Raw genomic sequence first — 56174 nt, 5'->3', positions numbered from 1 at the left:
GGGCCGCCACCGGGCTGCCGCTGCGCCCGGCGGCCCAGCCCGGCTCGGGCGGGATCGAGCTGACGCTGGTGGAGGGCATGGAGCCGGAGGAGTACCGGCTCCATGTCGCCCGTGGGCATGTTCGCATCACCGCCGCTGGCGAGGCGGGGCTGTTCTGGGGTGCGCAGACGCTGCGCCAGCTGCTGGGCCCGGAGGCCTTCCGCCGCTCCCCGCTCAAGCGCGAGGGCTGGACGGTCCCGTACGGCACGGTCAGGGACAGGCCGCGCTTCGGCTGGCGCGGGGTGCTGCTGGACGTCTCCCGGCACTTCCTGCCCAAGGCGGACGTGCTGCGCTACCTGGACCTGCTGGCCGCACACAAACTCAACGTGCTGCACCTGCACCTGACGGACGATCAGGGCTGGCGGATCGAGATCCGGCGGTACCCCCGGCTGACCGAGGTCGGCTCCTGGCGCGAGCGCTCCATGGTCGGCTTCCGCGACGGCGACCGGCGCGACGACCGGCCGCACGGCGGCTTCTACACCCAGGACGACCTGCGCGAGATCGTCGCCTACGCCGCGCAGCGGCAGATCACCGTGGTCCCCGAGATCGACGTCCCCGGACACTCCCAGGCCGCCATCGCCGCCTACCCGGAGCTGGGCAACAGCGACGTCGTGGACACCGCCAGTCTCGGGACCCTGACCGACTGGGGCATCAACCCCAATGTGCTCAACGTCGAGGAGAGCACCCTGCGGTTCTACGAGAACGTGCTGGAGGAGGTCCTGGAGATCTTCCCGTCCACCTTCGTGCACCTCGGCGGCGACGAGTGCAACAAGGACCAGTGGCGGGCCAGCCCGGCCGCCCAGGCCCGGATGAAGGAACTGGGGCTGGCCGACGAGGACCAACTGCAGAGCTGGTTCCTGCGGCACTTCGACGGCTGGCTGTCGGCCCGGGGACGCCGGCTGATCGGCTGGGACGAGATCCTGGAAGGGGGCATGCTCGAAGAGCATTCGAACAAGGGTGGTGGTGGGCGACGGGAGGGCGGCCTGGCCTCCGGCGCGGCGGTGTCGTCCTGGCGCGGGTACGCGGGCGGGGTCGCCGCCGCGCGGGCCGGACACGATGTGGTGATGTGCCCCGAGCAGCACGTCTACCTGGACCACCGGGAGGGCCCCGGGGCGGACGAGCCGATCCCGGTCGGCTGGGTACGCACCCTGGAGGACGTCTACCGGTTCGAGCCGCTGCCGCCGGTGCTGTGCGACGATCCGGCGGCCGCGGCGCATGTGATCGGCACTCAGGCGAACCTGTGGACCGAGTTCATGGACGACGTGCGCTCGGTCGACTACCACGCCTTCCCCAGGCTGGCCGCCTTCGCCGAGGTTGCCTGGTCGCGGCTGCCGCAGGAGCCGGCCGAGCGCGACTGGGCCGGCTTCGAGGCGCGGATGCGGACCCACCTGGCCCGCCTCGACGCCCTCGGCGTCGAGTACCGCCCGGCCTCCGGCCCGCACCCCTGGCAGCAGCGCCCGGGTGTGGTCGGCCGCCCGACGGAGGGCGTGCCGCCGGTGGAGTGAGCCGCCGTGCACACCCACCGTGCACACCCACCACGCATCCCACCGCATGTCTCCGCCTACTTCTCACACCATATCAATTCGGGCATTGAGGACGACTGAAGCGGCCACGGACCGGTCGCGGAGCTGTCACCATGCTGTCTGGATGGCGGAAGGGTGCGCTGCCGCCCTGTTTGCACGTACGGTACGGGCGAGAAGCGGCAGCGGCGTGAGGGACCCGAGCACGGTGGGACACAGGTGAACCAGACGATCATGCTCCCGGCCTCGCTGGACGAGGCGGTCGAGGCGCTCGCGGCCTCCCCGGCCGCGGTGCCGGTGGCCGGCGGGACCGACCTGATGGGTGCGGTCAACGCCGGTCTGCTGCGCCCGATGGCGCTGATCGGCCTGGGCCGGATCAACGAGCTGCGCGGCTGGCAGTACCAGGACGGCGCCGCCCAGCTCGGCGCCGGTCTGACCCACGCCCGGATGGGCCGCCCCGACTTCGCCGCGCTGATGCCGGCCCTGGCCGAGGCGGCCCGCAGCGCGGGCCCGCCGCAGGTCCGCAACGCCGGGACGCTCGGCGGCAACATCGTCACCGCCGACCCGGCCGGGGACACCCTGCCGGTGCTGGCCGCGCTGGAGGCCACGGTCACCCTGGTCGGCCCCGAGGGCGCCCGCGAGGTCCCGGTGAGCCACCTGCTGACCGGACTCGACCCGATGCGTGGCGGCGAACTGCTGGGCTACGTCCGGGTGCCGCTGCTGCACGCCCCGCAGGTCTTCCTCAAGGCCACCTCCCGTACCGGCCCGTCCCGGGCCACCGCGTCGGTGGCGCTGGTGCTCGACCCGGCCCGGCGCGCGGTGCGCTGCGCGGTCGGCGCGGTCGCGCCGGTGCCGCTGCGGCCGCTGGAGGCCGAGCAGTGGGTGTCCGGCTGCGTCGACTGGGACGGCGACCGGTCCATCGACCCCGCCGCCGCGGCGGCCTTCGGCGAGTACGTGGCCTCGGCCTGCGTGCCCGAGCCACCGGGGTCCCCGGAAGGGGGGCCGGAGGCGGGCGTCGTACGGTTGCGACGTACGGTGTCCGTACTGGCCCGCCGCGCACTCGGGAGGGCGCTGAAGTGACTGACTATCTGACGAATCCCGCCCCGGTCGGCGCCGACATCCCGTTCGGTGCTGTCGACGAGTCCCCGCGTGCCTCGTACACCCTGCGGGTGAACGGCCTGGAGCGGCCGGTCACCGACGCCTGGATCGGCGAGAGCCTGCTGTACGTGCTGCGCGAGCGGCTCGGCCTGGCCGGTGCGAAGGGCGGCTGCGAGCAGGGCGAGTGCGGGGCCTGCTCGGTGCAGCTGGACGGTCAGCTGACCGCCGCCTGCCTGATCCCCGCCGCGCTGGCGGCGGACAGCGAGATCCGTACCGTCGAGGGCCTGGCCGCCGACGGCACCGCCTCCGACGTGCAGCGGGCGCTGGCCGAGAGCGGCGCCGTGCAGTGCGGGTACTGCGTGCCCGGGCTGGCCATGGCCGTGCACGACCTGCTGGAGCGCAACCACCAGCCCACCGAGCTGCAGGCCCGCGAGGCGCTGTGCGGCAACCTCTGTCGTTGCACCGGCTACCAGGGCGTGCTGGCCGCGGTCCAGGCCGTGGCCGAGGCGCGCGCCGAGGACCCGGAGGAGGAGCCCGAGGACGCCGCCGGGGACACCCTCGCAGGCGCGGACGCCTCGGTGCCGGAGCAGTCCTCGGGCGCGGCGGAGGGTGCTGCGCAGGCGCCGGTCCAGTCCGCCGAGGCCCTGGCGGGACCGGGCGACCCGCATGCTCCCGCAGCCGGCCACCCCTACCCGCCGGGCGCGGCGGACATGACCGGCGCCGCCCCGCACGCCCACGGGCGCTCCGGGGCCGACGCGTTCGCCCCCACCCAGTTCGAGCCCGGCCACGGCGAAACGGGCCACGGCGGGACGGGGCAGTTCGAGACCGGGCAGTTCAGCGCGGTTCCGGCTGATGGCGGGTCGTCCGACGGTGGGCAGTTCGCGACGGGTCAGTTCGACGCGAGCCTGTTCCGTGAGGGCCAGGTCGAGGGCAGTGGGCCTGCGACCGGGCAGTTCGACGTGGGTCAGTTCGCGACGGGTCAGTTCGACGCGAGTCTGTTTCGTCCGGACCCGGCGGAGGCCGAAGGGTCCGCCACCGGGCAGTTCGACGCAGGGCAGTTCGCGACCGGCCAGTTCGACGCGAGTCAGTTCCGCGCGGCTCCCGCCGAGGGCAGTGGGCCCGCGACCGGGCAGTTCGACGTGGGTCAGTTCGCGACGGGTCAGTTCGACGCGAGTCTGTTCCGTCCGGACCCGGCAGAGGCCGAAGGGTCCTCCAGCGGCCAGTTCGATGCGAGTCAGTTCCGCGCGGCTCCGGTCGAGGGCGGGGGGCCCGCGAGCGGGCAGTTCGACGCCGGCCAGTTCCGCGCGGCTCCGGTCGAGGGCGGGGCGGCCGAGCCAGGGACGACCGGCAACGGTCAGTTCGCGACGGGCCAGTTCCACACCGGCCAGTTCGAGACCGGCCAGTCGCACACGGGTCAGTTCGCGCCGGGGCAGTTCGACGGCGGGCATTTCGACAATGCGCAGTTCGACGCGGGGCATGCGGGCACCGGTCAGTTCGACGCCGGGCAGTTCCACACGGGGCAGTTCGACACGTCGCAGTTCCAGGCCACCCAGTTCGAGGAGCCGGCCTTCACCGCTGCGGAGTTCGACACCACCCAGCTCGCGGTGATCCGTCCGGACGAGGCCGCCCCCGGCGTCTACCGGGGTGAGCCGGAGCCCGGCGTCTACGTGCTGCCGCATCAGCAGCAGCACCACCCGCACGACCAGCCGCAGCACACGCAGCCGCAGCACACCCCTGCCCCGGAGGCCGGAGCATGACCACGCCCCCCGGCGACGACGACACCCTGACCGCGCCGCTGCCGGGCGTCCGTCCCGGCGCGCCGGGGAGCGCGACCGGGACCGCGCTCGGCGGACTGCTGGCGCCGGCCGCCGCCGTGACGACCGCGGCGAGGCCGCAGGGCGGCACGCCGGGCGCGGCCGACGCCGGGGACGGTCCGGCCGTGGGGCTGGGCGCCTCGCCGGTTCGGGCCGACGCGCTGGCCAAGGCCATGGGCACCTTCCCCTACGCCGCCGACCTCTGGGCCGAGGGTCTGCTCTGGGGCGCCATCGCCCGCGCCCCCCATGCCCACGCGCGCATTCTCTCGGTCGACTGCAGCCAGGCGCTGGCGATCCCCGGCGTGCACGCCGTGGTCACCGCGGCGGATCTGCGGCTCGGTCCGAACGGCGTGCCGGACGGCGCGCCCAGCGGGCCGATCGTGCAGGACCGGCCGGTCTTCGCGGTCGACATGGTGCGCCACTTCGGCGAGCCGATCGCCGCCGTTGCCGCCGACCACCCGGACACGGCCCGGCTCGCGGCTGCCGCGATCGTCGTCGCGTACGAACCGCTGGAGCCGTTGACCGACCCCGAGCAGGCGTTCACCGCGCCGCCGATCCACCCCGACGGCAACCTGTTCCGGCATCAGCCGGTGCGCTTCGGCGACCCGGAGGCGGTCGGCGAGGTGGTGGTCGAGGGCCTCTACCAGATCGGCCGCCAGGACCCGGCGCCGATCGGCGCCGAGGCCGGCCTGGCCGTGCCGCGTCCGGACGGCGGCGTGGAGCTGCACGTCGCCAGCACGGACCCGCACGGTGACCGGGACCGCGCCGCGCACTGCCTGGGGCTGACACCGGACCAGGTCCGGCTGGTTGTCAGCGGCGTGCCCGGGGCCACCGCCGACCGCGAGGACCTGGGCTTCCAGGTCGCGCTCGGCCTGCTGGCGATCCGTACCGGGCACCCGGTCAAGATGGCGCTGACCCGGGAGGAGTCCTTCCTCACCCACGCGCACCGGCATCCGGCGCTGCTGCGCTACCGCCACCACGCCGACGTCGAGGGCCGGCTGGTCAAGGTCGAGGCGCAGCTGCTGCTGGACGGCGGTGCCTACGCCGAGGTCTCCAGCGAGGCGCTGGCCGCGGCGGCGGCGCTGGCGGTCGGCCCGTACGTGGTCCCGCACGTGTTCATCGACGCCTGGGCGGTGCGCACCAACAACCCGCCGGCCGGGCGGATGCGCGGCGAGGGCGCACTGCAGGCCTGCTTCGCCTACGAGTCGCAGCTGGACAGGCTGGCCGCCGCGCTGGACCTGGACCCGCTGGAGATCCGGCGCCGCAACGCCCTGTCGACCGGTGACCTGCTGCCGACCGGACAGGCCGTGACCTGCCCGGCGCCGGTGCGCCAGCTGCTGGACGCGCTGACCGCCGAACCGCTGCCGCCGCTGCCGGTGGACCAGCCGGACGCGGAGTGGCTGCTGCCCGGCGGCCCCGGCGGGGCGGGCGACCCGGCCGCCGTGCGACGCGGCATCGGCTACGCGGTGGGCATGGTGCACATGCTGGGCGCGGAGGGCACCGACGAGGTCTCGACCGCCTCGGTACGGGTCAGCGGCGCGCAGGCGTCGGTGATCTGCACGGCCGTGGACACCGGCACCGGCTTCTCGACCCTGGCCCGGCAGATCGTCCAGGACGTGCTGGGTGTCACCGACGTCTACATCGCCCCGGTGGACACCGACCAGCCGCCGGCCGGACCGTCCGCGCGCGGACGCCAGACCTGGGTGTCCGGCGGCGCGGTCGAGCGGGCCGCGCTGATGGTGCGGCACCAGCTGCTGCAGCCGCTGGCGGTGCAGTTCGGCATGTCGCCCGAGCTGCTCAGCATCGGCGACGGCAAGATCACCTCCTATGACGGGGTGCTCGGCATGCCGGTGCTGCAGGCGCTGGAGGGCAAGGACCTGTGGGCCACGGCGCAGTGCCGTCCGCACCCGACCGAGCCGCTGGACCCGGAGACCGGGCAGGGCGACGCCTTCGTCAGCCTGGCGTTCTGCGCGATGCGGGCCGTGGTGGACGTGGACGTGGAGCTGGGCACGGTGCGGGTGGTCGAACTGACCGTCGCCCAGGACGTCGGCCGGGCGCTGAACCCCGAGCAGATCGAGGCCAGGATCGAGGCCGGGGCGACCCAGGGCCTGGGCCTGGCGCTGATGGAGGAGCTGGTCAGCGAGGGCGGCCGGATCGCCAACCCCTCGTTCACCCGCTACCGGCTGCCGACCTCGCTGGACGCCCCGGTGATCAGGATCGCGGCGCTGCTGGAGGAGCGCGACGTGGTCGCGCCCTTCGGCGCGAAGGCGGTCGGCGCGGCTCCGGCGGCGGTCGCTCCGGCGGCGGTCGCGGCGGCGGTGCGCGCGGCGACCGGGCAGCCGGTGTCCCGGCTGCCGATTCCGGCCGAGGACCTGATGGTGTAGCGGCGGTTTCGCAGAATCGGTGCGGAGAACAGAGCCGGCGCGGAGAACAAAGCCGGGAGAACAAGGGAACGCCGAATTCCGGAGGGTCGAATGCGACCCTCCGGAATTCTTTTTGCGCTGGCGCGCGGGGAGGCCATGACCGGATTCGAACCGGTGTAAACCGCTTTGCAGGCGGTCCCCTGAACCACTCGGGCACACGGCCGGGCTGGGGGTACGTTCGGAGCGGGGGTACGGGTGATGCGGACCGGATACGGTCAGGCGGCGGAGCGACAACACGCCGCGCCGGTACACGCGCCCGGACAGGTGCTGATGTTCATCAGTACTCTCCTGTCCTCGGTAATGGGGCGTCGTCCAGCTCGTGGAATTGACTCTACGGTATCGGCCCCGGTATTCGTCAACACCCTCCCGGAAATCAAGGAAATCAGGTCAGCTGCCAACCGGACGGTCGCGCCTTACACTCACTCTGGTGACCACCCACACCACCGCCACCGTCCGGGGCCCCGCCGAGGAGCAGTACGGCGTGCTGGGCGGCCCGTACCGGGCGCTCACCTTCGGCATCGTGTCGACCGTGCTGCTGGTGGCCTTCGAGGCCACCGCCGTGAACACCGCCATGCCGGTCGCCGCCCGCGCACTGCACGGTCTGGGGCTCTACGCCTTCGCGTTCTCCGGCTACTTCACCGCCAGCCTGCTGGCGATGGTGGTCTCGGGGGAGTGGAGCGACAAGCGCGGCCCGCTCGGTCCGCTGTCGGCCGGGATCGGCCTGTTCGGGGCCGGCCTGGTGGTGGCCGGGACCGCGCAGACGATGTGGACCTTCGTGGCCGGCCGCGCGATCCAGGGGCTCGGCGGCGGACTGCTGATCGTGGCCCTGTACGTGGTGGTCGGGCGCGCCTATCCGGAACGGCTGCGGCCGTCCGTCTTCGCGGCGTTCTCCGCCTCGTGGGTGCTGCCCTCGATCGTCGGCCCGGTGATCTCCGGGACGGTCACCCAGCATCTGGGCTGGCGCTGGGTGTTCCTGTCGATACCGGTACTGGTGCTGCTCCCGGTCTCGCTGATGCTGCCTCAGCTGCGCCGGCTGCAGGCCGAGGACACCGGTGAGCGCGGCTGGGACCTGGACCGCCGTCGGATCCGGCTGGCGCTGGCGCTCGCCGCCGGCGCCGGTCTGCTGCCGTACGCGGGGCAACTGCTCGACGTGCTGGCGCTGGTCCCGGCCGCGGCAGGGCTGGCGCTGCTGGTTCCGGCCGCGGCCGGTCTGCTGCCGCGTGGCATGTTCCGGGCGGCGCGCGGGCTGCCGACGGTGATCCTGCTGCGCGGGCTGGCGGCGGGCGCGTTCTTCGCGGCCGAGGCCTTCATCCCGCTGATGCTGGTCACCCAGCGCGGCCTGTCCCCGACGCTGGCCGGGCTCTCGCTCACCAGCGGCGGCCTCAGCTGGGCCGGAGGCTCCTGGCTGCAGGGCCGCCCGTGGGCGAACCGGCACCGCTCGCTGCTGATCCGGGCGGGCTTTGTGATGTCGGCCGCCGCCATCGCGGGGTCGGGCCTGGCCCTGCTCCACTCGGTTCCGCCCTATGTGGTGGCCGTGGCCTGGGCGGTCGGCGGTGCGGGTATGGGGATGACCATCGCCAGCGTCGGGGTGCTGATGCTGGCCCTCTCCGACGCCGACGACACCGGCGAGAACTCGGCCTCGCTGCAGGTCAGCGACGCCCTGGGCAACGTCCTGCTGACCGGCCTGGCGGGCGTGCTGTTCACCACGCTGGGCGCCGGCAGCACCGGCGGGTTCGCCGCGATCTTCGCCACCATGACCGGCGTCGCCCTGATCGGCGCGGCCGTCTGCGGCCGCGCCGCGCCCGCCCGGCCCCGGTAGCGCCTCGTTCCGGAGTTGCGACGGTTATGCCGGGCCGCCCCAGTAGGCTAGGCGGGTTGTCCGAAGAGACCTGACGGACGTCCACTGCCGCCGACACCGCCGGAGACCGTGAGTACTGCAACCGCCTCCCACCACCTGTCCCCCGCCTATCCCGGCCGGGCCCCCTGGGGTACCGCGGGGAAGCTGCGTGCCTGGCAGCAGGCCGCGCTGGAGAAGTACGTCGAGCAGCAGCCGCGGGACTTCCTCGCGGTGGCGACGCCCGGCGCCGGGAAGACCACCTTCGCGCTGACCCTGGCGTCGTACCTGCTGCACAACCACGTGGTGCAGCAGATCACCGTCATCGCGCCGACCGAGCACCTGAAGAAGCAGTGGGCGGAGGCGGCCGCGCGGATAGGGATCCGGCTCGACCCCGGCTACAGCAGCGGGCCGCTGTCGCGGGACTACCACGGCATCGTCGTCACCTACGCGGGCGTCGGGGTGAACCCGATGCTGCACCGCAACCGGGTCGAGCAGCGCAAGACGCTGGTGATCATGGACGAGATCCACCACGCGGGCGACTCCAAGTCCTGGGGCGAGGCCTGCGCCGAGGCGTTCGAGCCGGCGACCCGGCGGCTGGCGCTGACCGGGACGCCGTTCCGGTCCGACACCAACCCGATCCCCTTCGTCAGCTACGAGGCGGGCAACGACGGGATCAGGAAGAGCGTCGCCGACTACACCTACGGCTACGGCCACGCCCTGGCCGACCACGTGGTCCGGCCGGTGATCTTCCTCTCCTACAGCGGCAACATGCGCTGGCGCACCAAGGCCGGCGACGAGGTCGCCGCGCGGCTCGGCGAGCCGATGACCAAGGACGCCGTCGCGCAGGCCTGGCGTACCGCGCTGGCCCCGCAGGGCGAATGGATGCCCAACGTGCTGCGGGCCGCCGACAAGCGGCTCACCGAGGTCAGGAAGGGCATCCCGGACGCGGGCGGGCTGGTCATCGCGACCGACCAGAACGTGGCCCGCGCCTACGCGAAGATGATCCGCGAGATCACCGGCGAGGGGGTCACCCTGGTGCTGTCCGACGAGGCCGAGGCCTCCCAGCGGATCTCCGACTTCTCCGAGGGCGACCAGCGCTGGATGGTCGCGGTCCGGATGGTGTCCGAGGGCGTGGACGTGCCCAGGCTCGCGGTGGGCGTGTACGCGACCTCCATCTCCACCCCGCTGTTCTTCGCGCAGGCGGTCGGCCGCTTTGTCCGGGCCCGGAAGCGGGGCGAGACCGCGTCGGTGTTCCTGCCGTCCGTACCGACGCTGCTGACCTTCGCCAACGAGATGGAGCTGCAGCGGGACCACGTCCTGGACCGGAAGAAGGGCAAGGACGAGGAGGGCCTCTTCGACCAGGAGGACGCGCTGCTCGCCGAGGCCGAGAAGGCCAAGGACGAGGCCGACGGCGGCATGGACGAGCTCCCCTGGGAGGCGCTGGAGTCGGACGCGGTCTTCGACCGGGTGCTGTACGACGGCAAGGAGTTCGGCATGCAGGCGCACGCCGGCTCCGAAGAGGAGGAGGAGTACCTGGGGATCCCCGGCCTGCTGGAGCCGGACCAGGTGCAGATGCTGCTGCAGAAGCGGCAGACCCGGCAGATCCAGCGGAGCCGGACCAAGCCGGCCGAGGAGGCCGACCTGCTGGAACTCCCGGCCGAGAAGCGTCCGGTGGTGACCCACAAGCAGCTGCAGGAGCTCCGCAAGGAGCTGAACGGCCTGGTCGGCGCCTGGCACCACCGCACCGGGCAGCCGCACGGGACCATCCACAACGAGCTGCGCCGGGTCTGCGGCGGGCCGCTCACCCCGCAGGCCACGGCGGGTCAGCTGCAGGGCCGGATCGCCAAGATCAAGGAGTGGGCCACGAAGATCACCTGATGGCTCGTCGGGACGCATGGTGGGGACGGACGGCCTGTCCGGACGATCCGTCCCCACGAGCCGTCAGGGCGCCGGCGGTCCGGTGATGTACTTGCCGGACGGGCTGAAGGGCCAGCCGTTGGGCACGCAGCCCTGCAGCCCCTTGATCTGCTGCATCATCGGGGGCGCTGGCTGACCCGGACCCGGGCAGCTCACATGGCCGTGGTGCAGCGAATGCCCGACCTCGTGGTTGATCGCCAGGGCGTGGTACAGGTCCGGCAGGCCCTTGTAGTACTGGCTCAGGTCGATCCAGCGGGCCACGTTCTCGACCACGGTGTTGCCGTTGTTGCTGCAGTTCACCCCGCCGGGCGCGGCCTCGCGGATGTCCGCCCCGATCAGCTTCTCGCAGAAGTGGTATGCCGTGACGGGCGAGACCAGGTAGATGGTGAAGGCCACCGGACCGGAGTCCACCCGCTGGAAGGACCACTGGCCCTTCGCGCTCCAGCCCTGTTCGGTGTTGTCGAGGACGGCGTCGACCTGGCGGGCGAAGACCGCCGTGTTCACGCCGATGCCGTTCTCCACCGCCACCCGGTACCGCTGCAGTGTCCCGGTGCCGAAGCGCGCGGTGCTGCCGCTCGCGTAGCTGTAGGTCCCGTCGCCCGAGGACGGGTAGGTACTGGGCATGCCGGTGGACGCGGGGGCGGCGGAGCTGCTCGGCGGCTGGGACGGCGGGACCGCGGCGGCGGCGCTGCTGCCGGCCGGCGGCGCGGTCGACGGGGCGGCGTCGGCGGAGCCGGCCTTCGCCGGGCTGGAGCCGTGCAGTGCGTAGCCGGCGGTGCCGACCACCGCCACCAGGAGCAGCAGCACCATCACGGCGCGGCTCTGCCGCCCGGATCCGGGCTTGCGCCTGCCGCGGCCACGGCTGCGGCTACGGCTGCGACCTTGGCCGCGAGGGGCGGGGGCGGGGGCACGGCGGCGGGAGCTGCGGGGCATGGAGGGTGACGACTCTCTGTCGGGGCTGCACTGCGTTGCCGGGCTGCACTGGTCACTGGGCACCCGTTGACACACCTGGGTGATCAGGATGGTTGCACAGGCCCCAATCCTGCGTTGATTCGGTCACGATTCGGCGGCGCCAGGTGTCCGGTTGGCCGCTCTTGCCCCGGTCGGTGCAATCAATCTCCGAGAATCCTGACCGAATTCTGGACAAGGCCTTCCGCAGAGCGGTGCTCCCTCACTAGCGTCCACCCTCACCACATCACCGGCGGAAGGGAACACGCGCCGTGACCGCCGAGACCTCACAGACCCTGGACCGGGGCGTCCAGGTGCTCAAACTGCTCGCCGACTCCGACCGCGGGCTGACCGTCACCGAGCTGGCCGGCCGGCTCACGGTGAACCGGACCGTGGTCTACCGGCTGCTGGCGACCTTGGAGCAGCACGGTCTGGTCCGCCGCGACATCGGCGGCCGGGCCAGGGTCGGCCTGGGCGTGCTGCGGCTCGCCCACCGGGTGCACCCGCTGCTCCGTGAGGCCGCGCTGCCCGCGCTGCGGACCCTCGCCGAGGACCTGGGCGCGACCGCGCACCTGACCCTGGTGGACGGCTGCGACGCCCTGGTCGTCGCGGTGGTGGAGCCCAGCTGGACCGATGTGCACGTCGCCTACCGCACCGGGCTGCGGCACGGGCTGGACGAGAACGCGGCCGGCCGGGCCATCCTCGGCGCGCGGAACCTGCCCTACGGCGCCGCTCCGGAGCCGACCTTCGTGGTCACCGGTCCGGAGGAGCGCTCGGGGGCGTGCGGCGCGGCCGCCGCGCTGCTCGGGCTGACCGGGATCGAGGGCTGCGTGGGCGTGGTGATGCTCGGCGGGATGGTCCCGGAGCGGGCCGGACCCCGGGTGGTCGAGGCGGCGACGGAGGTCGCCGAGGCGCTGCGCTGAGGCCCTGCCCCGGCCCCGCCGGGGCCCGCGCGCGGGCCGCCGTGGGCGAGCCGAGGAGCGGGCACGGTGGCCGGTGTGTTTGGATGCGCGGTGTGCCGTTCTCTCCCGCCGCGTTGTCCCGGTCGCCCCGCGCCCTCGTCCTGACCCTCTGTGCCGCGCTGGTGGTGGCGCTGCTCGCGGTGGCGGTGTTCGTCGGACTGCCGTTCACGATCATGTATCCCGGCATCACCGCCAACACCCTGGGCACCTACCCGGACCAGAACGGCAAGCAGGTGCCGGTCCTGGACATCACCGGCCACCCGGTCCGGCAGACCAGCGGCGAGCTGCGGATGACCACCATCGCGGCCACCCCGCCACAGGAGACCGTGACGCTCTGGGCCGCGCTCAAGGCCTGGCCGGACCCGAAGGAGGCGGTGGTCCCGCACGACGCGGTCTACCCCTCGGGCCAGAGCGTGGCCCAGGTCAACGCGTCCAACCAGCAGGCCATGACCGACTCCCAGCAGGCGGCGAGCAGCGCCGCGCTGGGCTATCTGCACCTGAACCCGGCGACGATCAAGGTGACCGTCAACCTGGCCGACGTGGGCGGCCCCAGCGCCGGGCTGATGTTCACCCTGGGCATCATCGACGAGCTGAACGGCAACGGCAGCGGCAAGGCCGGCGCGGCCGGTGACCTCACCAACGGCGCGACCGTGGCCGGCACCGGCGAGATCGACGCCTCCGGGAAGGTCTCGCAGGTCGGCGGGGTCGCGCTGAAGACCAAGGCGGCGGCACGCGACGGCGCCACGGTGTTCCTGGTCCCGTCGGCCGAGTGCTCGGACGCCCGCGCGGACACCCCGGCCGGCCTGCGGCTCGTCCCGGTGGACACCCTGGACCAGGCCGTGAAGGCGCTGGAGGCCCTGCAGACCGGCACCGGCACCGTCCCCGCCTGCTGACCGCCCCTGCTGACCCCGCCCCTGCCGTCCCCCCGCCTGCCGTCCCCCCGCCTGCCGACTGCACTGCCTGCCGGCCCCAGGCCTGCCGCCCAGGGCCTATCGCCCTGCCAACCGCGCCCACCCCCTGCCGCCCCACCTGCTGCCGCCCGCTCACCGCGCTCGCCGACCGCGGTCAGTCCGCGGCCGCCTGCCGGACCAGTGGCAGCACCCGGAACGGGACCGGGTTCTCCAACGCGATGGCGGTGGACGCCCGGACTATGCCGTCGAAGCCCACCACCCGGTCGATCACCCGTTGCAGGTCGGCGTTGGAGCGGGCCACGATGCGGCAGAGCATGTCCCCCTGCCCGGTGATGGTGTGCAGCTCCAGCACCTCCGGCACCGAGGCGAGATGGGCCCGGACGTCGGCGCCCTGGCCCTGGGAGATCTCCAGGGTGGCGAAGGCCGTCACCGGGTAGCCGAGGCCGGCCGGGTCCAGCTGCGGACCGAAGCCCCGGATCACCCCCTTGGCCCGCAGCCGGTCGAGCCGCGCCTGAACCGTGCCACGGGCGACGCCGAGGCGGCGCGAGCACTCCAGCACGCCGGGGCGCGGATCCTCGGCGAGGATCGCCAGCAGCGCGCCGTCCAGCGAGTCGATTCCGGTCATGGGGCCTCCGTACTGGTCATCGTGTACAGAGATTCTGGCGTTCCGCTGGTCCGGCTGTACAGCATGTGCAGCGTCGGGCGGAACAGTTGCGCACCGCCGGGATCGGCGCGACCGTACGCGCATCAGCAGCTCACTCCGGAGGACGCCATGAGCAGTGACCTTTTTCCCGTAAAGGGCATGGACGCGATCGTCTTCGCGGTCGGCAACGCCAAACAGGCCGCCCACTACTACTCCACTGCCTTCGGGATGCGCCTGGTCGCCTACTCCGGCCCGGAGACCGGTGAGCGGGAGACCGCCTCCTACGTGCTGGTTTCCGGCTCGGCCCGGTTCGTGCTGACCTCGGTGGTCAAGCCGGCCACCGAGCGTGGCGCGTTCCTGTCCCGGCACGTCGCCGCGCACGGCGACGGAGTGATCGACCTGGCCATCGAGGTCCCCGACGTCTACGCGGCCTACGCGTACGCCGTCGAGCACGGCGCGACCGGCCTGCAGGAGCCCCACGAGCTGAAGGACGAGCACGGCACGGTGGTGCTGGCCGCCATCGCCACCTACGGCGAGACCCGGCACACGCTGGTGGACCGCAGCGGCTACGACGGCCCGTACCTGCCCGGCTACGCGGCCCGCGCGCCGATGGTGGAGCCGCTGGAGCGCCGCAACTTCCAGGCGATCGACCACTGCGTCGGCAACGTCGAGCTCGGCAAGATGGACGCCTGGGTGTCCTTCTACAACCGGGTGATGGGCTTCACCAACATGAAGGAGTTCGTCGGCGACGACATCGCCACCGAGTACTCGGCGCTGATGTCCAAGGTCGTCGCGGACGGCACCCGCAAGGTGAAGTTCCCGCTGAACGAGCCGGCGATCGCGAAGAAGAAGTCGCAGATCGACGAGTACCTGGAGTTCTACGGCGGCCCCGGCGTGCAGCACCTGGCGCTGGCCACCAACGACATCGTCGCCACCGTGCGCGCCATGCGGGCGGCCGGGGTGGAGTTCCTGGACACCCCCGACTCGTACTACGACACGCTGGGCGAGTGGGTCGGCGAGACCCGCGTCCCGCTCGACGAGCTGCGCGAGCTGAAGATCCTGGCGGACCGTGACGAGGACGGCTACCTGCTGCAGATCTTCACCAAGCCGGTGCAGGACCGGCCGACGGTGTTCTTCGAGATGATCGAGCGGCACGGCTCGATGGGCTTCGGCAAGGGCAACTTCAAGGCGCTGTTCGAGGCGATCGAGCGCGAGCAGGAGCGCCGCGGCAACCTCTAACGGCTGACGGTACGTCTCCCGGCGGAGTGCTGACATGCGCTGACGAGTGATCAGTTCTAGCCTGCAGAGGTGATCACTCGTCGCCTCCTCGCCCTCGCCGCGACCCCCGTTCTCGCCGTTCTCCTGGCAGGTGCCTCCCAGGGGGACGGCGGCACGCCCGGGGCCGCCGGCGCCGGGGACCCCTACTTCCCGCAGTCCGGCGACGGCGGCTACCACGTCGTCCACTACGGGCTCACGCTGGCCTACACCCCGGCCACCCGGCTGCTGGAGGGCAGCGCCCAGCTGACCTCCACCGCCACCCAGGACCTCAGCTCCTTCGACCTGGACCTGTCCGGGCTGACCGTCAGCGCGGTCACCGTCGACGGGAAACCGGCCGCGGTCCGGCGCACCGGGGTGAAACTGCAGGTCACCCCGGCCGACTGGCTGCCCAAGGGCCGGACCTTCCACACCACGGTCGAGTACCGCGGCGTCCCGGTGAGCATCACCGACCCGGACAACGCCGCGGACGGCTGGATCGCCCAGCCCGACGGCTCGGTCTTCGTCGCGGGCGAACCGCAGGGCGCCATGACCTGGTTCCCCAGCAACAACCACCCGCTGGACAAGTCGGCCTACGACATCACCGTGACCGTCCCCGACGGCTGGACGGCGGTCGGCAACGGCCGGCTGCTCTCCCAGCGCAGCAGCGGCGGCCGCAGCACCTTCAGCTGGCACCAGGCCAGGCCGATGGCCGCCTATCTGGCGACGGCCGCCATCGGGCGGTTCCAGGTCGCCCAGACCTGGACGGCGGCCGGACTTCCCGTCTACAACGCCGTCGACCCGCGCGAGGCCAAGGCCGCCGCGCCGGTCCTGGCCCAGCTCCCGGACGTCATCGCCTGGGAGAGCAGCCTCTTCGGCGCCTACCCCTTCGACGCGGCGGGCGCCATCGTCGAGCACGTCCCGACCGTCGACTACGCCCTGGAGACCCAGTCCCGGCCGATCTACAACGTGGCCCCGGACATCGACACCCTGGTCCACGAGACCGCGCACCAGTGGTTCGGGGACTCCGTCAGCCTGGAGAGCTGGCGGGACATCTGGCTCAACGAGGGCTTCGCCACCTACACCGAATGGCTCTGGGACGCCGACCACGGCGGCCCCGGCACCGCCCAGCGGTTCGCCCAGTACGCCGCCCTCCCCGCCGGCGACGACGTCTGGGCCTTCCCGCCCGGCGACCCGGGCGACGGCGCGCACCTCTTCGCCACACCCCCGTACGCGCGCGGTGCGATGGTGCTGGAGCAGCTCCGGCGGGCGGTCGGGGACCCGGTCTTCTTCGGCATCCTGAAGAGCTGGGCCGCCGAGCACCGCTACGGTCACGGCGACACGGCCGGTTTTGTCGCCCTGTGCGAGACCCGGTCCGGCAAGGACCTGGACGGACTGTTCGCGACGTGGCTGTATGGGCAGGGCAAGCCCGCCCAGCCCGGAGCCCCGGCCCCGGGCGGTGCGACCCCGACGGTGCGGCACCACGCGTGAGGCACCGGCCCTGAAGCCCCGTGCGAGGAGTCCGCGATGAGCGACCTGGTCGACCTGCTCCGGGAAGGACTGCCGGCGACGGCCGTCGTCACCGACCCCGACGTCACCGGGGCGTACCGCTACGACATGGCGGGGTTCTGCGAGGCGGGACGCCCGGCGGTGCTGGTCTTCCCGGACACCGTCGAACAGGTGCGGCACGTGCTGCGGACCGCCACCGCGCTGCGGGTGCCGGTGGTCCCGCAGGGCGCCAGGACCGGTCTCTCGGGAGCGGCCAACGCCGTCGACGACTGCATCCTGCTGTCGCTGGTGCGGATGAACCGGATCCTGGAGATCGACCCGGTCAACCGGATCGCCGTGGTCGAGCCGGGCGTGATCAACGCCGAGCTGTCCCGTGCCGCCGGCGTGCACGGGCTCAGCTACCCGCCGGACCCGTCCAGCTGGGAGACCTGCACCATCGGCGGCAACATCGGCACCGGGTCGGGCGGCCTGTGCTGCGTCAAGTACGGCACCACCAGCGAGTACGTGCTCGGCCTGGACGTGGTGCTGGCGGACGGCGAGCTGATGCGGACCGGCCGCCGCACCGCCAAGGGCGTGGCCGGCTACGACCTGACCCGGCTGCTGGTCGGCTCCGAGGGCAGCCTGGCGGTCGTGGTCGGTGCCACCCTGGCGCTGCGCCCCACCCCGCCGCCGCAGCTCGCGCTGGCCGCGGAGTTCCCCAGTACCGAGGCGGCCTGCGCCGCGGTCTGCGCGATCATGGAGGCCGGGCACACGCCGTCGCTGATGGAGCTGATGGACACGGTCTCGGTACGGGCGGTCAACGCCATGGCCCGGATGGGTCTGCCGGACTCGACGGCGGCGCTGCTGCTGGTCGCCTTCGACAGCCTGGACCCGGTCGCGGACCTCGCCGCGGCCGGGGACCTGTGCCGCGCGGCCGGTGCCACCGAGGTGGTCCCGGCGGCCGACAGCGCGGAGTCCGAACTGCTGCTCCAGGCGCGGCGGCTGAGCCTGACCGCGATGGACCGGCTGGGTACCACGATGGTCGACGACGTGGCGGTGCCGCGCTCCGCGCTGGCCGCGATGATCACCGGCGTGGCCGGGATCGCCGAGCGCTTCGACCTGGTCATCGGCGTGGTCGCGCACGCCGGGGACGGCAACACCCACCCGGTGGTGGTCTTCGACGCGGACGACCCCGAGGAGTCGGCCCGGGCCCGGGAGTCCTTCGACGCGATCATGGCCCTCGGTCTGGACCTGGGCGGCACGATCACCGGCGAGCACGGGGTGGGGCTGCTCAAGCGCGACTGGCTGGCCCGTGAGCTCGGCCCGGCCGGACTCGCACTGCAGCGCCGGGTCAAGGCCGCGTTCGACCCGCTGGGGCTGCTGAACCCCGGCAAGGTGCTGTGACCCGCGGTGCGGCGACGCCGAGTCAGCCGGTGCCCGTTTGGACCATCGGGGCGTGGCCGTTCCAGGTGACGTAGAAGATCGTGTCGGTGGCGCCCTGCTGGAAGTCCACCCGTAGCCACTGGGGGCCGGTCCAGTAGTGCATGGACCAGCCCGCGTCCGGCGTCGCCGAGACCAGGGTCGCGGAGGTGGCGCCCATGTTGACCACGATCCGGCCGCCCTGCGGCGTGTAGCTGCGGATCTGGCCGCTCCCGGACGGCGAGGAGGACGGCGGCGCGCTCGGCGGCGCCTCGCTGCGCCGGGCCGGCCGGGGCGAGGGCGCGGCGGAGCTGGTCGCCACCGCCGAGCCGATCGAGGTCGGCAGCGCCGGCGGCGGCGCCGACACCGACGGCACGGCCACGACCAGAGCCCTCGGCTGCTCGAAGGAGGCGTCCCGCAGCACCCGGTGCACGCCGAACCAGGACACGGACACCGCTGCCGCGGTCGCCCCCGCCCATGCCGCCCCGCGGATCAGTCCTCTGCGCACGCGCATCAGTATGACCCGACGCGCCCACGCCGGCTGTCACCCCCATGGCGTACCTTCCTTGTCCATGGCAACAGTCCTGGTGGTCGAGGACGACCCGTTCGTACGATCGGCACTGATCCGGCACCTGTCCGGGGCCGGGCACGCGGTGCGCAGCGTCGGCACCGCGCTGGAGGCGCTGCGCGAGGTGGCCCAGGTCGACTGCGACGTGGTGATCCTCGACCTCGGGCTGCCGGACCTGGACGGCGGCGAGGCGCTGAAGATGATCCGCGGCCTGAGTGACGTCCCGGTGATCATCTCCACCGCCCGGGACGACGAGGCCGAGATCATCCGGCTGCTCAACGCCGGCGCGGACGACTACCTGGTCAAGCCGTTCTCCCGCGAGCACCTCAGCGCCCGGATGGCCGCCGTGCTGCGCCGCTCCGGACCGACGCCCGGATCCGGGCAGCAGTTGCAGGTCGGCGGCCTGCGGATCGACCTGCAGCGCCGCGAGGTGGTGCTGGACGGGACCGCCCTCGACCTGACCCGCCGTGAGTTCGACCTGCTGGCGTTCCTGGCCGCCCGGCCGGGCGTGGTGGTCTCCCGCCGCGAACTCCTCGCCGAGGTGTGGCGGCAGCCCTACGGGACCGACCAGACCATCGACGTGCACCTCTCCTGGCTGCGCCGCAAGCTCGGCGAGACGGCGTCCCGGCCGCGTTACCTGCACACCGTGCGCGGGGTCGGGGTCCGCCTGGACGTACCGGCGGAGGCTGTGCCGACCGGCGGGGAGCCGACCGGCGAGGAGCCGTCGCCGTGAGGTGGGCGCTGGTGAAGGTCTGCGTGGCGGTCACCACCATGGTCGCCCTGGCCTTCCTGATCCCGCTGGGCCTGATGGTGCGGGAGACCGCGCGGGACCGCGCCTTCTCCGGGGCGGAGCGGCAGGCCGCCGCGCTCGGCCCGGCGCTGGCCATCACCACCGACCCCACCGCGCTGCTGGGCGCCGTCGCCAGCACCCAGGCCGGTACGGCCGGGCAGATCGCGGTGCACGTCCCGGCTGCCAGGAGCAGCGGCACCGACGCCGACGGCATCGGTGCAGGCCCCGCCCTCACCACCATCGGGCGGGCCCGGACCACGGACGACGAGATCCGCACCGTCGCCGCCGACGGGCGCACCGCCACCACCACCGTCCCCGGCGGCTACGCCTACCTGGAGCCGGTGGCGGTGGGCAGCGGCGGGGTCGCCGTGGTCGAGGTCTTCATCCCCGACGCCGCGCTGGGCCAGGGCGTGCACACCGCCTGGCTGGTGCTGACGGCGGTGGCCCTGGTGCTGGTGCTGATCTCGGTGCTGGTCGCCGACCGGCTCGGCACCCGGATCGTCGGCTCCGCCCGTCGGCTCGCGAGCGCGGCCCGCGCGCTCGGCGCGGGGGACCTGGCGGTCCGGGTTCCGCAGGCCGACGACTCGCCGCCGGAACTGCGCGAGGCGGCGGCGGCCTTCAACTCCATGGCCGACCGGGTGGTGCAGCTGGTCGCCGCCGAGCGGGAGCTGGCCGCCGACCTGTCGCACCGGCTGCGCACCCCGCTGACCGTGCTGCGGCTCAACGCGGCCTCGCTGGGCGAGGGCGACGCGGCCGAGCAGACCCGGCACGCCGTCGCGCAGCTGGAGCGCGAGGTCGACCAGATCATCCGCACCGCCAGGGAGCGCGGCCAGCAGGTGGACGCCGTGCCCGCGCCGCTGTCCTGCGACGCGGCGGAGGTGATCAGGGACCGGGTCGGCTTCTGGTCGGCGCTGGCCGAGGACGAGGACCGGGACTGGCAGCTGGCCGGCGCGGACCGGGCGGCGGTGGTGCCGGTCGGCGCGGCGGACCTGGGCGCGGCCCTGGACGCGATGCTCGGCAACATCTTCCGGCACACCCCGGAGGGCACCCCCTTCGCCGTGGACGTCCACCCCACCGCCGACGCGGTGATCATCCTGCTCTCCGACGCGGGCCCCGGCATCGCCGAACCCGAGGCCGCGCTGCGGCGGGGCCACGGGCAGGGCGGCGAGGGTTCGACCGGGCTCGGCCTGGACATCGTGCGCCGGGTCGCCGAGGGCACCGGTGGCGGCGTGGTGATCGGCCGCTCGGTCCTCGGCGGCACCGAGATCCAGCTCCGGCTGCAGACCTCGATCGGGCACCCCGCCGCCGCCCGCTCCCGCCGCCGCCCCCCGGCCCGGGTCCGCCTGGTCCGCTGACCACGCCGCTGCGGGGTTGATTCGGGCGGGTTCCTTAACCGGGGCCTAAGGGAGCTCTACCCCTGTCTGAGCCGGGGTTCCGGAGGGCCGGTTGGCAGATAGCGTCGGCGACGGCCGGATCGGGAGGCCGGGATGACACCACGTCAGGAGGGTGTGCGTCCCGGGCCCTTCCCCCACGCGATCCGGCCTCCGCACCCGTACCGGAGGTATCCGCATGACGTCGCACGCCCGGAACGCCCGCCCCGCCGCAGGTTCCCGCCGCCGCCGATCCCGCCGGGGCACCCTCCTCGGAGCCTCCGCCGTCGCGGCCGCGCTGGTCGGCGGCACCGTCATCGCGCTCGCCTCCGGCGCCAGTGCGGCCACCGTCGGAGCGGTGTACTCCACCGCCAGCGACTGGGGCACCGGCTACACCGGGCAGTACGACGTCAGCAACGGCGGCAGCAGCACCATCAGTGACTGGAAGCTGAGCTTCGACCTGCCGGCCGGCGCGTCCATCAGCTCGCTGTGGAACGCCACCTTCACCGCCAGCGGCCAGCACATCACGGTCACCCCGGCGAGCTGGGACAGTACCCTCGGCACCGGGCAGCACGCCGTCGTCGGCTTTGTGGTGAACGGCTCCGGCGCGCCGACCGGCTGCGCGATCAACGGTGCGGACTGCTCCACGGGCAGTGCCCCGACCCCCAGTGGCCAGCCCACCAGCGCGGGTCCGAGTGCCAGCGCGAGCGCCGGCTCCTCGCCGAGCAAGAGCCCGGCCCCGATCCCGTCCGCCACGGCGACCACCGGCTCGGGCACCGGTGGCACCGGTGGCACCGGCGGATCGGGGACGGGCAGCGCCACCGGCGCCGGCTTCTCCCCGTACGTCGACACCTCGCTCTACCCCGCGTACGACACCGTCGCGGCGGGCAGGGCTGGTGGGGCGAAGAGCTACAACCTGGCCTTCATCACCGCCGGCAGCGCCTGCACCCCGGCCTGGGGCGGCGTCAGCCCGATCGACACCAGCGGCGTGCCCGGGCAGATCGCGCAGCTCCGCGCGGCCGGCGGGGACGTCCGGGTCTCCTTCGGCGGGGCCAACGGCACCGAGCTCGCCGAGTCCTGCACCTCCGTCAGCTCGCTGGCCGCCGCCTACCAGCAGGTCATCAACGCCTACGGGCTGACCAAGGTCGACTTCGATGTCGAGGGCGGCGCGACCACCGACACCGCCGGGATCACCCGCCGTGACCAGGCCATCGCCCAGCTGCAGGCCGCCGCCAAGGCCAAGGGGAAGACCCTGGAGGTCTCCTTCACCCTCCCGGTGCTGCCCAGCGGCCTGGTCCAGTCCGGCACCGACCTGCTGCAGGACGCGAAGACCAACGGCGTGGACGTCTCCGCCGTCAACATCATGGCCATGGACTACGGCGACGGCGCCGCCCCCAGCCCCAGCGGCAAGATGGGCACCTACGCCATCGACGCGGCCACCGCCACCCAGGCGCAGGTCAAGAGCATCTTCGGGCTCTCCGACGCGGCGGCCTGGAACCATGTCGCGGTCACCCCGATGATCGGCGTCAACGACACCAACACCGAGGTGTTCACCGTCGCCGACGCGCAGCAGCTCGCGGCCTTCGCCGCCACCAAGCACCTGGCCTGGCTCTCGATGTGGTCCGCGACCCGCGACCAGCAGTGCTCCGGCGGCGCCACCGCCTGGGCGGACGCCAGCTGCAGCAGCATCCTGCAGTCCACGTACGCCTTCGCCAAGGCGTTCGGGGCCTACATCGGCTGACCTCGACATCGTCCCCCGGTACGCGGGCCCCCGGCACTCGCCGGGGGCCCGCGACGTCACCCGCACGTGCTCTGAAGTGTTCGTCCTCCGCCGTCCCGTGGTTACCTGGGATGCCGGTCCATGCTGGTCCAGGACGCGCGGCGGCCCTGCGGGGGTCACCCGGAGCCTGCAACGAGGAGTGTCCGCGTGACGAGTCTTGAGTGGGACAGCACAGGCCGCGGCGGTGCCGTGACGGCGCTGCCGACCCGGCTGCGCACCGTCCTCCGGGAGGCTCCACGGCGGCAGACGCTGATCGCGTTCTGGGTCGGGCTGGGCTCGCTGCTCGCCTATGCGGTGACCCGCCACCTGGTCGGCGTGTCCATGGTGGACATGGTGGTCTACCGCGCCGAGGGTGCGGCGGTCGCCCACGGGCACGACCTCTACGACATCCGGGTGACCAAGTGGTCCCTGCCGGCGACCTACCCGCCGTTCGCGGCGATGCTGTTCACCCCGACCGCATGGCTGCCGGTCGGCCTGTTGCGGATCCTGGTCACCGGCGGCAACCTGCTGCTGCTCGGTGCCTTCGGCCACCTCTCCGCCGTCCTGGTCGGCTGGCCGCGCCGGAGCCTGCGCCCCGCGCTGGTGTTCCTGGTCGTGGGCCTCGGCGTCTGGCTCGAACCCGTGTTCACCACGCTGCGGTACGGGCAGATCAACCTGGTCGTCGGCGTCCTCGCGCTCTACGACCTGACCCGCCCGGACAGCAGGCGGGGCAAGGGCGTCGCCCTCGGTCTGGCCGCCGCGATCAAGCTCACGCCGGGGCTGTTCGCCGTGTACCTGCTGCTCAGCGGCCGGGTACGGGCGGCGGTGACGGCGGGGCTGGCCTGCCTGGGCACCATCGTGGTCGGCGCACTGGTCCTGCCCCGGGCCTCCTGGGCGTTCTGGAGCAGGTACGTCTTCGACACCAGCCGGGTCGGCAAGGAGTTCATCGTCGACAACCAGTCGCTGCGCGGGCTGGTCGAACGCGGCCTGCGGACGCCCGCCGGCGGCACCGTCGCGCTGGTGCTCACCGTGCTCGTGGCGGTGGCCGGGCTGACGATCGGGGTGCTCATCCACCGCCACGCCGCCGGGTTCCCGAGGGCCCGCGCCTGGTCGGTGCTGGTCGTCGCGGTGACCGCGCTGCTGGTGTCCCCGATCAGCTGGACCCACCACTGGATCTGGTGCGTGCCGATCCTGGTCCTGCTCGCGGCCGAGGCCGCCGCCGAGCGGGCCCAAGCACGGACGCGGGCCGGAAGGCCTGCGGGACCGCCCGTCGGACGGCGCTGGCGTGCGGTCTTCGTCGCGACCGGGTTCGGGTTCTGCTCCTTCTCGATGTGGCTGGTCCCGCACAAGGGGCTGAGCAACCTCCACCTCGCCTGGTACCTGGAACCGCTCGCGGCGCTGTACCCGCTGATGGGCCTGGCGTTCCTGGCCCTGGCGGGGGAGCGACTGCGCCGGCACCTGCGGCGGCAGCGGGGCACCTCGCCCGGGCGGATCGGCCGCCAGCAGCGCGGCGAGCGCGGTCGCGGTCCGCACGGCGAGCACCGCGCGGACGCCCTCGCCGAGCGCTGAGCGGGAGGCCGTACGGGCGGGCGGATGGGTCCGTGCCCGCGTCACTGGTCGGCGAGGAGGTCGGCCAGGGCCCCGTCCACATCCAGGCCCGCGTCCTCGCGCCCCGGGGGCACCAGTCGCAGCGAACGCTCCAGCCAGGACGCCACCGCTCCGGCCGGAGCCTCCAGCAGCGCGTCCCCCGCCGGGGAGCTCAGTGCCAGGCAGACCACGCTGCGCCCGTTCAGCCGGGTCGGCCAGACCCGCACGTCCCCGTGCCCGCAGGCGCGGAACACCCCCTCGATCAGCAGCTCTCGCGCGAAGACCCAGGTCACCGGCGACTCCTGGCCCAGATGGAAGGTGATGTGCACGGCGAACGGATCGTTCGCGCGGTAGCTGAGCAGCGCGGGGACCGGGATGCTGTGCTCGGGGGAGAGGACGAGGTTGACCTTCAGCTTCTGCTGGACCTGGGTGTCGTCGTCGTCCCGGTGCTCGTCGCCGTTCATTGCTCCGCCGTCCCTCGCGCCGCTGTTCATCGCTCTGCCTTTCCTCGTGCTGTGCACCGTCACAGGAAGAGAGCGGGGAGGTTCGGGACTCTTACAGCATTCGCGGGGGTTCTTGTGGCGGGTTGCGGCGCATCCGCCCGCGCGGCCCACCAGGAGTACTACGCTTTGTCACTACTCGACGACGGGGCGTGCACGGTGCCCCCCGGCCAAGCAGACGAAGCGGGTCACCTTCGCATGACGGCTGTTCCCCCCAGCACAGACGCCGAGGCAGGCGGTACGCCACCGGCCGGCTACTACCCGGACCCCTCGATCCCTGGATTCGTCCGCTACTGGGACGGTCTGGGCTGGCTGCCGGGGACCAGCCGCCCGGCTCCGGCCGAGGACGAGGAGCTCGCGCCACCACGCGCGGCGGCGGCGCGTGCGGCCGCCCCCTCGATGCGCTTTGTGCCCCCGCCCCGGCCGCTGGGCCGTCCGTCCGAGGAGCCGGCGCGGGAGCAGGCGTGGGAACGGGCGCCGGGGGCGGGGCTCGGGTTCGGGCCGGAGCTGGAACAGTCCGGCCTGATCTACCTCGACGCGACCGGCGGCTACCCCGGCCTCACCGATGAGTCCGGGGCCGGTCATGACCTGAGGTCCGACCACCGCTCTCGGCACGCGGCCCCGGACCTCCCCGACGATCCGCACGGGTCCCATGACCCGGGCCCGTCCCACGGCCCGGGCCGGCCGGTGGGCCGGGACCTGCCCGCTGACCCGGACCTGCCCGAGGCCCCCGACCTTCCCGAGGACCTGGATCTGGCCAACTACCTGAGCCTGTCCAACGGCCCGGGCCTGCGGGTTGGCCCGAACCTGTCCGTTGACCCGGATCTGGCCGGCCACCTGGGTCTGTCGGGTGATCAGGGCTTCGGTGACGGCCCGGGCCCGGGTGGAGGCCAGGGCCTGCCGAGCGGTCCGGGTCCGGCCGGGGACCGGGGACTGTCCGGCGACGCGGGCCTCCAGCGGACGCTGCCGGACCCGGGGGCCGAGAGCCGCTGGGTGGCCGACGCCGGCCAGCAGCGGGGACTCCTGGAGACCGCCTCCGCCCCGCGCTGGGTCACCTGGGGCACCCCCGGGGCCACCCCGCCCGACATCGACGGCGCCGCCACCGGTGATCCGGTCCCGCCGCTCCCCGGCGAAACGGCGGAGCCACACCTCGCCCTCCTGCCGCGCGGTGACGAGGGTGCCGCCTCCGCCCCGCCGGGCGGGCTCACGCCCCTCGGCGCGGTCAGGGCCCCGCTCGCGCTGCCGCCGTACGCCCCGGTGGGGGCATCCTCCGCCCCCGTCGACGATCTGTCGCCGCAGCCTCGCTACGCGCCCCCGCTCACCGCGCCCCCGCTCACCGCACCTCCGCTCACCTCCCTCGGCGGTGGCCGTACCGCCCCGACGCCGACCTCCGCATCGACCGCCGCCCCCGCACCGGCGTCAACGCCCGCCCCGGCCCAGGCCCCGTCTCCACCGCCGCTGACTCTGGTGCCGACGCCCGCGCCGGCCCCGCCCACCGCTGCCGCGCCCGTGGCCACCCCGCCGGCGCCTGCCCCGCCCGCCGCTGCCGCGCCGACCCCGGGGACGGGCGAGCGGGGACCGGGTGGCGGCCGGTCGGGCCGCCGCGCGGCGCCGGCACAGGGGGGTGCGGCCGGGCGGAGCGCCCCTGCCGTCGCCGTGGAGGTGGTCGCCGCGCAGCCGTCCGGGGGCGGGCCGACCGGCGTGCCGACCGCACGGGCGGGTCGGGGCGCCCGCGCGGTCGCGGCTTCGGGGGCACCCCGGCCCGCGCTGCTGGGGCGCAGGCTCGCCGCGCGGCTGGTGGACGCGGCCGTCGTCGGTGCGGCCGTCGCCGCGCTCACGCTGCCGTTGCTGCAGCGGATGCAGGGGCATCTGCAGGACAAGCTCGACGCCGCGCGGGCGCTGCCGGGCGCGACCACGGTGTGGCTGGTCGACTCGACCGTCCTGGCCGACCTCGGGCAGCTGCTGCTGGCGCTGCTGGTGGTGGGCCTGCTGTACGAAGGGCTGCCGACCGCCTTCTGGGGCCGGACTCCCGGCAAGGCGCTGTTCGGACTGCGGGTCCTGGACCGCAGGACCCGGCGTACGCCCCGCTTCGGCGCGGCGATCGGCCGCTGGCTCGCGTACCAGGTGCTGCTGGCGCTCGGCGTCGGGCTGCTGGGGGTGGCCTGGTGCCTGTTCGACCGTCCCTGGCGGCAGTGCTGGCACGACAAGGTGGCGGGCACCTTCGTCGCCGTGCGGGTCCCGAAGCGGCCGCGTCGGTGACCTGTTCGGGTGCTCACCTGTTCGGGTGGGCGCACGTGGGAGGTCCGCGTCTGATGCACCATCAGGTGATCTACTCGCGCTATGACGACACCTGAGCCGCCCGGAGAGCCGACCCCGCCGTCGTTCGAGAAGCCCACCGGGGGCGGCTCCCCGTACGACACCCCGCCCCCCTACGGGGGGAGCCCGTACGGGGCCCCTCCATCGGACCCCAACCCCTATGGCGGTGGTCGGTACGGAGGTGGCCAGTACGGCGGCGGGCAGTCCTACGGCCCCGCCGGGGGCCCGGCCGGCGGCGTGCAGGACGTCATGCCCCCGCTGGGTGGGGTCGGCACGCGGCTGGTGGCCCGGATCATCGACTGGGTACTGCTGGCGATCATCGCCGTGCCGCTGTCCCTGGTGGCGGCCTTCGCCAACTCCAGGGACCGCACCGGCTTCACCTTCGCCGTCGAGATCCTGCTGGTCCTGCTGAACTTCCTCTACGAGGGCCTGATGCTCACGATGGCCGGCGGACAGACGGTCGGCAAGAAGGTGATGCGGATCCGGGTCGCGGTGCTCGCGAACGGTGCCATGCCGGTCGGTTCGGTCGGCTGGATCCGGGCCGCGGTGTGGACCCTGCCGGGCATCGTCTGCTGCCTGTGGCAGATCGTGGACGCGCTCTGGTGCACCTGGGACCGGCCCTACCAGCAGTGCCTGCACGACAAGGCCGCCAAGACCGTTGTCGTCAAGGTGCTCTGACGCACGGTCCCCGGACGCGCGGCGACGGACGGCGGCGGCCCCGTTCCGCCCCGTCCGTCTCTGCTGTCCGGTCTCCAGCTGTCGCGGCTCCGGCTGTCCCGCGTCGGCGGCGGCGCGGCGCTAGTGGTGTGCGCGCTCCCGGGCTGGGATGGCTTCGACCTGCGGCGACGACCGCGGTCCGCTCCGCGCGACGGTGCGGCTGCGCCCCGGTGCCGTCCCCCGGCGGACCGGAGCGGTGATGGCGAGCGCCGCGGCGATCGTGCCGAGGGTGAGGCCGAGGATCACCAGCAGCGATATGGCCAGCAGGCTGTGGGCGCCCGACGCGGCGAGCAGGGCGACCGTCGCGACGACGACGGCGAGCGTGCCGTAGCAGATCTGGGCGGGTGTCAGGCGTGGCATGGCTGTTCCGTCCTTAGCTTCGGGGCGGCGGGCCAAGGGGGGTCGAGGCCCACGGTCGAACTGTCGTTCGCTCTGGAGCTCAGCATGGGGTTCGGGCAGCGTGCCACTCGCGGCGGAGTGCGCCCGAACGGCCTGTCGAGTTTCGCAGGGTTCACCAGCCATGTACCCGGCCGGGAAGCCGGTGACCCTACCCTAACCCGGAGTCACGATGCATGGGGGGCGCACGGGATCATCTCTCCGGCGGAAGGGTTTCTGACGTGCCGTCATGCCGTACGCACATGCCACAGTCGTACGGACTGGGTCAGGTCGCGTGCCGGTCCGGGGTCAGCCGGCGATCACCACGGGGGTGCCGGTGAGGATCACTCCGGCCGCCTGCATCTGCTCCAGCGCCGTCTCCGTCGACTCCTTGGCCACGCCCGCGGTGAGGTCCAGCAGGACCCGGGTGACGAAGCCCGCGCGGGCGGCGTCGAGCGCGGTCGCCCGCACGCAGTGGTCGGTGGCGATGCCGACGACGTCGACCTCGGTCACCCCGCGCTCGCGCAGCCAGTCGCCCAGGCCGACCCCGTTCTCGTCGAAGCCCTCGAAGCCGCTGTAGGCGGCGGCGTGGGCGCCCTTGTCGAACACCGCCTCGACCGCGCCGGAGGTGACGCTGGGCGCGAAGTTGGGGTGGAAGCCGACGCCCTCGGTGCCGGCCACGCAGTGCGGCGGCCAGCTGGCGGCGAAGTCGGGGGTGGCCGAGAAGTGGCTGCCGGGGTCGATGTGGTGGTCGCGGGTGGCCAGCACGTGGGTGTATCCGGCGGTGCGGTCGGCGACCAGGTCGGTGATCGAGGCGGCGACCTCCGCCCCGCCCGTCACCGGGAGGCTGCCGCCCTCGCAGAAGTCGTTCTGCACGTCGACGATGATCAGTGCGCGGTGCATGACTGCTCCTTGGACCGGTGCGGGGACGGGCGCCTTTGGAGGACGGGCGCTGCTGGAACGAGATTAGGGAGCGGCGGGCCCCACGGCGAGGGGTCTGCGGACTCCGGCTCGGCCGGATCCCGCCCCGGCGTGCTCGGGCGGGATCCGGGCGGCGTTCAGCCGGCGTGGCCCGAGCGGGTGACGTACTCGGAGGGGATCACCGGGTCGCCCTTGGACAGCTGGGTGGCCGACATCGGGAGCTGCTCGCGCGACCGCAGGTGGCGCTCGCGGGCGGCGGACAGCGGCTCGCGGCCGACGATCTCGCCCGCCTGCACCAGCGGAATCTGCAGCTGCCGGTCGGCCAGGTCCTGCGGGACCGGGCCGGTGCCGATGACCTCGGCCTCGGCGACGCCCTCGGCGTCCAGCCGCCGTGCGCCCCACTTGCGCCCGCCCCGGCTGGACTTGGCCCCGGCAGAGCGTTTCGCCACCGGCACCAGGGGCGCCTTCGGGTCGTCCGAGGCGGCCCGGGCCACCAGCTTGTAGACCATCGCGCAGGTCGGCTGGCCGCTGCCGGTGACCAGCGAGGTGCCGACGCCGTAGCCGTCCACCGGGGCGCTGCCCAGGGCGGCGATCGCGTACTCGTCCAGGTCGCTGGTGACGGTGATCCTGGTCTTCTCCGCGCCCAGCTCGTCCAGTTGCCGCCGGACCCGGTGCGCCAGCATCAGCAGGTCGCCGGAGTCGATCCGGACCGCGCCGAGTTCGGGGCCGGCCACGTCGATCGCGGTGCGGACCGCCTCGGCCAGGTCGTAGGTGTCGATGAGCAGGGTGGTGCCGCGCCCCATCGACTCGATCTGGGCGGTGAACGCGTCCCGCTCGCTGTCGTGCAGCAGGGTGAAGGCGTGGGCGCTGGTCCCGGCGGTGGGGATGCCGTAGCGGAAGCCGGCCTGCAGGTCGGAGGTGGCCGAGAAGCCGGCCACGTAGGCGGCGCGGGAGGCGGAGACGGCCGCCTGCTCGTGCGCCCGGCGTGCGCCCATCTCGATCAGCGGCCGGGTCCCGGCGGCGGCGGACATCCGCGACGCGGCGGCGGCGATGGCCGAGTCGTAGTTCAGGATCGAGAGGATCACCGTCTCCAGGATCACCGCCTCGGCGAAGCTGCCCTCGACCACCAGCAGCGGCGAGCCGGGGAAGTAGCACTCGCCCTCGCCGTAGCCGCGGATGTCGCCGGTGAAGCGGTAGTTCGCCAGCCAGGAGAGGGTGGGCTCGTCCACCACCCGCTGGTCGGACAGCCAGTCCAGCTGCGGACTGGTGAAGCGGAAGGTCTCGACGGCGTCCAGGATCCGGCCGGTGCCCGCGGTCACGCCGTAGCGGCGGCCCTCGGGCAGGCGTCGGGTGAAGACCTCGAAGACCGAGCGCCGCCGGCCCGCGCCGCTGCGCAACGCGGCCTGGAGCATGGTGAGCTCGTAGCGGTCGGTGAGCAGCGCGGTGGAGGCGGTACTCGCGGTGGCAGGCAGGAGAGCGGCGTCCATGCAGATGATGCTACCGCTAATACTCGTCACTTTGACGATTTCTCGGTCGGTGCCCGGTTCCGGAGTCCCGGATCGCTATGAAATCCCCTGGATGGCAGCATGGTGCCCAGACAGTTATGCACAGACAGTTGCCGAGGCAGCAGCTTCCCCACCACCCGAACAGGAGCCACACCGTGAGCGTCGCGCCGGTCGAGATCGAGCGCACCGAGTCGGAGTCGGCCACCTGGGAGGTGCCTGACCCGGACACCCCCTGGGTGACGATCGTTCACAACGACCCGGTCAACCTCATGAGTTACGTCGTCTACGTGTTCCAGTCCTACTTCGGCTACCCGAAGGAGAAGGCCCGGAAGCTGATGATGGACGTGCACCACAAGGGTCGGGCGACGGTCTCCAGCGGCAGCCGCGAGGAGATGGAGCGCGACGTGCAGGCGATGCACGGATACGGTCTGTGGGCCACGCTCCAGCACGACAAGTGACACCCCCTCACCACGGTCACGCCGGCACCACCACCAGACCCACGGCACCGTCAGGTGCACCCACCAGGAAAGGCCCCACGGACCCCCTCATGGCCGGACTGTTCGAACCCGCACGCCACGGCGGTGCCTCGCTCACCCTGGACGCCGTCGAGGCGTCCATCCTGCGCAGCCTCACCGTCCAGATGCTGGAACTCCTCGGTCCGGAGGACGAGCCGGACGAGGACGCGGACCCGCTGGCCCGGCTCTTCGCCGAGGGCCCGAGCAAGCCGCCCGCCGACCCGGCCCTGGCCCGGCTCTTCCCCGACGCGTACGGGGAGGGCGACGACGCGGCGGAGCACTCCGCCGAGTTCCGCCGCTACACCGAGAACGACCTGCGGACCCGCAAGCGCGACGACGCGCTGGCCCTGGTCCGCGGCATCGACGGCGGGTCCAGCGGCCGCAAGGGGCGGGTGGTGCTGCACCTCAAGGCGGAGGACTGCCGGCACTGGCTCGGCGCGCTGAACGACCTGCGGCTCACCCTCGGCACCCGGCTGGACGTCAGCGACGACCCGGAGGAGGCCGAGGCGCTGTACCGGCTGCCGGACGAGGACCCGCGCAAGCCGCTGATGATGGCGTACCTGTGGCTCGGCGGGCTGCAGGAGACGCTGCTGGACGTACTGATGGGCAACTGAGGCCGACGGGCGACGGGCGGCCGGGGGCGGTGGACGGCTGAGGGGTGGCCGGGCGGGGCCGCCTATCCTGGCGCCATGCTGACCATCACCCGCGCCCTGCACGACGCGATCGTCGCCCACGCCCGCGCCGACCACCCCGACGAGGCCTGCGGCATGGTCGCCGGGCCGGCCGGTACCGACCGGCCCGAGCGGTTCATCCCGATGCTCAACGCCGCCCGCTCGCCCACCTTCTACGAGTTCGACTCGGGTGACCTGCTCAAGCTCTACCGGGAGCTGGACGACCGGGACGAGGAGCCGGTGGTGGTCTACCACTCGCACACCGCGACCGAGGCCTACCCCTCGCGGACCGACGTCTCCTACGCCTCCGAGCCACAGGCCCACTACGTGCTGGTCTCCACCGCCGAGTGCGGCACCGAGGAGGGCCCGTTCCAGTTCCGCTCGTTCCGCATCGTGGACGGCGAGATCACAGAGGAAGACGTGACCATCGTCGGGGACGCCGCCTGAGCGGTCCCCGCAGGACCTCCGGAGCCCGGCGCGGCCGGTCCTGGGCCGGGTCGGGCCCGTGTCGTTCCCGTCATGTGGGACGAGACCATCCGCAGAGTGGGACGGGCATCCCTTTCGGGGGTCGGGAATCTATACGATGAGCCCATGCGTTCCCTCGATGTGAGCACTCCTGCCCCGGGCATCCGCCTCGTGGCGCGGCTGCACGTCGACCTGTGCCGTCTCGCCAGCGCCATCTGTCGCCCCTGCTGAGCACCGCGCGGCCGGCGCGCGCACGACTGCGTCGCCGACGGCACAGTCAGCGCGAACCGAGCCCCTCCCGTCCCGCCTGCCCCGCGTCCCGCGGCCGGCACGGCACGCCCCCTGCCGCCATCCCCGCCCCCGGCGTCCTCGCCCCCGCACCCTCATCTTCTGGAGCGCATCCATGGCCATCGAGGTCCGCATCCCGACCATCCTCCGTCCCTACACCGACGGCGCCAAGGCCGTCGAAGGCGACGGCGCCACCCTCGACGCACTCTTCGCCGACCTCGACGCCCGCCACCCCGGCATCCGGGAGCGCCTGGTCGACGCCGGCCAGCTGCGCCGCTTCGTCAACGTCTACCTGAACGACGAGGACGTGCGGTTCCTGGACGGCATCAACACCGCCCTGGGCGCCGGCGACAGCGTCACCATCCTTCCCGCGGTCGCCGGCGGCTCGGTCTGATGCGCTACGACACCAACCTCGACGCCGTCGGCAACACCCCCCTGGTCGGCCTGCCGCGCCTGAGTGCCACGGTGCCCGGCAACGAGGCGGGTGTCGTACGCCTCTGGGCCAAGCTGGAGGACCGCAACCCCACCGGCTCCATCAAGGACCGGCCGGCACTGCACATGATCGAACGTGCCGAGGCCGACGGGCGGCTCACCCCGGGCTGCACCGTCCTGGAGCCGACCAGCGGCAACACCGGGATCTCGCTGGCGATGGCGGCCAAGCTCAAGGGCTACCGGATGGTCTGCGTGATGCCCGAGAACACCAGCGAGGAGCGCCGCGAGCTGCTCCGGATGTGGGGCGCCGAGGTCATCCCCTCGCCTGCCGCCGGCGGGTCCAACACCGCGGTGCGGGTCGCCAAGGAACTGGCCGCCGAGCACCCCGACTGGGTGATGCTCTACCAGTACGGCAACCCCGACAACGCCGGCGCCCACTACGCCGGGACCGGCCCGGAGATTCTGGCCGATCTGCCCGGGATCACCCACTTCGTGGCCGGCCTGGGCACCACCGGCACCCTTATGGGCGTCGGCCGCTACCTGCGCGAGAAGGTGCCCGGGGTCAGCATCGTCGCCGCCGAGCCGCGCTACGACGACCTGGTCTACGGGCTGCGCAACCTCGACGAGGGCTTCGTCCCCGAGCTCTACGACGCCTCGGTGCTGACCACCCGCTTCTCGGTCGGCTCCGCCGACGCGGTCCGCCGCACCCGGGAGCTGCTGCGGCTGGAGGGGATCTTCGCCGGGGTCTCCACCGGTGCGATCCTGCACGCCGCACTGGGCGTCGCCCGCAAGGCCGCGCAGGCGGGACAGAGCGCCGACATCGCCTTCGTGGTCGCCGACGGCGGCTGGAAGTACCTGTCCACCGGCATCTACACCGCCGAGACCACCGAGCAGGCCGTCGAGGCGCTGCAGGGGCAGCTCTGGGCCTGACCCGCGACCACCCGCACCACCCGTACAAGGCCCCCGCCTGAAAGACTCCGGCGGGGGTCTTTCATTTATCTGTTTCCTGATCCGGAACTGTCACAGAACAACGACAGGGACCTATCAGGGGGGCTCTGCCTCGTTGGGCCGGAAAAGGCTGTAACCGCCACAGCCACGCCAGAACTGAGACCGCGTCAGACCTGGTCACGCGCCCACCGGAGGAGGTACCGCGATGAGTCCCCGCAATGGAGAGCTCTGGTCCTACACCGAGATCGCCGCTCATATCGGCGTAAAGCCGGAAACAGTGAAATCATATCGGCGCCATGGAATGCTTCCCGAACCCGATGTCATCACCGTGCTCGGCTCCCCCCGCTGGTACGCCGACACGATCAGGGCCTGGAGCGCGCGCCGCCCGCGCAACCGGGACCACTGACCGCGCACACCGACAGGGGCGCACGGGGGGAGCGCGCGGCTCCCCCCGTACTGGTGATTCCGACCACAACCGGCCCTGCGGGCGGCGGCGAAGCCCGGCCTCCGCCTTACTCTCGACTCTCACGGCAGTGTCGCCAGCGGCACTGTCCTCTGCCCACGACGTCATCAGCAGTGGCACGAGCCGGCGAGGAGTACGCGGCATGGAACTGACCGTTGTGGGAAGCTCGGGGAGCTTTCCCTCCGCTGATTCGCCCTGCTCCTGCTATCTGGTCGAGGCGGACGGCTACCGCCTGGTGATCGACCTGGGCAACGGCGCGCTGGGCGCGCTGCAGCGCTACTGCGGACTGTACGACGTCGACGCGATCCTGCTCAGCCATCTCCACGCGGACCACTGCGTCGACATGTGCGCCTACTACGTCGCCCGCAACTACCGGGTCGGCGGCTGCCCGGACCCGGTGCCCGTCTACGGGCCGCACGGCACGGCCGAGCGGCTGGCCCGGGCCTACGACATGGACGAGCACCCGGGGATGAAGGAGGTCTTCGACTTCCACGACCTGCGCGAGGCCTCCTTCGGGATCGGCCCGTTCACCGTCACCGCGGCGCGGGTCGCGCACCCGGTCGAGGCCTACGCCTTCCGCGTCGAGCACGGCGGCAGGTCCTTCGTCTACAGCGGCGACACCGGGCCCTGCGCGGAGCTGGTCGAGCTGGCCCGCGGTGCGGACCTGCTGCTCAGCGAGGCCGCGTTCACCTACGGCAAGGAGGACATCCCGGACCTCCACCTGAACGGTCGCGAGGCCGGCGAGCACGCGGCCCTGGCCGGGGTGGGGCGCCTGGTACTGACCCACATCCCCCCGTGGACCGACCCCGAGCGCAACCGCGCCGACGCGGCGGCGGCCTACGCCGGGCCGGTGGAGCTGGCCCGGCCCGGCGCGGTCTACTCGTTCTAGCTTCGCCCTGGGCTCGTTCTAGGCCTTGGTGAGGTCCTCGATCTCCTCCTCGGGCTCGCGGCCCGGCGTGGTGAGGTTGAACCTGATGATCGCGAAGCGGAACAGCGAGTAGTACAGCACCGCGAAGACCAGGCCGATCGGGATGATCATCCAGGGCTTGGTGGCCAGGTTCCAGTTCAGCAGGTAGTCGATCAGACCGGCCGAGAAGCTGAAGCCGTCGTGCACGCCCAGCGCCCAGGTCACCGCCAGCGACAGGCCGGTGAGCAGCGCGTGGATCCCGTACAGCACCGGGGCGATGAACATGAAGGAGAACTCGATGGGCTCGGTGACGCCGGTCACGAACGCGGTGAGGCCGACCGAGATCATCATGCCCGTCACCGCCTTGCGCCGCTCGGGACGGGCGCAGTGCGCGATGGCCAGGGCCGCGGCCGGCAGGCCGAACATCATGATCGGGAAGAAGCCCGACATGAACTGGCCCGCCGTCGGGTCGCCGTGGAAGAAGCGCGGGATGTCGCCGGTCCAGACGTGGCCGGTGGCGTCGGTGTAGCTGCCGACCTGCTGCTGGAAGAAGGTGTTCAGGAACTGGTGCATGCCGATCGGGATCAGCAGCCGGTTGGCGACCCCGTAGACCCCGGCGCCGACCGCGCCCAGGTTGACCAGCCAGTCGCTGGCGTGGGTCAGACCGGAGCCGATCGGCCCCCAGGCCAGCCCGAAGACCACGCCGAGCAGGGTGCCGACGAAGGCCATGATGATCGGGACCAGCCGGCGTCCGTTGAAGAAGCCCAGCCGGTCCACCAGCTTGGTGCGGTGGAAGCGCTGCCACAGCACGGCGGAGAGCAGTCCGACGACGATGCCGCCGAAGACCCCCGGGTCCTGCGGTTTGCCCTCCGGGAGGGCCGCGGTGACCGTGCCGGTCATCGGGAAGACGGTCAGCACCGACCTGAAGACCAGGTAGCCGACGATCGCCGCCAGCGCGGTCGACCCGTCCGCCTTCTTGGCGAAGCCGATCGCCACGCCGATGCAGAACAGCAGCGCCAGGTTGCCGAAGACACCGTTGCCGGCGGCGGCGAACACGTCCGCGACCTTCCCCCAGTGCAGGCCCTTGTCGCCGAAGACGTCGGGCTGCCCGAGCCGCAGCAGGATGCCGGCGGCGGGAAGGACGGCGACGGGCAGCTGCAGGCTGCGCCCCACCTTCTGGAGGCCCTGGAAGAGGCCTGAGCCCCGCTTCTTCGCGGGGGCCGCCTGGACAGCGGTCGTGGTGCTCATGGGAGTTCCTTAGCGCACGGTCAAAAGGTCTATACCACTAACTGGTGTAGACCATTCTAAGCACGGGTTCAGGAAGATCCGGACATACGTGTTCCGTTTGTGACGAAGCACCCGGGCCCCCGGACCGTCCTGCGGTCGGGGGCCCGGGTGCTTCCGGGGGCGGCTACGGCTTGAGGTTGGCCTCTTCGAACTCCTCGGTGTCGTCCTCGCGGCCGGGGGTCTTCAGGTCGAACCTGGTGATCACGAACCGGAAGACCGAGTAGTAGACCGCCGCGAAGACCAGACCGATCGGGACGATCAGCCATGGCTTGGTCGCCAGGCTCCAGTTGATGACGTAGTCGATCAGTCCGGCGGAGAAGCTGAAGCCGTCGTGCACGCCCAGTCCCCAGGTCACCGCCATGGAGAGGCCGGTCAGCACCGCGTGGATCCCGTACAGCACCGGGGCGATGTAGAGGAAGGAGTACTCGATCGGCTCGGTCACGCCGGTCATGAAGGAGGTCAGGCCGACGGAGATCATCATGCCCGTCACCTCCTTGCGCCGGTGCGGCTTGGCGCAGTGGGCGATGGCCAGGGCCGCCGCCGGCAGCGCGAACATCATGATCGGGAAGAATCCGGAGGTGAACTGCCCCGCGGTCGGGTCGCCGGCCAGGAACCGGTTGATGTCGCCGTGGACCACCGCGCCGTCGGGCTTGGTGTAGCTGCCGAACTGGAACCAGAAGAAGACGTTGAGGAACTGGTGCATGCCCACCACCAGCAGGGCGCGGTTGGCGACACCGAAGATCCCGGCGCCGGCCGATCCCATCCCGGTCAGGCCGTTGGCGAAGCGGTCCAGGCCGTGTCCGATCGGCGGCCAGATCCACAGGCACAGCACCGCGAAAACCGTCGCCACCCCGGCCATGATGATCGGCACGAGGCGGCGGCCGTTGAAGAAGCCCAGCCAGTCCACCAGCTTCACCCGGTGGTAGCGCTGCCAGAAGAAGGCGCTGAGCAGGCCGATGACGATGCCGCCGAACACCCCGGGGTTCTGCGCCACCGGAAGGGCGATGGCGGTCCAGGGGCCCTTTGCCGGGCCGGTGACGCAGACGCCGCCGGCGCTCAGCACGGCGGGTGTCCCGCTGCCGAGCGCGGCGGCGCCGGTGCACGTGGCGAAGGTCTTCAGGACGTTGAAGTAGACCAGGAAGCCGGCCACGGCGGCCAGCGCGGTGGAGCCGTCGGCCTTCTTGGCCATGCCGATCGCGACGCCGACCGCGAAGAGCAGCGGCAGGCCGAGCGAGCCGTCGAGGAGTGCGCCGCCGGCCCCGCTGAAGACCTGGACCAGCTTCTCCGGGAAACCCCACTGGCTGTGGATGTCGGGCTGTCCGAGCCGGTTGAGGATGCCGGCGGCGGGGAGTACGGCGATGGGGAGCTGCAGGCTGCGTCCCATCTTCTGCAGGCCGCCCACCAGGCCCTGCCACCAGGGCCGTTGCGGAACGACGGCGTTCGCCGAACTCATGACTCTCCTCGTCGTCGCCTCGTCGTCGCTGCGCGGCCGACTGGCCCCGGTACCGGAAAGTGGTGTAGACCAGTTGCGTACGGACGGCCCCGCGCCGGGGGATGGGAGTCCCGTTGTAGTCATCCTGAGTGAGCGCGGTGATCTTCGCGCGCGACGTTGGGCCAACCGTGCGTTACCGTGTCAATGCGGACCAAAGGGACACTCCGTCAGTGAGTTGCCCGAGGTCGACGCATTGGGCCGAGAACAGGAGAAACGCATGGCCAGCAAGGCTGAGAAGATCGTCGCGGGCCTCGGCGGCATCGGGAACATCGAAGAGGTCGAGGGCTGCATCACCCGGCTGCGCACCGAGGTCAAGGACCCCACCCTGATCGACGAGGCCGCGCTCAAGGCCGCCGGCGCCCATGGCGTGGTGAAGATGGGCTCCGCGATCCAGGTCGTCATCGGCACCGACGCCGACCCGGTCGCCGCGGACATCGAGGACATGATGGCCTGAGCGTCCGTCAGGGCGTGACCTGCCCCGCTGGACCGCCCCGCGAGGGGCGCCGCCGACGGCCCGCGCCGTTCGCCCGACCGCACGACCGGCCGGGCCCTGGTGCGGGCCGTCGGCGTGTGGCCGTCGGCGTGTGCGGGGCGGTCCGGAGGGCGGATAGGGTCGGAGGCATGACACGCAACGACGGCCGCAGCTTCGACCAACTCCGACCGATCACCATCGAGCGGGGCTGGAGCAAGCACGCCGAGGGGTCCGTACTCGTCTCCTTCGGGGACACCCGGGTGCTGTGCACCGCCAGCGTCACCGAGGGCGTGCCGCGTTGGCGCCGGGGCAGTGGCGAGGGCTGGGTGACCGGCGAGTACGCGATGCTGCCGCGCGCCACCAACACCCGCAACGACCGCGAGTCGGTGCGCGGGAAGATCGGCGGCCGGACGCACGAGATCAGCCGCCTGATCGGGCGCTCGCTGCGCGGTGTCGTCGACACCCGGGCGCTGTCCGAGAACACCATCGCCATCGACTGCGACGTGCTCCAGGCGGACGGCGGCACCCGGACGGCGGCGATCACCGGCGCGTACGTGGCGCTGGTGGACGCGGTGCGCTGGGCCCAGGAGAAGAAGATCACCCGGGCCAAGGCCGAGCCGATCATCGGCGCGGTCAGCGCGGTGAGCGTGGGCATCGTCGGCGGCGTGCCGATGACCGACCTCTGCTACGAGGAGGACGTGCGCGCCGAGACGGACATGAACATCGTCTGCACCGGTGACGGCAAGTTCGTCGAGGTCCAGGGGACGGCGGAGGGCGTGCCCTTCGACCGCGACCTGCTGAACCAGCTGCTCGACCTGGGCCAGCTGGCCTGCGCGGAGCTGGACGAGATCCAGCGCAAGGTCCTGGAGGGCTGATGAACGCGCTCTTCCCCGCTCCCACCCGGCTGATCCTGGCCACCCGCAACGTACACAAGGTCGGCGAGCTGCGGGCGATCCTCGGCGCGGCCGGTCTCGACGTCGACCTGGTCGGCGCGGACGCCTACCCGGAGATCCCCGACGTCGCCGAGACCGGGGTCACCTTCGCGGAGAACGCCCTGCTCAAGGCCCATGCGCTGGCCCGCGCGACCGGGCATGCGGCGGTCGCCGACGACTCCGGCCTGTGCGTGGAGGTGCTGGGCGGCGCCCCGGGGATCTTCTCCGCGCGGTGGGCCGGCCGGCACGGCGACGACAAGGCGAACCTGGAGCTGCTGCTGGCCCAGCTGTCCGACATCGCCCCTCCGGACCGCAGGGCCCACTTCACCTGCGCGGCGGCACTGGCCCTGCCGGACGGCACCGAGCGCGTGGTCGAGGGCAGGCTCCGCGGCACCCTGCGGTTCGCGCCGGTGGGCACCCACGGCTTCGGCTACGACCCGATCCTGCAGCCCGACGGCTACGACATCACCTGCGCGGAGCTGACGCCGGACCAGAAGAACGCCATCAGCCACCGCGGCGAAGCCTTCCGCGGCCTGGTCCCGATCGTGCGCGAGCTGCTGTCCTGAGCGTCTTGCGACGTCAGAGGCCCACTTCCCAGCCGGGGAGTGGGCCTCAGTTGGTGCGGCGGAAGGGATTCGAACCCTCACGATTCTCACGAATCACTGGCTCCTAAGGCCAGCGTGGCTGCCATTTCACCACCGCCGCGTCACGCCATGCATCGTACTGGTTCGGACCGACCGCGTCTGTCGGGTATTCGCTGCCACGCCGGTCGGCGATCAGGTGGGGGCGAGGGTCCGGAGGCCTACGGCTGCCGCTGCTTCGAGGAGGCGCTTGTCGTAGGCGACGAAGGCGATCACCGCCGGTGCGACGCTCATCGCGGCGGCGACGTGGATGGCGTCCAGCGTACGGAGCGTGCCCCCGGGGTTCAGTCGGCCGGCTTGGTCGAACAGGGCCGGCGGCAGGCGCAGCACAGCCGCTGAGTCCAGCCAATCCTCCGCCTGCTGCCGCGTCTTCGGCGAGGCTCCTGCCGCGTGCAGGCCCCGGCGCACCTCGGTGCGGGACAGGTCGCAGGTGACGACGAGTGCTGACCCTTCGGTGGAGAGCCACGCCATGAGGGCGGCCGACTCCGCTTCCTGCTTGAAGAGCTTCAGGGCGGCGGAGGTGTCGAGGTAGATCAGACGATGCGTCACCGTTCGCCCTCGTCCTCGCGCAGGGCCCGGAGTGCCTCGCTCAGCGAGGACTCGCCCGGCTCGTAAGGAGCGGGCGGGCGCTGTGCCAGATCTCCTGCTGTGGGGGCCTTGGTCAGGGCGTCGAGATCGAGGATCCCCGCCGCCGCCGCGATTGCCAGTGCTTCCTCGGCTGGATCCGGGGGCAGTATCCGTGCGACCACCCGGCCGTGGCGGGTCACTGTCAATGTCTCGCCATGCTCGACGCGCTTGAGCACGCTGGTCGCATTGCGCTGCAGGTCGCGGATGCTGACCTGGCCGTCGGACACCTTTTCCGTCATGACGCACATTTTATTGCCATGACAGGCAGTCGGTCCAGCTTGCCGCACCAACGGGTGACTGTGCTCGATGCGGAGTCCTTGGATGTGGTTGAGACCAATAGGACTAGGCCAGTTGGTCAGACGGGTGCTCTGAGCTGGGCTTCCAGGAAACCTTAAGGAAGCTTAAGTGACACGTTGCCTAATGGGGTCTTGACGGGAGGGGTTGGTCCAGGCCAATTTAGCCGTCAACAAACGGTGGTTACCGGGGAGTCGTGTGGGGGCCTTCGGTCCGACCGCCGTGGCAACTGGTGAGTCCCGAAGGTTCGGTTCGCGGAGTCGTTGCGGAGGCAGGCATGGACGGCAGACCCACACCGGTCAGAGGCAGAAGAGCGCTGGTCGGCGCGTGTTGCGCGGCGGCCCTCGGGGTCGGCGGGTTGCTCGCGGCCGGCGGGAACGCGCAGGCGAGTGCCGGTCAGCTGCTGGTCAACGGCGGCTTCGAGAGCGGGAGTCCGAGCGGGTGGAGCTGCTCCACCGCCGACACCGTGGTGACCAGCCCGGTCCAGCAGGGAACGTACGCGCTGTCCGGGACGCCGGTCGGGTCCGACGACGCTCAGTGCGCGCAGACCGTCGCGGTCGCGCCGAACTCGACGTACACGCTGACCGGCGAGGTGCTGGGCAGCTACGTCTACCTCGGGGCCACGGGCACCGGCGTGAGCGCGAGCAACTGGACGCCGAGCGCCACGAGTTGGCAGCAGCTGTCGACGACGTTCACGACCGGTGCGTCGACCACCTCGGTGCAGGTGTACGTGCACGGCTGGTACGGGCAGCCGACGTTCGGCGCGGACGCGCTGTCGCTGGTCGGCCCCCCGCCCGTCGGCGGGCCGACCCCGACCCCGACCCCCACGCCGACCGGTACCGGAACGCCGACGCCCACCCCGACCCCCACCCCCACCGGGACGGGAACGCCGACCCCGACGCCCACCCCCACCGGGACCGGCACCCCGCCGCCGGTGGACACCGGCTTCCGGCACCCGGTCTACCTGATGCCGCTGGACAACTCGCCGCAGGCGATCAGCGACATCGTCGCCAACTCCGGTGAGAACGAGTTCCTGCTCGCCTTCGTGCTGGACTCCGGCAACTGCACCCCCGCCTGGGGCGGGAACGCGTCCACCACCGTCGCCGCCGACACCGCCGTGCTCGCGGACGTCAACGCGGCGCGTGCCGCCGGCGGTGACGTCGCGGTGTCCTTCGGCGGCTACAACGGCACCGAGCTGGGCAGCAGTTGCGGCGGCTCCGCCGCCCTCGCCGGCGCCTACCAGCAGGTCATCGACACGTACAAGCTCACCCGGATCGACCTGGACTGGGAGAACGGCAGCCTGGACGCCAACATGGCGGTCCGCTGGGCGGCGATCAAGCAGCTGGAGGCCGCCAACCCCGGCCTGAAGGTCAGCCTCACCATCCCCATGACCACCGTCGGCCTGCCGGACACCGGCCGGGACGAGATCCAGCAGGCGATCAACGACGGCGCCCGGATCGACCGGGTGAACATCATGGACTTCGACTTCGGTCTGAGCGGCAGCACCGAGACGGTCGCGGCCGAGGGTGTCGCCAACGACGTGGTCGCGCAGCTGCAGAAGCTCTACGGCTGGGACGCGGCCACCGCCTGGTCGCACCTCAGCGTGCAGCTGATGAACGGTCACACCGACCAGCCCAGCGAGCTGTTCACCCAGTCGACCTTCACCGATCTGCTCGGCTTCGTGCAGTCGAACCACGCCGCCGCCTTCTCCTACTGGTCGGTCAACCGCGACCGGGCCTGCGACCCGAGCGTGGCCCACAACTGGGCGGACGGTGCCTGCAGCAGCGTCACCCAGAACCCCTACGACTTCACGAAGATCATCACGCAGTTCACCGGCTGAGCTCCCCACAGTCCACCCGCGTCGGGTCACGGCATGTACCCCCACGAGATACCGCAGCATGTCGTGCTCACAGCCCGGCGCGGGTGTCGCCCACCAGACGGACCGGATCCTCTGGCCGGGCGCCCCTCGGGCGTCGTCCGGCAGCCGCCGGTCGCGCCCTTCACCCCCACTCCCACTCCAGGAGCACCGCAATGCCAGAACGTGCCACCCCGTCGGCCCCCCACGGTAGTTCGCGGCGGATGAAGCGCGGTACCGCGCTTGCCACCGCGACCGTACTGATCGCAGGATCCGCCGCGCTCGCCGCGACCGTCACCGGCGCGAACGCGGCGTCGACGAGCCTGCTGGCGAACGGTGACTTCGAGAGCGGCAACCTCAGCGGCTGGAGCTGTTCCACGCTGGACAGCGTGGTCGGCACCCCCGTGCACAGCGGCTCGTACGCGCTGCTCGGCGCCGCCTCCTCCGGTGACGACGCCCAGTGCGCGCAGACCGTGACGGTGCTGCCGAACACGACCTACAGCCTCTCCGGCTACGTCCAGGGCGCGTACGTGTACCTCGGTGCCACCGGCACCGGCGTGTCCGCGAGCAACTGGACGCCGAGCGCCACGAGTTGGCAGCAGCTGTCGACCTCCTTCACCACCAGCGCGTCGACCACCTCGGTGCAGGTCTATGTGCACGGCTGGTACGGGCAGGGCTCGTACTACGCCGACGACATCACGCTGACCGGTCCGGGCGGCGCGACCGGGAGCCCGAGCGCGAGCGCCTCCAGCTCCTCGCCCTCGGCGTCCGCCTCGGCCAGCGCGTCCGCGTCCAGCACGCCCACCGCGTCCTCCACTCCGAGCGCCAGCGCCTCGTCGACCCCGACCGCGACGCCGACCCCGAGCAGCACCGGCACCAGCGGTTCGGGCACCGGCCCGACCGGTGACGGCCTGGTCGCCACCCCGGCCGGGGTCACCGCGAAGGTCACCGACAACGCGGTGACGCTGTCCTGGAGCGCCGCGGCCGACAACTCGCAGACCGGTGACACCCCTGGGTACTACGTGTACTCGGGCGCCAACCTGGTGGCGACCTCGATGGGCACCTCGGTGACCGTCAGCTCGCTGCTGCCGAACACCGCCTACACCTTCACCGTCCAGGGGTACGACAAGGACGGCCATGCCTCCGCGCAGTCCGCGCCGGTGGCGGCGACCACCGGCGCCGCGGCGACCGGGGCGATGAAGTCGGCGTACTTCGACCAGTGGTCGATCTACGGCAACGCCTACTACCCGAAGAACGTGGGGACCTCGGGTGCGGCGGCCAACATGAAGGTTCTGACCTACGCGTTCGAAAATGTCGATCCCACCTCGCACACCTGCTTCGAGGCCGTGAAGGCCAGCGACTCCACCAACGAGGCCGACCCCAACGCGGGCGACGGCGCCGGTGACGCCTTCGCCGACTACCAGAAGTCCTACACCGGCGACATCAGCGTCGACGGCAGCGCGGACACCTGGTCGCAGCCGATCAAGGGCAACTTCAACCAGCTGCGCGAGCTGAAGGCGAAGTACCCGAACCTGCGGATCAACCTCTCCATCGGCGGGTGGACCTACTCCAAGTACTTCTCCGACGCGGCCGCCACCGACGCCTCCCGCAAGGCGTTCGTGTCCTCCTGCATCGACATGTTCATCAAGGGCAACCTGCCGACCAACATCTCCGGTGACGCCTCCGGCGGGGCCGGCTCGGCGGCCGGCCTGTTCGACGGCATCGACATCGACTGGGAGTACCCGGCCTCGGCGGGCGGCCACACCGGCAACCACACCTCGGCCGCCGACACTGCCAACTACACCGCCCTGCTCGCGGAGTTCCGCAGCGAGCTGGACGCCTACGGCAGCAGCATCGGTAAGCACTTCCTGCTGACCGCGGCCCTGCCCAGCGGCCAGGACAAGATCGCGCTGATCCAGCCGGCCGCCATCGCCAAGTCGCTGGACTACGGCGACGTGATGACCTACGACATGCACGGCGCCTGGGACGCGGCCGGTCCCACCAACCTGCAGGACCCCCTGCACGACACCGCCGCAGACCCCAGCACCGCCATCGCGCCGGGCACCGCGAAGTACAACATCGACGAGACCATCAAGGCCTACACCACCGGTGACTCGTCCTACGGCATCACCGGCGGCTTCCCGGCGAGCAAGATCGTGCTCGGCGTGCCGTTCTACTTCCGCGGCTGGACCGGCGTCCCGGCCGGCAGCAACTACGGCCTGTACCAGACGGCGACCGGGGCCAGCCCGGCGCAGACCTACACCCAGGAGGCCGGGATCGCGGACTGGAAGGAGCTCGCGGCCAAGGGCCTGACCACCGGTTCCACGGTGCACTGGGACCCGACCACGCAGAGCTCGTGGATCTACGACGGCACCAACTTCTACACCGGTGACACGCCGCAGGCGATCACCGCGCGGGGCGCGTACGCGACCTCGAAGGGTCTCGGCGGCATCTTCGCCTTCTCCTTCGAGGGCGACGACGCCTCCGGCACGCTGATCAACACGATGAACAGCTCCATGCAGTAGTCCCGCGACGCAGTGGTCCTGCGGCGGAGCAGAGCGGAGGGGGCGGTGCGCCGGTGGCGCGCCGCCCCTTCGGCGTGCGGCGTCAGATCTTGAGGTCGCGGATCAGCTTGGCGACGTGACCGGTGGCCTTCACGTTGTAGAAGGCGTGCTCGACCTTGCCCTGCTCGTCCACGATCAGGGTGGAGCGGATCACCCCGGTGACGGTCTTGCCGTACATGGTCTTCTCGCCGAAGGCCCCGTAGGCGATGAGCACCTCCTTCTCGGGGTCGGCCACCAGGGTGACCTTCAGGTGCTCCTTCTCGCGGAACCTGCCCAGCTTCTCGGGCTTGTCCGGGGAGATCCCGATGACGTCGTAGCCGGCCTCGGCCAGCAGGTCGAGGTTGTCGGTGAAGTCGCAGGCCTGCTTGGTGCAGCCGGGTGTCAGCGCGGCGGGGTAGAAGTAGATGATGACCTTGCGGCCGAGGTGGTCGGCGAGGGAGACCTGCTTGCCGTCCGCGTCGGGAAGGGTGAAGGCGGGGGCGGTGTCGCCGGGCTGCAGCCTCATGAGGAGTGCTCCTGTGCGTCTGGATGGTGGTCGTACCCGATGACGAACGTACTCCAGGACACGGACAGGGCGGGGTGCCGCTGCGCGTGGCGGCGGGCGACCTGACAGACTGTCGGTAGGCGTAGCGGACAGGCGGCAACGGAGGAAGGCGGGCTCGTGGGCGAGGTCGGGACGAGGGGCAAGGGCACGGGTCCGGACGGGCGTACCGCGGCGCAGATCGAGGCGGACATCGTCCGCACCCGTCGGCAGCTGGCGGCCACGCTCGACGAGCTCGCGGTCGCGGTGCACCCGTCGACGTTGGTCGGCAAGGCGAAGGCGGACGCGAAGGCCGCCGTGGACCGTTCCGTCGGGCGCGCGTTCGTGGCCCTGAACCGGGGCGTGGAGCAGGCGCGGGCGCAGTTCGTGGACGAGAAGGGCAATCCCCGTCCGGAGCGCATCGTCCCGGCTGCGGCGCTGGCCGCGGCGGTCGTGACCGGTGTGGTCCTGCTGCGCCGCCGCAAGTAGCGCCGGCTCGGGGGACGGGGCAGGGGCGCGTGGTCCGGCGTCGGGTCGGTACGGCCGGACCGTGCGGAGGGTGTGCGGCCGGTGGCGCGAGGCGGGCGGCCCGGGGTGGGTGCTGTTCGGTGACCGGTCGAGTCCGCCGCGCCTTCCTCGGCTCGGTGTACGGTCGCAGGTGTGAGTGATTCGACGGCATCCCAGCGCGCCCGCGACGACGACCGCCACAGCTCCTTCGGCGAGAAGCTGCCCATCCGGATGCTGCACGACCGGGTACTGGTACGCACGGACGGTCCCGAGGGCGACCGGCGCTCGACCGGGGGCATCCTGATTCCGGCGACCGCCGAGCTGTCCAAGCGGTGCGCGTGGGCGGCGGTGGTCGCGGTGGGCCAGAACGTCCGTGCCATCGAGCCGGGCGACCGGGTGCTGTACGACCCGGAGGACCGCGCCGAGGTCGAGGTGCGGGGCCAGCTCTACGTGCTGCTGCGCGAGCGCGACGTGCACGCGGTGGCCGCCGAACGGGTCGGCGAGGGCGACGGCGGCACCGGCCTGTACCTCTGATTCCTCCGATCCCTCTGATCGTCATCACAGGGGCCGGGCCCGCACGCCGATAGGTCGCGCGCGGGCCCGGCCCCTGGTTTCGTCCGCCGCTATGGCTGGCCTGTCTGGTTGGGCAGGGCCGCCGCGGTGGGCGGGGCGCTGGTGGCGCTCTGCGTCGGGGTCGGTGTCGGGGTGGGGGTCGGCGGGGCGGTGGTGAAGGTGGGGGTCGGCGTCGGCGGCAGGGTGAAGCTGGGCGTGGGCGTGGCCGTCGCCGGGGGCGTGGGGGTGGGGCTGGTGGTGCTCGGGGTGCTGCTGGGGATGCTGGTGGAGGTGTCGACCGGGGCCTGCAGGGTGAAGTCCTGGACCGGGGAGTCGCCCAGCGCGGTGTTCATGTAGTCGGTCCAGATCTGTGCGGGGAACGATCCTCCGTTGACCCGGGTGACGCCGGCGGCGTCGCCCAGCGACAGCCGGGCGTGGGTGGTCGGGTCCTCCGCGAACAGGCCGACCGAGGTGACCAGCTCCGGGGTGTAGCCGATGAACCAGGCGGACTTGTTGTCGTCCGTGGTGCCGGTCTTGCCGGCCGCGGGGCGGCCCAGGCCGTCGGCGACGTAGCCGGTGCCGTTGGGGCTGACCACGTCCTCCAGCACCGAGGTGACCGCGTCGGCGGTGCCGCGGTCGAAGGCCTGGGTGGTCTGGTGCGCGGGGAGCGCCCTGGCCTCGCCGTCGTGCGAGAGCGCCTGGACCGACCAGGGGGTGATCTGCTGGCCGTGGTTGTCCAGGGTGGCGTAGGCGCCGGCCATCTGGATCGCGCTGGGCGTGGCCACACCCAGCGCGAGGGCCGGGTTGTTCGCGCTCATGTCCGGGGTGTCCTGCGGCAGCCCGGCCGCGATCGCCGCCTTGCGGACGTTGTCCAGGCCGGCGTCGACGGCCTCCTGGGCGTAGACCGAGTTGACCGACTTGACCATGGCGTAGCGCAGGCTGATCGGGCCGTAGTCCTGGCCGTCCTCGTTCGGCGGGGCGTAGGACCGCCCGCCGGAGAGGCCCTGGACCGGGCGGCCGCTGGTGCCGTCGTAGACGGTGGACGGTGTGATCGTGCGTCCGTCCTGGGTGGTGGCGTTGTTCTGCAGGCCGGCGGCCAGGTCGAAGGCCTTGAAGGTGGAGCCGACCTGGATGTCGGTGCGGGTGGCGTCGTTGAACTGCTGGGTGGCGTAGTTCGGCCCGCCGTAGGCGGCGACGATCCTGCCGGTGGCCGGGTCGACCGAGCTGCCGGCCGCGCGGACGTCCTTGGCCTTGGCGGTGTTCGGCAGCTGGTCGCTGAACTCCTTCTTCACCGAGGCGGCCAGGGCGTCCTGGTTCTTCTTGACGAAGGTGGTGGTGATCTTCCAGCCGCCGGCGGCGAGGCTGGCCGGGTCGACGATGTTGTTGTCGTTGAGGTACTGGTCGGCGATGTCGATCAGGTACCCGGCCTGGCCGGAGACGCCGGGAGTGGCGCCGGCGGGCTTGGTGGCGGGGAAGGCCATCGCGCCGCGGTCGCTCTGGCTGACCCAGCCGAGCTTCACCATGCCGTCGAGCACGTAGTTCCAGCGCGCCACGGCGGCGGTCCGGCCGGCCTGGGTGGCGGTGCCGACGTCGAAGGCGCTGGGCGCCTGCAGCAGTGCGGCCAGGTAGGCCGACTGCGGGACGGTGAGCTGCGAGGCGTTGACGCCGTAGTAGGCCTGGGCGGCGGCCTGGATCCCGTAGGCGTTGCGGCCGAAGTAGCTGGTGTTGAGGTAGCCGGCCATGATCTGGTCCTTGCTCTCGGTCTGGTCGACCTTGAGCGAGATGAAGAACTCCTTGGCCTTGCGGCTGACCGTCTGGTCCTGGGTCAGGTAGTAGTTCTTCACGTACTGCTGGGTGATGGTGGATCCGCCCTGCAGGCCCTTGCCGCTGAGGGTGTCCCAGGCGGCGCGGAGGGTGCCGCTGAGGCTGACGCCGTTGTTGCTGTAGAAGGTGCGGTCCTCGGCGGAGACCGCGGCGTGCTGGACGTTGACCGAGATCTGGTCGATCGGGACCGAGATCCGGTTGGTCTGGCCGGTGCGGCCGAGCTCGGTCTTGCCGTCCGAGTAGTAGTAGACGTTGCTCTGGGCGGTCGCGGCGGCGTTCGGGTCCGGCACCGTGACCAGCATGTACATCGTCACGAAGGCGCCGACGCCGAGCAGCACCACGCCGAGCAGGCCGCTGACGGCCATCCGCCAGGTGGGGATCGCCCGGCGCCACCAGGGCAGGGCCTTGCGGGCGTTCCGGCGGGCGGTGCGCCTGGCGCGGCGGCGGTCGCGGCGGCTGGCGCCCATGCCGCCGCCCTCGGTGCGGTCCTCGGATTCGAGCGTGTGTTCCGTCAGCGGATGGCCGGGCCCGTCGGGGTCGTCGGGGCCCCTTCCGGTTCCCTGGGGTCCTTCGGGCGCCTGGCTCATCCGCGTACCGCTCCTCGTCCTGACCGTGCAGCCCGACTGTTCGTGAACATTTCGAGCTTGATTATGTGCCTGTTGGTCCGGGCTTGACCCGATCCTGGATCGTGTCCCACTGTCTCTCATCCTGCGGTAGCCAATGCCCCGAATGGGTGTAAGACGGGCATCTGTGGCGTGGTTGTGACAGACAAAACACCTGCGGAGCTGTGACCGAGCCGCTACCCTGCGAAGGCGCGGCCAGGAATGCGCAGTTCCACGGCCGCGATGCGGTCCGACAACCTCAGAGCGACACAGCGAGCAGAAGCCCCTCGTCGACACCCCCCGGTGTCCGCGATCGGGGCCTGTTTGGCGTTCCCGCGCACCAGGGCGGTGCCGGGGTGCTCTGTGTCGACATATCGACCCATGAGAGGACGGTGGTCCCCTGATGGCACAGCTCAGTGCCCTCGCCCCGCTACCCGGACATCCCCGCCACCCGTTTCCGCGCGACGCCGCGCGGCTGTACGACGCCGCACGGCTGTACGCGGCCGTCGGCCGCAGCAGCTTCCGCCGCTACGCCACCTACCGCACCGCCACCTGGGCGGGAGTCCTCACCAACGTCGTCTTCGGCTTCTTCATCGCCTACACCTACCAGGCCCTGTGGCGGGTCCGCCCGCACCTCGGCGGCTACGACCTCAGCGCCGCGCTCACCTACGTCTGGATCGGCCAGGCGCTGCTGATGCCGGTCGCGGCCATGGGCGGCGGCTTCCAGGACGACCTGGAGGCCCGGATCACCTCCGGCGACATCGCCGTGGACCTCTACCGCCCGGCCGACCTGCAGCTCTGGTGGCTGGCCAACGACCTGGGCCGGGCCTGCTTCCATCTGCTGGCACGCGGGATCGCGCCGATGCTGGTGGGCGGGCTGGTCTTCCGGCTGCGGCTGCCGGCCGACGGCACGGGCCCGGCCGCGCTCTGCTGGGCCGCCGCGCTGCTGTCGGTGGCGCTCGGCGTGGTGGTCAGCTTCGCGCTGCGCTACCTCGCCTCGCTGGCCGGCTTCTGGATGCTGGACGCCCGGGGCGTGCGGCAGGTCAGCGTCCTGCTCGGGATGTTCTGCTCCGGCTTCCTGCTGCCGCTGTCGCTGTTCCCGCCGCTGCTCGCGGCGGTCATGCAGCGGCTGCCCTGGGCGGCGATGTTCCAGATCCCGGCGGACGTGTTCCTGCAGCGCCGCCAGGGCGCGGCGCTGCTCTCCGGGCTCGCGCTGCAGGTCGGCTGGGCCCTGGCGCTGCTGGGCGCGGGGCGGCTGCTGCAGCGCGCGGTGATGCGCAGGGTGGTGGTCCAGGGTGGCTGACCTCCTCGCCCCGCACTCCCCGCCCTCGGCGCTGCACCGCACCCGCGAGGCACTGCGGGCGTACCGGCTGGTCGCCGGGATGTGGCTGCGGGCCTCGCTCGCCTACCGGGCGTCGTTCTGGATGACCACCGTCGGCAACGCGGCCACCTCGGTGCTGGACTTCGCGGTCATCGCCATCATGTTCCTGCACACCTCCTCGCTGGGCGGCTGGACGCTGCCCCAGGTCGCGTTCCTGTACGGGACCTCCGGGGTCGCCCTCGGGCTGGCCGACCTGCTGGTCGGCAGCCTGGACCAGCTCGGGGCGCGGGTCCGCGACGGTTCGGTGGACACCGTGCTGGTCCGCCCCGCCGCCGCGCTGGCCCAGCTGAGCGCCGACCGTTTCGCGCTGCGGCGGGTGGGCCGGGTGGCCCAGTCGGGGCTGGTGCTGGCCTGGTCGCTGAGCCGGCTCGACCTGTCCTGGAGCCCGCTCAAGGTGCTCGTCATGGTCAGCCTGGTGGTCTGCGGGACGACCATTTTCGGCTCGGTCTTCGTGGCCGGCGCGGCCTTCCAGTTCTACGCCAACGATGCCGCCGAGGTGCAGAACGCGTTCACCTACGGCGGCCAGTGTCCTGCTAGATGTAGTTTTAATGCATGAGCGACGAAGCAGTGAAGCGGGTGCAGTGGGGAGACCTCACGGGTCAGAGTTGGGCAGGTCTGACCCGCCTCTCTACCGAGGAAGCAGAAGGCGAGTTAGATCCTGACAGAGAGTCAGAGAAGCCTCGATACATCACGGGTAGAGACATCAAGAGCAGGGCCGAGCAGGAGAAGGACAACCGTGCGTTCGTCGAGGCGCGTGGAGGCCGGTACGTCTACACCTACACCGAGCCGGACACCTCAGCATGGAAGCGGAAGCGCGTCCGCCAGCCTGACGGTCAGGTTGTCTATCGTGTCATCCGGCCCATATTCGAGGGTGCGCTCCGGGACCTCAAAGCAGGTCGAGCGCCGAACGGGGAGCGCATCGACGGTTTGATGGTCTACGACATCGACCGCCTGACCCGAGACCCCAGGCACCTCGAAGACGCGATCGAAGTCGTGGAGCAACACCACCGGCCCATCATCGACATCACGGGCAGTCTCGACCTCCTGACAGACAACGGGAGAGCCATGGCGCGAGTCATCACCGCCATGAACAACAAGTCATCGGCAGACACCTCACGGCGCGTCAAGCGGAAGCACAAGGCGATGCGGGATGCAGGCATCCCCACCGGCGGGCCCCGCCCGTACGGTTGGCAGAAGGACCGCCGAACCCTTGAGCCGACGGAAGCGAAGCATCTGCGCGACGCTGCGCACCGAATCCTCACGGGCGCAGCCGTCTGGTCATCGATCGTCGCCGAGTGGAATCGGACGGGAGTACGTTCGGCCAGCGGAAAGAAATGGACGATCCAGACCCTCAGGCAGGTTCTGAGGAACCCCCGCATTTGCGGATACCGCAGCCACTACGTGAGCGAGTTCAACCCGGAGACGCAGGCGGAGAACAGGTATGCGGTTCCCGTGTACGACGACGAGGGACAGCCGGTCAAAGGCCAACAGGACCCCATCCTCACCGTCGAGCAGTGGCAGGCGATCACGTACATGATCGAAAACGCGCCAAGGCGAGGGACCGGCCGGAATGCTCGGGTCTATCTTCTCTCTGGGATCCTGCGTTGCGGTAAGGACGGCTGCGGCATGAAGATGCGCGCCATGAAGGCATCCCCGGGCCGCAAGAAGCCAGAGGGCTACTACGAATACCTCTGCCCCTCCGGTGTCAGGGGACCAGGATGCGGCGGCGTGGCGATCAACGGGTATGACGCTGACGAGCTGGTCAGGAAGATGATCATTGCCAAGCATGAGTTGGAGGCGGAGGAACGTGACGCCCTGACCGCCGCCGGCGAGTGGTCCAAAGAGTCGCAGCTCGAAAGGGTACGAGAGGACATCGCTGCGGCCCGAGCCGCCCGTAGGACTATCAGCGCCGAACGGTACTACCAGGATCTTGCCGAGTACGAGGCAGAGGAACGCGCGCTCATCAAGGAGCGCAACGCTTGGCAGCGCAGGTCCCAAGTCGTCCCGGGCCAACGGGTCGACATGGCGAAGGAGTGGGACCGCGAAGGGATCACGTTGGCGGAGAGGCGCGCCTACGTGGAGAACGCCTACTTGGCGATCGTCGTGCACCCAGTCGGCAAAGGCCGCCGGGTACCACTGCGTGACCGGCTGGATCCCATCCCCAACAACGAGGACTAGGGGCCCAGCCGGTCAAGATCAACTAGGTGGGGGAATGGCGGTGGTGTCAGCCGCCGCCATCCGCGACCTTGATGCGAAGCAGCGCGTTCATCCGTCGCCACTTCTCATCCGACCACCTTGGAGCACTGAGCGCCTGTTGCCTAGCCCACTCCCAGTCGGCAGTCGCACGCTGAGCTGCATCGTCCGATGTCGCTGTCTCCGCTTCCGTCGCTGGCCGGGGGCCCAGGTCACCCCCCATGGCCACCAACGCCAGGCCCGCCGGTAGGCGATGACGTGCCTCCAACCCGCCCAGGAGGCCGCCGTACCCCACCCGCCCACCCGGGGGACAGGCCATCTCCCACGGGGTCCCCGCCGTCGAGGTCATCCGCAGCCGACCATGTGCCGTCAACCCGCCCGCCATCGCGCCGTGCCCCACCCGCCCACCCGAGAACGGCGACTACCGCAGCGACGAGGACGCCGGCCGCGTCCCAGGAGGCGAAGTCGCGACGGAACAACCACACATCGGAGCCCCTACGGGGCGCAGCCCCACCAACTTCAGCGCCCACCGCCGTAGCGATCTCCACCGATGGCGAGCTGACCCGCCACACGGAACGGCCGTGAACGCGGACTCCTCCGACGGTCGCCCGGTCATCGGTCATGATCCGACTCCCTCGCGTCCTCCCGTGCCAGCTCACGCGACCGCGCCAGATCCTCAGCGATCCCCGCCGCTATCAGCGCCTCACCAGGGGTGTAGCCCCGTCCGACGTAGCGCCAGTTCGCATCCACCGCCACATCCGCTGCCGCCGCCGGGTATCCGGTTCGGTAGGCGGCGCGTTCGGCGCGTAGGTCCCGGTAAGTGGTCGAGTAGGCACGGGTTTTGGTCAGACAGTGGCCCCGGTAGCCGAGCATGTGGGAGTGGGCCCGCAGCCGCAGATGTTCCAGTTCGGGCAGGCCGCCGAGTCGCCAGCAGGTGCCGACCAACGCCCGCACGTGGTCCGGGGCCCGCAGGTGGCGCAGGTCGGCATGGGACTTGATACGGCGGTCCAGGGCCCCGCTGCTGTCCACGCTCTTGCTGGTGTACTTCGCCACGTACGCGGCGACCCGTTCGTCCGTGATCCGCCCACCGTCCCCGCTGATGAGCGGGTGGACATCGATCTGCCTACCGAAGCTGAGCCGCCTTTGCCCGTACGCGGAGGAGTCGGGGGCGGGCAGCGCCACGGCCGCCGCAGCCGACTGCACCGCGTCGAGGAGCAGGGCTGTGGTGGCCCAGGGCGCGGGCGGGTCGGCCGGTCCGGTCGGTCCGTCCAGTCGGATCACGGCGTGGAAGTGGATCGCCCCGCGACGCTGGTATTCGGCGACCTTGGCAGCGGACATGCGCAAGACGCGTCGTACGGCGGTTCGACCGGCGCCCGAGCGGGTGCCGAGGTGGTGGTACAGGTTGTCGCTGAACGCCTTCCACAGGGAGCTCGCGTGGGCATTCCACAACACGTGCCCTGCATAGTCGTAGCAGCCAGGGCACAGAGCCTGTCCGACCAGGGGATCAGTGTCGGCGTGTACCAGGGCACAACCGCTGGCCGATCCGTGTGCGCAGGCTCGCCGCCGGGAGTGGCACTCCCCGGCCTCGTGGACCGCTCCGAACGAGGGGGCTGTGAGCGTGGCAAACACGCGGGGGTGGGTGCCGACGGTGGCGGGAACGCCTTTGCCGCCGCTCAGACCCGCGCTGACCAAGTGGAAGGTATCGCCCTTGTACTGCCAGGAGCAGGAGGGGCAGTAGGTGGCGCGTCGGTTGCGGCAGCGCATGGCCAGGCGTTCGCCCGGTTCGTCGCGGGTGCTGAACAAGCTGTGGATCTCGCCGGTAGCGGTGTTGTAGCGGGTGGTGTGCCCGGACAGGTAGATCGGATGGGCGCATCCGCCGGTCGCGGTGATCTGCTCCAACCAGCGGCCCAGGTTGGGCATCTGACCCAGGCGCACCAAGTCCCGGTCGGTGCTGTCGAGTTGGGCGATGCGGTCGAGCTGTGCCAGGTGGGCGCGGCGCGTGGCAGGGTCCTCGAAGGGGTTCGAGGGCTGATCAAAGGTGGTCATGATGGGTGGCTCCAGGGGAGGGGCCGCAGCCCCAGCCACACCAGGCGGAAGCCCGGGTGACTGGAGGCCACGGCGTTGGACGGAGGCATGGGGCAGGGTGATCGTGATCGCATGGGAACTCCAGTTCGATTAAGTGGTGTGAGTGAGGCCCTGGACGATCCAGGTCACAGCTGCCGCGATCGGGTCGGCCAGGTGAGTGCGGGCGAGGTAGAACCCGAACAGGGCCACCAGGACGACCTGCCAGGCGCGCAGTTCGCCCGAGCGCACCAGCAGGAACACGACCACGGCCAGGAACGCCACCAGGGGCAGGGTCATGGTCACGGCAGATACACCCCCTCCGTGCCGTCCGAGATCCCCAACCGGTCCAGGGCGGGCGTGAGGTGCGCGTACTTCTCGGCGGTGCGCCTCGCCTGGTCGGGAGTGACCAGGATGGAGCGGGCCCGCATCCATCCACCGTCGTCACCGAAGGCCACCGCAACGCCCTGCTGCCCGGTAGTGATCTGCTGCGCTGCCGCCAACGCATCACGGTCCAGGTCACCGAGCGCCATCTCGGCGGTGCCCTTGTCCATGACGCGGTGGCAGACGCGGCCGGCGAGTTGGGCGCGGACGGCGGTGACCCCAGGGCCCAGGTCGGAGCCGACGCGTTGGCCAGCGATGACCAGGTGCACTCCCAGCGCCGCCCCGAGCTGTCCCAACCGCAGCAACGCGGTGGCCACCTGCCCCACCTCTGCCTTATCAGCGCTGGTGGCCATCAGGTACAGCTCGGCCACCTCGTCCACCAGCACGATCACCGGGATCGGCTGGAGCTTGTCGGGCAGTTCCCAGATCGAGCGGGCCCCGCTCGCACGGCACAGGGCCATGCGGTCGGTGGTGATCTGCACCAGCTTGGCCAGCAGATCGGCCGCTTCGGTGCGGGTGGAGGGGCTTCCCCCCAATCGGTGGACATCACGGACACTGGATCTCGTGGATTCAGAGGAAGAGATGGCACCGATGGTGCACAAGTACTACTCAGCGG

51 protein-coding genes and 2 tRNA genes (1 of these 53 running past the window's edge) are annotated in these 56174 nt (G+C 71.8%); 35 read left to right on the top strand and 18 right to left on the bottom strand.

The genetic code is table 11. The features are described 5' to 3' along the window. From ABH925_RS27355 to ABH925_RS27340, 4 genes are all read left to right on the top strand, one after another. Positions 1-1544, top strand: the 3' portion of a protein-coding gene (locus tag ABH925_RS27355) for a beta-N-acetylhexosaminidase (RefSeq protein WP_370151843.1). Its footprint begins 130 nt before the window's first position; the window shows 1544 of its 1674 coding nt (coding positions 131-1674); its start codon lies beyond the left edge, outside the window; it ends in the stop codon at positions 1542-1544. Between the two features lie 249 nt (positions 1545-1793). Continuing rightward, positions 1794-2639 (top strand): xanthine dehydrogenase family protein subunit M, encoded by an 846-nt coding sequence (locus ABH925_RS27350; RefSeq protein WP_370151924.1) that lies wholly within the window; start codon positions 1794-1796, stop codon positions 2637-2639. After that, on the top strand, positions 2636-4414 hold the full coding sequence (locus tag ABH925_RS27345; protein ID WP_370151841.1) for a (2Fe-2S)-binding protein: 1779 nt from the start codon (positions 2636-2638) through the stop codon (positions 4412-4414). Before ABH925_RS27350 ends, ABH925_RS27345 begins: the two co-directional genes overlap by 4 nt. Further along, positions 4411-6855: a xanthine dehydrogenase family protein molybdopterin-binding subunit gene (locus tag ABH925_RS27340; RefSeq protein WP_370151839.1), complete on the top strand. Its 2445-nt coding sequence runs from the start codon at positions 4411-4413 to the stop codon at positions 6853-6855. Before ABH925_RS27345 ends, ABH925_RS27340 begins: the two co-directional genes overlap by 4 nt. A gap of 130 nt (positions 6856-6985) precedes the next feature. On the opposite strand, the gene ABH925_RS27335 is transcribed toward ABH925_RS27340, so the two are convergent. Next, positions 6986-7057 (bottom strand) — tRNA-Cys (locus ABH925_RS27335). A gap of 264 nt (positions 7058-7321) precedes the next feature. Here ABH925_RS27335 and ABH925_RS27330 point away from each other — a divergent pair. Continuing rightward, on the top strand, positions 7322-8713 hold the full coding sequence (locus tag ABH925_RS27330) for an MFS transporter (protein ID WP_370151838.1): 1392 nt from the start codon (positions 7322-7324) through the stop codon (positions 8711-8713). 108 nt (positions 8714-8821) lie between these two features. Continuing rightward, positions 8822-10609 (top strand): DEAD/DEAH box helicase, encoded by a 1788-nt coding sequence (locus ABH925_RS27325; RefSeq protein WP_370151836.1) that lies wholly within the window; start codon positions 8822-8824, stop codon positions 10607-10609. 63 nt (positions 10610-10672) lie between these two features. On the opposite strand, the gene ABH925_RS27320 is transcribed toward ABH925_RS27325, so the two are convergent. Continuing rightward, the gene (locus ABH925_RS27320; RefSeq protein WP_370151835.1) at positions 10673-11458 is read right to left on the bottom strand and encodes a DUF3152 domain-containing protein; all 786 of its coding nucleotides are present in this window, start codon (positions 11456-11458) and stop codon (positions 10673-10675) included. Between the two features lie 410 nt (positions 11459-11868). Between ABH925_RS27320 and ABH925_RS27315 the strand changes: the two genes are divergently transcribed. Both ABH925_RS27315 and ABH925_RS27310 read left to right on the top strand, forming a co-directional pair. After that, on the top strand, positions 11869-12519 hold the full coding sequence (locus ABH925_RS27315) for an IclR family transcriptional regulator (RefSeq protein WP_370151834.1): 651 nt from the start codon (positions 11869-11871) through the stop codon (positions 12517-12519). An 83-nt stretch (positions 12520-12602) separates the two neighbouring features. After that, the gene (locus ABH925_RS27310; RefSeq protein WP_370151833.1) at positions 12603-13451 is read left to right on the top strand and encodes a S16 family serine protease; all 849 of its coding nucleotides are present in this window, start codon (positions 12603-12605) and stop codon (positions 13449-13451) included. Between the two features lie 172 nt (positions 13452-13623). Here ABH925_RS27310 and ABH925_RS27305 read toward each other — a convergent pair whose 3' ends face one another. Further along, positions 13624-14094: an Lrp/AsnC family transcriptional regulator gene (locus tag ABH925_RS27305; RefSeq protein WP_370151831.1), complete on the bottom strand. Its 471-nt coding sequence runs from the start codon at positions 14092-14094 to the stop codon at positions 13624-13626. 147 nt (positions 14095-14241) lie between these two features. Between ABH925_RS27305 and hppD the strand changes: the two genes are divergently transcribed. The 3 genes from hppD (at position 14242) to ABH925_RS27290 (ending at position 18258) form a co-directional block, all read left to right on the top strand. Beyond that, positions 14242-15351: a 4-hydroxyphenylpyruvate dioxygenase gene (hppD, locus tag ABH925_RS27300; protein ID WP_370151829.1), complete on the top strand. Its 1110-nt coding sequence runs from the start codon at positions 14242-14244 to the stop codon at positions 15349-15351. 69 nt (positions 15352-15420) lie between these two features. Then, positions 15421-16857: a M1 family metallopeptidase gene (locus ABH925_RS27295; RefSeq protein ID WP_370151827.1), complete on the top strand. Its 1437-nt coding sequence runs from the start codon at positions 15421-15423 to the stop codon at positions 16855-16857. A gap of 36 nt (positions 16858-16893) precedes the next feature. Further along, complete coding sequence (locus ABH925_RS27290) at positions 16894-18258, top strand: FAD-binding oxidoreductase (protein ID WP_370151826.1); 1365 nt, start codon at positions 16894-16896, stop codon at positions 18256-18258. Positions 18259-18280: 22 nt separating this feature from the next. On the opposite strand, the gene ABH925_RS27285 is transcribed toward ABH925_RS27290, so the two are convergent. Next, on the bottom strand, positions 18281-18781 hold the full coding sequence (locus tag ABH925_RS27285) for a hypothetical protein (RefSeq protein WP_370151824.1): 501 nt from the start codon (positions 18779-18781) through the stop codon (positions 18281-18283). A 64-nt stretch (positions 18782-18845) separates the two neighbouring features. Between ABH925_RS27285 and ABH925_RS27280 the strand changes: the two genes are divergently transcribed. The 4 genes from ABH925_RS27280 to ABH925_RS27265 all read left to right on the top strand — a co-directional run bounded on the left by ABH925_RS27280 (position 18846) and on the right by ABH925_RS27265 (position 24329). Beyond that, positions 18846-19574, top strand: a complete 729-nt coding sequence (locus ABH925_RS27280; RefSeq protein ID WP_370151823.1) for a response regulator transcription factor — start codon at positions 18846-18848, stop codon at positions 19572-19574. Further along, positions 19571-20986 (top strand): sensor histidine kinase, encoded by a 1416-nt coding sequence (locus tag ABH925_RS27275; protein ID WP_370151821.1) that lies wholly within the window; start codon positions 19571-19573, stop codon positions 20984-20986. Before ABH925_RS27280 ends, ABH925_RS27275 begins: the two co-directional genes overlap by 4 nt. Before the next feature lie 214 nt (positions 20987-21200). Next, a complete protein-coding gene (locus ABH925_RS27270; protein ID WP_370151820.1) occupies positions 21201-22742 on the top strand; it encodes a cellulose binding domain-containing protein in 1542 nt (513 codons plus the stop codon). Positions 22743-22928: 186 nt separating this feature from the next. Beyond that, positions 22929-24329: a glycosyltransferase 87 family protein gene (locus ABH925_RS27265; protein WP_370151818.1), complete on the top strand. Its 1401-nt coding sequence runs from the start codon at positions 22929-22931 to the stop codon at positions 24327-24329. 41 nt (positions 24330-24370) lie between these two features. Here ABH925_RS27265 and ABH925_RS27260 read toward each other — a convergent pair whose 3' ends face one another. After that, on the bottom strand, positions 24371-24811 hold the full coding sequence (locus tag ABH925_RS27260) for an SsgA family sporulation/cell division regulator (protein ID WP_370151922.1): 441 nt from the start codon (positions 24809-24811) through the stop codon (positions 24371-24373). 234 nt (positions 24812-25045) lie between these two features. On the opposite strand from ABH925_RS27260, the gene ABH925_RS27255 reads away from it, so the two are divergent. Together ABH925_RS27255 and ABH925_RS27250 are read left to right on the top strand one after the other, a co-directional pair. After that, entirely contained in the window at positions 25046-27106 is a 2061-nt protein-coding gene (locus ABH925_RS27255; protein WP_370151816.1) for an RDD family protein, read from the top strand. A gap of 81 nt (positions 27107-27187) precedes the next feature. Further along, positions 27188-27841 carry an RDD family protein gene (locus ABH925_RS27250; RefSeq protein WP_370151814.1) on the top strand — a complete coding sequence of 218 codons (654 nt, stop codon included), beginning with the start codon at positions 27188-27190 and terminating at the stop codon, positions 27839-27841. A gap of 120 nt (positions 27842-27961) precedes the next feature. Here ABH925_RS27250 and ABH925_RS27245 read toward each other — a convergent pair whose 3' ends face one another. From ABH925_RS27245 to ABH925_RS27235, 3 genes are all read right to left on the bottom strand, one after another. Beyond that, positions 27962-28240 (bottom strand): hypothetical protein, encoded by a 279-nt coding sequence (locus ABH925_RS27245; RefSeq protein WP_370151813.1) that lies wholly within the window; start codon positions 28238-28240, stop codon positions 27962-27964. 324 nt (positions 28241-28564) lie between these two features. Then, on the bottom strand, positions 28565-29158 hold the full coding sequence (locus ABH925_RS27240) for a nicotinamidase (RefSeq protein ID WP_370151811.1): 594 nt from the start codon (positions 29156-29158) through the stop codon (positions 28565-28567). A gap of 155 nt (positions 29159-29313) precedes the next feature. Then, positions 29314-30663, bottom strand: coding sequence for a nicotinate phosphoribosyltransferase (locus ABH925_RS27235; RefSeq protein ID WP_370151809.1), 1350 nt, complete (start codon positions 30661-30663; stop codon positions 29314-29316). 116 nt (positions 30664-30779) lie between these two features. Between ABH925_RS27235 and clpS the strand changes: the two genes are divergently transcribed. From clpS to ABH925_RS27195, 8 genes are all read left to right on the top strand, one after another. After that, on the top strand, positions 30780-31139 hold the full coding sequence (gene clpS, locus ABH925_RS27230) for an ATP-dependent Clp protease adapter ClpS (protein WP_370151807.1): 360 nt from the start codon (positions 30780-30782) through the stop codon (positions 31137-31139). A gap of 89 nt (positions 31140-31228) precedes the next feature. Further along, positions 31229-31810, top strand: coding sequence for a DUF2017 domain-containing protein (locus ABH925_RS27225; RefSeq protein ID WP_370151806.1), 582 nt, complete (start codon positions 31229-31231; stop codon positions 31808-31810). Between the two features lie 75 nt (positions 31811-31885). After that, positions 31886-32314, top strand: a complete 429-nt coding sequence (locus ABH925_RS27220) for a Mov34/MPN/PAD-1 family protein (RefSeq protein ID WP_370151804.1) — start codon at positions 31886-31888, stop codon at positions 32312-32314. A gap of 144 nt (positions 32315-32458) precedes the next feature. Then, a complete protein-coding gene (locus ABH925_RS27215; RefSeq protein ID WP_370151803.1) occupies positions 32459-32563 on the top strand; it encodes a putative leader peptide in 105 nt (34 codons plus the stop codon). A 172-nt stretch (positions 32564-32735) separates the two neighbouring features. Next, positions 32736-33014 carry a MoaD/ThiS family protein gene (locus ABH925_RS27210; protein WP_370151802.1) on the top strand — a complete coding sequence of 93 codons (279 nt, stop codon included), beginning with the start codon at positions 32736-32738 and terminating at the stop codon, positions 33012-33014. Further along, positions 33014-33982 carry a PLP-dependent cysteine synthase family protein gene (locus tag ABH925_RS27205; protein WP_370151800.1) on the top strand — a complete coding sequence of 323 codons (969 nt, stop codon included), beginning with the start codon at positions 33014-33016 and terminating at the stop codon, positions 33980-33982. Before ABH925_RS27210 ends, ABH925_RS27205 begins: the two co-directional genes overlap by 1 nt. Positions 33983-34205: 223 nt before the next feature. Continuing rightward, positions 34206-34406 carry a helix-turn-helix transcriptional regulator gene (locus ABH925_RS27200; RefSeq protein WP_370151798.1) on the top strand — a complete coding sequence of 67 codons (201 nt, stop codon included), beginning with the start codon at positions 34206-34208 and terminating at the stop codon, positions 34404-34406. A gap of 199 nt (positions 34407-34605) precedes the next feature. Further along, positions 34606-35352 (top strand): MBL fold metallo-hydrolase, encoded by a 747-nt coding sequence (locus ABH925_RS27195; RefSeq protein WP_370151796.1) that lies wholly within the window; start codon positions 34606-34608, stop codon positions 35350-35352. An 18-nt stretch (positions 35353-35370) separates the two neighbouring features. Here the strand turns inward: ABH925_RS27195 and ABH925_RS27190 are convergent, their stop codons facing one another. Both ABH925_RS27190 and ABH925_RS27185 read right to left on the bottom strand, forming a co-directional pair. After that, positions 35371-36618 (bottom strand): PTS transporter subunit EIIC, encoded by a 1248-nt coding sequence (locus ABH925_RS27190; RefSeq protein ID WP_370151795.1) that lies wholly within the window; start codon positions 36616-36618, stop codon positions 35371-35373. Between the two features lie 163 nt (positions 36619-36781). Then, positions 36782-38110, bottom strand: a complete 1329-nt coding sequence (locus tag ABH925_RS27185) for a PTS transporter subunit EIIC (RefSeq protein WP_370151793.1) — start codon at positions 38108-38110, stop codon at positions 36782-36784. A gap of 256 nt (positions 38111-38366) precedes the next feature. On the opposite strand from ABH925_RS27185, the gene ABH925_RS27180 reads away from it, so the two are divergent. The 3 genes from ABH925_RS27180 to rdgB all read left to right on the top strand — a co-directional run bounded on the left by ABH925_RS27180 (position 38367) and on the right by rdgB (position 40119). Continuing rightward, a complete protein-coding gene (locus ABH925_RS27180; protein ID WP_370151791.1) occupies positions 38367-38603 on the top strand; it encodes a glucose PTS transporter subunit EIIB in 237 nt (78 codons plus the stop codon). A 167-nt stretch (positions 38604-38770) separates the two neighbouring features. After that, entirely contained in the window at positions 38771-39496 is a 726-nt protein-coding gene (gene rph / locus ABH925_RS27175; protein ID WP_370151789.1) for a ribonuclease PH, read from the top strand. Continuing rightward, entirely contained in the window at positions 39496-40119 is a 624-nt protein-coding gene (gene rdgB, locus ABH925_RS27170) for an RdgB/HAM1 family non-canonical purine NTP pyrophosphatase (RefSeq protein WP_370151787.1), read from the top strand. The genes rph and rdgB overlap by 1 nt, the downstream gene beginning before the upstream one ends. Before the next feature lie 51 nt (positions 40120-40170). Here rdgB and ABH925_RS27165 read toward each other — a convergent pair. The 3 genes from ABH925_RS27165 to ABH925_RS27155 all read right to left on the bottom strand — a co-directional run bounded on the left by ABH925_RS27165 (position 40171) and on the right by ABH925_RS27155 (position 41060). Then, positions 40171-40258: transfer RNA gene (locus ABH925_RS27165), tRNA-Leu, on the bottom strand. 71 nt (positions 40259-40329) lie between these two features. Then, positions 40330-40743 carry a type II toxin-antitoxin system VapC family toxin gene (locus tag ABH925_RS27160; protein WP_370151785.1) on the bottom strand — a complete coding sequence of 138 codons (414 nt, stop codon included), beginning with the start codon at positions 40741-40743 and terminating at the stop codon, positions 40330-40332. Then, a complete protein-coding gene (locus ABH925_RS27155) occupies positions 40740-41060 on the bottom strand; it encodes a type II toxin-antitoxin system Phd/YefM family antitoxin (RefSeq protein WP_370151784.1) in 321 nt (106 codons plus the stop codon). The genes ABH925_RS27160 and ABH925_RS27155 overlap by 4 nt, the downstream gene beginning before the upstream one ends. 332 nt (positions 41061-41392) lie before the next feature. On the opposite strand from ABH925_RS27155, the gene ABH925_RS27150 reads away from it, so the two are divergent. Together ABH925_RS27150 and ABH925_RS27145 are read left to right on the top strand one after the other, a co-directional pair. Continuing rightward, positions 41393-42955, top strand: coding sequence for a carbohydrate binding domain-containing protein (locus ABH925_RS27150; protein WP_370151782.1), 1563 nt, complete (start codon positions 41393-41395; stop codon positions 42953-42955). A gap of 239 nt (positions 42956-43194) precedes the next feature. Further along, entirely contained in the window at positions 43195-45495 is a 2301-nt protein-coding gene (locus ABH925_RS27145) for a glycosyl hydrolase family 18 protein (RefSeq protein WP_370151779.1), read from the top strand. An 82-nt stretch (positions 45496-45577) separates the two neighbouring features. Here the strand turns inward: ABH925_RS27145 and bcp are convergent, their stop codons facing one another. Beyond that, positions 45578-46039 (bottom strand): thioredoxin-dependent thiol peroxidase, encoded by a 462-nt coding sequence (gene bcp, locus ABH925_RS27140; protein ID WP_370151776.1) that lies wholly within the window; start codon positions 46037-46039, stop codon positions 45578-45580. 156 nt (positions 46040-46195) lie between these two features. Here bcp and ABH925_RS27135 point away from each other — a divergent pair, with 156 nt between their 5' ends. Then, positions 46196-46543 (top strand): DUF3618 domain-containing protein, encoded by a 348-nt coding sequence (locus ABH925_RS27135; protein ID WP_370151773.1) that lies wholly within the window; start codon positions 46196-46198, stop codon positions 46541-46543. A gap of 171 nt (positions 46544-46714) precedes the next feature. Beyond that, complete coding sequence (locus ABH925_RS27130; RefSeq protein ID WP_370151771.1) at positions 46715-47095, top strand: co-chaperone GroES; 381 nt, start codon at positions 46715-46717, stop codon at positions 47093-47095. Positions 47096-47184: 89 nt separating this feature from the next. Here ABH925_RS27130 and ABH925_RS27125 read toward each other — a convergent pair whose 3' ends face one another. Next, positions 47185-49524 (bottom strand): transglycosylase domain-containing protein, encoded by a 2340-nt coding sequence (locus tag ABH925_RS27125; RefSeq protein ID WP_370151770.1) that lies wholly within the window; start codon positions 49522-49524, stop codon positions 47185-47187. Between the two features lie 418 nt (positions 49525-49942). Between ABH925_RS27125 and ABH925_RS27120 the strand changes: the two genes are divergently transcribed. Genes ABH925_RS27120 through ABH925_RS27110 form a run of 3 tightly spaced genes read left to right on the top strand, consistent with a single transcriptional unit; the run spans position 49943 to position 53098 of the window. Continuing rightward, the gene (locus tag ABH925_RS27120; protein WP_370151767.1) at positions 49943-50842 is read left to right on the top strand and encodes an ABC transporter permease; all 900 of its coding nucleotides are present in this window, start codon (positions 49943-49945) and stop codon (positions 50840-50842) included. Then, positions 50835-51476: an ABC transporter permease gene (locus ABH925_RS27115; protein WP_370151764.1), complete on the top strand. Its 642-nt coding sequence runs from the start codon at positions 50835-50837 to the stop codon at positions 51474-51476. The genes ABH925_RS27120 and ABH925_RS27115 overlap by 8 nt, the downstream gene beginning before the upstream one ends. Next, positions 51473-53098 (top strand): recombinase family protein, encoded by a 1626-nt coding sequence (locus tag ABH925_RS27110; RefSeq protein WP_370151761.1) that lies wholly within the window; start codon positions 51473-51475, stop codon positions 53096-53098. The genes ABH925_RS27115 and ABH925_RS27110 overlap by 4 nt, the downstream gene beginning before the upstream one ends. Before the next feature lie 627 nt (positions 53099-53725). On the opposite strand, the gene ABH925_RS27105 is transcribed toward ABH925_RS27110, so the two are convergent. From ABH925_RS27105 to ABH925_RS27095, 3 genes are all read right to left on the bottom strand, one after another. Continuing rightward, a complete protein-coding gene (locus tag ABH925_RS27105; RefSeq protein WP_370151758.1) occupies positions 53726-55159 on the bottom strand; it encodes a replication initiator in 1434 nt (477 codons plus the stop codon). Positions 55160-55288: 129 nt separating this feature from the next. After that, the gene (locus tag ABH925_RS27100) at positions 55289-55474 is read right to left on the bottom strand and encodes a hypothetical protein (protein WP_370151921.1); all 186 of its coding nucleotides are present in this window, start codon (positions 55472-55474) and stop codon (positions 55289-55291) included. 2 nt (positions 55475-55476) lie between these two features. Further along, entirely contained in the window at positions 55477-56094 is a 618-nt protein-coding gene (locus ABH925_RS27095) for an FtsK/SpoIIIE domain-containing protein (protein WP_370151756.1), read from the bottom strand. Positions 56095-56174: the final 80 nt, after the last annotated feature.

The sequence above is a fragment of the Streptacidiphilus sp. EB129 genome (assembly GCF_041262645.1).
In the GTDB taxonomy this organism is placed as follows: domain Bacteria; phylum Actinomycetota; class Actinomycetes; order Streptomycetales; family Streptomycetaceae; genus Streptacidiphilus.
This window is presented reverse-complemented; position numbering and strand designations above follow the sequence as displayed.

Bases quoted from the DNA above. Each gene is read 5' to 3' on its own strand.
- ABH925_RS27120 (WP_370151767.1), top strand. From the start codon at position 49,943: ATGGCACAGCTCAGTGCCCTCGCCCCGCTACCCGGACATCCCCGCCAC.
- ABH925_RS27310 (WP_370151833.1), top strand. From the start codon at position 12,603: ATGCGCGGTGTGCCGTTCTCTCCCGCCGCGTTGTCCCGGTCGCCCCGC.
- rph (WP_370151789.1), top strand. From the start codon at position 38,771: ATGACACGCAACGACGGCCGCAGCTTCGACCAACTCCGACCGATCACC.
- ABH925_RS27210 (WP_370151802.1), top strand. From the start codon at position 32,736: ATGGCCATCGAGGTCCGCATCCCGACCATCCTCCGTCCCTACACCGAC.
- ABH925_RS27260 (WP_370151922.1), bottom strand. From the start codon at position 24,811: ATGAACGGCGACGAGCACCGGGACGACGACGACACCCAGGTCCAGCAG.
- ABH925_RS27125 (WP_370151770.1), bottom strand. From the start codon at position 49,524: ATGAGCCAGGCGCCCGAAGGACCCCAGGGAACCGGAAGGGGCCCCGAC.
- rdgB (WP_370151787.1), top strand. From the start codon at position 39,496: ATGAACGCGCTCTTCCCCGCTCCCACCCGGCTGATCCTGGCCACCCGC.
- ABH925_RS27255 (WP_370151816.1), top strand. From the start codon at position 25,046: ATGACGGCTGTTCCCCCCAGCACAGACGCCGAGGCAGGCGGTACGCCA.
- ABH925_RS27250 (WP_370151814.1), top strand. From the start codon at position 27,188: ATGACGACACCTGAGCCGCCCGGAGAGCCGACCCCGCCGTCGTTCGAG.
- ABH925_RS27155 (WP_370151784.1), bottom strand. From the start codon at position 41,060: ATGACGGAAAAGGTGTCCGACGGCCAGGTCAGCATCCGCGACCTGCAG.
- ABH925_RS27340 (WP_370151839.1), top strand. From the start codon at position 4,411: ATGACCACGCCCCCCGGCGACGACGACACCCTGACCGCGCCGCTGCCG.
- ABH925_RS27305 (WP_370151831.1), bottom strand. From the start codon at position 14,094: ATGACCGGAATCGACTCGCTGGACGGCGCGCTGCTGGCGATCCTCGCC.
- ABH925_RS27320 (WP_370151835.1), bottom strand. From the start codon at position 11,458: ATGGTGCTGCTGCTCCTGGTGGCGGTGGTCGGCACCGCCGGCTACGCA.
- ABH925_RS27105 (WP_370151758.1), bottom strand. From the start codon at position 55,159: ATGACCACCTTTGATCAGCCCTCGAACCCCTTCGAGGACCCTGCCACG.
- ABH925_RS27280 (WP_370151823.1), top strand. From the start codon at position 18,846: ATGGCAACAGTCCTGGTGGTCGAGGACGACCCGTTCGTACGATCGGCA.
- ABH925_RS27220 (WP_370151804.1), top strand. From the start codon at position 31,886: ATGCTGACCATCACCCGCGCCCTGCACGACGCGATCGTCGCCCACGCC.
- ABH925_RS27235 (WP_370151809.1), bottom strand. From the start codon at position 30,663: ATGGACGCCGCTCTCCTGCCTGCCACCGCGAGTACCGCCTCCACCGCG.
- ABH925_RS27240 (WP_370151811.1), bottom strand. From the start codon at position 29,158: ATGCACCGCGCACTGATCATCGTCGACGTGCAGAACGACTTCTGCGAG.
- ABH925_RS27145 (WP_370151779.1), top strand. From the start codon at position 43,195: ATGAAGCGCGGTACCGCGCTTGCCACCGCGACCGTACTGATCGCAGGA.
- ABH925_RS27150 (WP_370151782.1), top strand. From the start codon at position 41,393: ATGGACGGCAGACCCACACCGGTCAGAGGCAGAAGAGCGCTGGTCGGC.
- ABH925_RS27110 (WP_370151761.1), top strand. From the start codon at position 51,473: ATGAGCGACGAAGCAGTGAAGCGGGTGCAGTGGGGAGACCTCACGGGT.
- ABH925_RS27215 (WP_370151803.1), top strand. From the start codon at position 32,459: ATGCGTTCCCTCGATGTGAGCACTCCTGCCCCGGGCATCCGCCTCGTG.
- ABH925_RS27200 (WP_370151798.1), top strand. From the start codon at position 34,206: ATGAGTCCCCGCAATGGAGAGCTCTGGTCCTACACCGAGATCGCCGCT.
- bcp (WP_370151776.1), bottom strand. From the start codon at position 46,039: ATGAGGCTGCAGCCCGGCGACACCGCCCCCGCCTTCACCCTTCCCGAC.
- ABH925_RS27100 (WP_370151921.1), bottom strand. From the start codon at position 55,474: ATGACCCTGCCCCTGGTGGCGTTCCTGGCCGTGGTCGTGTTCCTGCTG.
- ABH925_RS27195 (WP_370151796.1), top strand. From the start codon at position 34,606: ATGGAACTGACCGTTGTGGGAAGCTCGGGGAGCTTTCCCTCCGCTGAT.
- ABH925_RS27205 (WP_370151800.1), top strand. From the start codon at position 33,014: ATGCGCTACGACACCAACCTCGACGCCGTCGGCAACACCCCCCTGGTC.
- clpS (WP_370151807.1), top strand. From the start codon at position 30,780: ATGCACAGACAGTTGCCGAGGCAGCAGCTTCCCCACCACCCGAACAGG.
- ABH925_RS27290 (WP_370151826.1), top strand. From the start codon at position 16,894: ATGAGCGACCTGGTCGACCTGCTCCGGGAAGGACTGCCGGCGACGGCC.
- hppD (WP_370151829.1), top strand. From the start codon at position 14,242: ATGAGCAGTGACCTTTTTCCCGTAAAGGGCATGGACGCGATCGTCTTC.
- ABH925_RS27190 (WP_370151795.1), bottom strand. From the start codon at position 36,618: ATGAGCACCACGACCGCTGTCCAGGCGGCCCCCGCGAAGAAGCGGGGC.
- ABH925_RS27350 (WP_370151924.1), top strand. From the start codon at position 1,794: ATGCTCCCGGCCTCGCTGGACGAGGCGGTCGAGGCGCTCGCGGCCTCC.
- ABH925_RS27245 (WP_370151813.1), bottom strand. From the start codon at position 28,240: ATGCCACGCCTGACACCCGCCCAGATCTGCTACGGCACGCTCGCCGTC.
- ABH925_RS27270 (WP_370151820.1), top strand. From the start codon at position 21,201: ATGACGTCGCACGCCCGGAACGCCCGCCCCGCCGCAGGTTCCCGCCGC.
- ABH925_RS27185 (WP_370151793.1), bottom strand. From the start codon at position 38,110: ATGAGTTCGGCGAACGCCGTCGTTCCGCAACGGCCCTGGTGGCAGGGC.
- ABH925_RS27180 (WP_370151791.1), top strand. From the start codon at position 38,367: ATGGCCAGCAAGGCTGAGAAGATCGTCGCGGGCCTCGGCGGCATCGGG.
- ABH925_RS27225 (WP_370151806.1), top strand. From the start codon at position 31,229: ATGGCCGGACTGTTCGAACCCGCACGCCACGGCGGTGCCTCGCTCACC.